Source organism: Limnoraphis robusta BA-68 BA1 (genome assembly GCF_034932365.1).
Classification (GTDB): Bacteria; Cyanobacteriota; Cyanobacteriia; order Cyanobacteriales; family Microcoleaceae; genus Capilliphycus; species Capilliphycus robustus.
Map to the genome: position 1 here is coordinate 1 of NZ_JAYGHR010000021.1, position 51,743 is coordinate 51,743.

Below are 51,743 nucleotides of genomic sequence, written 5' to 3' on the forward strand. Positions count from 1 at the left end.
AATTTGGCGATCGCTAAACCTTTGATGGGGGGCAAGTTTTAGGCTCTATTTAAACAGAAAATATCAAAACTGTTGAAATAATCCTCCTTTTCTTTACAGAGAAAGGCTTTTAAGATTTGGCGATCGCCAAATTTTAGAATGAAACAGCCCTGCCCTTTCTAAGGGGGGATCAAGGGGGGATAGAGAGGGGTTGGGGGAGAGGTCGAAGAGCCAGAGGTCAACAGAGGTCGTATTTTATAGAAAAATGGTATCATAAAAGTTTGGCGATCGCGTAACGTGCGGTCTGGCGTATCGCTAAACAGAACAGATACAAGATTGGATAATATTTATAGTTTTTAAGGTTTAAATCATTTGGAGTTTATGAACAATGGAACAAAAAAATCCTGAATTAGTCGAAAAGATTCGTCAACAGTTTGAGTCGGCACCCTATCCGAGAATTCCCTTAGAAACTTCTCCTAAAGAATCCTATGAAATTCTCTATATTCATAATTTAGTCACTTCCTATTATTTGAGAAATCAAAAAGTTATTAATACCGAAGGCAAAGTTATCTTAGATGCGGGTTGTGGGAGTGGTTATAAATCATTGGTTCTGGCAGAAGCCAACCCAGGCGCGAAAATAGTGGGGATTGATTTATCTGCAAAATCCGTTGATTTAGCTCAGAAAAGATTAGAACATTACGGCTTTACCAACTGCGAATTTCATGCAATTCCGATAGAAAATTTACCCGAACTGGGGTTAGAGTTTGATTATATTAACGCGGATGAAGTGCTGTATTTATTGCCGGATATTGTGGAAGGATTAAAGGCAATGAAAGCAGTATTAAAGCCAGAAGGAATTATTAGAACGAATCTTCATAGTTCCTTTCAGAGAGCGGTTTATTTTCGAGCGCAAGAACTGTTTAAGTTCATGGGTTTGATGGATGAAAGTCCGGGAGAGATGGAAATAGAAGTCGTTCGAGAAACGATGGAAGCTCTGCATGATCAAGTGTTGATTAAGATGCAAACTTGGAGCCAGAGAATGAAAGACAGTGAAGAATCAATGCTGGCAAATGTATTATTAATGGGGGATAAAGGCTCAACTATTCCTGAACTGTTTGCGGCGTTGAGAGAGGCTGAACTCGAATTTATCAGTATGGTAAATTGGCGGTATTGGGATGTCACAGGGTTGTTCAAAGAACCGGATAATTTACCCGCTTTTCTGGCGATGAGTTTCCCCGAACTTTCCACAGAAGACCAACTTCATTTGTTTGAACTACTGAACCCAGTTCACCGTTTATTAGACTTTTGGTGTGGTTATCCGGGCGCGGCTCATCCGGTCGAACCTGTATCAGAATGGAGCGATCGCGACTGGAACACTGTCACCGTTCATCTACACCCACAACTAAGACATTCTAAAGCAAAAGAAGATTTAATTCAATGTGTCCAAACTCGGCGACCTTTTGAGGTGAGTAAATACGTTCGACTCCCGACGATGGTTGCGCTTCACCAAGAAAGTGATGTGGTGGCTTGTTTGCTTCCCCTCTGGGATGAACCCCAACCCTTTCTCAGTTTAGTGGAACGATGGCAAAAAATCCGAACCGTTGACCCCATCACCCTGGAACTCGTGAGTCAGCAAACGGCTTTTGACCAAGTGAAAGAACTATTGAGCGACCTAGATCCCTTTCTGTATGTGCTTTTGGAGCGATCCGCCTAAAAAACAAAAAAAATTTCTGAGGGGTGATATGAAACGGAAAATGACTGGGTAAGTTAGGGATACGAAAACAAGATATCCATGATCCTAACCCCAAGGAGAAACTACTATGAAGACCGAATTTAAAGCAAAATTCTTACAACACGTTGCTAAGAGAAACAAAGAAGAGGGTTTCACCCTAATTGAATTGTTGGTTGTTATCATCATTATCGGGATTTTGTCTGCGATCGCGTTACCTTCTTTCTTGAATCAAGCTAATAAAGCAAAAGAGTCTGAAGCAAAACAATACCTGAGTGCAATTAACAAAGGTCAGCAAGCATATTACACCGAAAACAGTAAATTCACTACCGACATTTCAACTCTTGGTGTGGGTATCAAGACTGAAACAGAGAATTTCTCTTATGTATGCGCCGAGCCAGGGAAAGGGGGAATTAACTGTACAGCAACCTCTACGGGAGATGCTATTCGCTCCTATCTGGGAGCCGTCTATTTAATAGACATTAGTGACTCAGAAACAACATCAAGAAGTCTGCTCTGCCAAACAACCAAGCCAGGTGAAAAACCGGGTGCGATTGCAGTAGTTGACGCTTATCCCAAAGATGGTGATCCCACTTGTCCTGATGGTATGACAGATGTCTAGATTTATCGTGAAAACCTTCCTTTCGTGATTGGAGACAATTTTCTGGTAATGTAGGTGGGTGGCGGTCGCTACCCCCTTATTTTTTGTCAGTAGGTTGGGTTGAGGAACGAAACCCAACAATATTTTCGGTTGTTGTTGTGTTCTTAGGTTGCGCTAGCGCTTAACCCAACCTACTAATTCTAACAATGTTTTTGGTTGTTGTTGGGTTGTTGTTGGGTTGCGCTAGCGCTTAACCGAACCGACTAATTCCAACAATGTTTTTGGTTGTTGTTGGGTTGTTGTTGGGTTGCGCTATCGCTTAACCGAACCGACTAATTCTAAGAATGTTTTCGGTTGTTGTTAGGTTATTGGGTTGTTGTTGGGTTGCGCTAAGGCTTAACCGAACCTGCTAATTCTAACAGTGTTTTCGGTTGTTATTGGGTTGTTGTTGGGTTGCGCTAGGGCTTAACCGAACCGACTAATTCCAACAATGTTTTTGGTTGTTGTTGGGTTGTTTTTGGGTTGCGCTATCGCTTAACCGAACCTACTAATTCCAACAATGTTTTTGGTTGTTGTTGGAGTGTTGGGTTGCGCCAGAGCTTAACCCAACCTACGGTATGATCACGAATAATGCGAACATAATATGAGAATGTCTTCTTCTGACTCAGAAACAATCAATTGGCAACAACAAGCCGAGAAATGTCTACTCAATGGCGATTATCTGCAAGCAAGCCGTCTCTACGAAAGCGCAATAGAAACGGAACCGGATGTAAAATCCCATTACTGGAATTTTGGGCTGATGCTGCTGTTGCAGGGAGAGGAAGCCGAAGCACAAACAACTTGGCTATTTGCAATGGCAGAGGGGGAACCGGAGGAAGTTGAACAGTGGACAATAGAATTAATCCAGGTTTTGAAAAGGGAAGCTCAACGACGAGAATATTTAGAAGATTGGGCTGTGGCTTGGGCAATTCGGCAACATATCCGAGAAATTAATCCCACTGATATCAATAATATATTAAATTTAATTGCACTGAGTATTTTTCTCAAAACCTACACTGGAGAGGAATTCAGTTCCTTTGATGTATTTGAGTTGCTTCAGTCTGAGTCATCGGTTGAGGTTGATTCTCAACTGTTACTGCTGGTTTTACAAACCGTTCTAAATTATGCCCCTTTAGATCCTCAATCCTTAGAATTCACCAAAGCTTGTTTGCCTTATGTTTCCGGTCAAAGCGAGTTGATCGATGTATTAAACACAACTGCGACTATAATTTCGATGACTCATCATCAGGCAAAGTTGGCGGTTGAATATGCTGAATTTGCTTTCCAGTTGGAACCGGAAAATACAACGGTTTTGTTTCTGATAACAACTCTTTATCAAAGAGCAGGAAACCTTGACAAAGGGATAGAACTTGCAAAGTATTGTTATGCGGCTCTTGAAGATTTAGCGGATAAAGTTTATGCAAATCACTTAATTTTGCGGGGATTGATGTCTGCTGGAGGCGGATCTGTAGTCGAAGTAAGTTCTATTCTGGAACGTCATGAAACTTTAGTCAATTCTTTCATAGAGTTAGACCCAGGCGATCTCACTCAAGAAGTGACGATGCGCCTATTTTCAACTCTATTTTTTCCGCCCTATTTACGAGATGAGCCGCAGGTTAATAATAAATTACGGCAACAAGTCGCTCAAATTTGTCAAAAGAATGTAGAAACTTATGCTGAAGATAAAGTTTCCCAATACAAACAAAAACTTGCGTCCCGTCAACCGATCAGAAATACCGATAAACCGTTGCGGGTTGGTTATATTTCTTATTGTCTGCGAAATCATTCGGTGGGATGGTTGGCACGATGGCTATTTCACCATCATAACCGAGAAAAGTTTCAAGTTTATGCTTATTTAATTAATGCAAAAGGTCGAGAAGATGGTTTACAAGATTGGTATGTGAATCAAGTCGATAAAGCCCATGAATTTCCTGCGGGTTGTGGGGAAATTGCGGATCTAATCTCCGACGATGAAATTGATATACTTATCGATCTCGATAGTATTACTCTCGATGTAACTTGTGAGATTATGGCACTCAAAACCGCACCTGTTCAGGTGACTTGGTTGGGTTGGGATGCTTCAGAAGTGCCAAATATTGACTACTATATTGCCGATCCTTATGTATTGCCAGAAAATGCTCAGGACTATTACAGCGAGACAATTTGGCGGCTCCCCCAAACCTATATTGCTGTCGATGGTTTTGAAGTTGGGCTGCCAACGCTGCGACGGGATGAGCTAAATATTCCCGGTGATGCGGTGATTTATCTAAGTTCTCAGAGGGGTTTTAAATATCACCCACAAACCGCAAAAATGCAGATGGAGATTCTTAAACAAGTCCCGAATAGCTACTTTTTGATTAAGGGTATAATGAAGCAAGATATAGTCAAAGAGTTCTTTATTCAACTCGCAAAAGATGAGGGAATTAACCCAGATCGCTTAATCTTTTTATCGGGAGTACCCAGTTCGATAATTCATCGAGCCAATTTAGCGATCGCAGATGTGGTACTTGATACGTTCCCCTACAATGGCGCGACTACGACGTTAGAAACGTTGTGGATGGAAGTTCCAATGGTAACTCGTGTGGGTCAACAGTTTGCCAGTCGAAACAGTTATACAATGATGGTGAATGCGGGTATTAATGAGGGGATTGCTTGGACGGATGAGGAATATGTTGAGTGGGGAATTCGTCTAGGTACCGATGAAGTATTGAGACAGCAAGTGGCGTGGAAGTTGCGGAAATCTAAACAAACTGCTCCGTTGTGGAATGGGAAACAGTTCACCCGTGAGATGGAAAAAGCTTATCAACAAATGTGGCAAATTTATTTAGATTCTCGGGGTTGATGTTGTTGAATTTAGCCCCCCTCGCCCCCCAATTCTGGGGGGAATAAGATATTTGAAGTTTCCTATTTTTGTCAAATTCCTATTCTGCTATATTCCTGCTCCCCTCTCTCATGTTTGGGAGAGGGGCTAGGGGTGAGGGCAAGAGAGATTTAGGGGGGCGGGGGGAAATCTGCTTCTGCTATTTGGAGAATGCGGGTGAGAACAGTTTGCAGATCGCTGAGAACTTCTTCGTTGGTAAACCTCAACACTCGATAACCAAAAGATTGAAGATGCTGTGTTCGAGCTTCGTCATAGGCTGTCTGCTGAGTATGAATTTCTCCATCAACCTCAATGACTAATTTGCAGGATGGACAATAAAAGTCAACAATAAACTGTCCTACAGGATGCTGACGGCGAAACTTGAGTCCTGCCAGTTGACGACTACGCAAGGCGCTCCATAATTGCGCTTCAGCAGGAGTTAGATTTTGCCGCAAATAACGAGCAGCCTGCTCAGTTTGCGGATTAGTTCCACGAATTCTAGGAGAATCTTTTGACATTAGTGTTGCCCTCTAAATTCCCTGACCCTGCAATCCCAAATAATCAGGATACCTGAAAGATTCTGAAATTTCCCCCCAAAGTTGGGGGGATAAAGGGGGGCTAAATTGTGTTGTCATATCAGCTAACCGAACATTTATCATTGAATCAAAATCGTCTCCCTTCTTCGATCATCTCTCGAATTGATTGCTGATCGATAGATATTTCTTGTCGGAGTTGCTGCATTCCTGCAATGGTGTCTTGAATCGATTGTCGAGTGACAAGCTTTCCCCAAACGTTATAGCGGGGTTGGGATGAATTTTGAGATAATGACTGGTAAACTATTGTGACCTCTATATCTGTATCTCTGATCTCTGTTGGCATTTGCACTTGTAAGATTCCATCTGAGCCGATGTGAGTTTTTAACTGAATACTTTGCATGACAAGTCTCCGATAATATTTTTATCTTAAAGGATATCAAATAACAATGCACGACTTCTTCTCTAGGCTCACCAATGACATATCAGATTAATTACTCCCCTCTCCTTGCAGGAGAGGGGCTGGGGGAGAGGTCACGGGATTTAGGGAAATTACTTAATACTATAACTCCCGAATTTGACTCGATGCAAACACTTGCTCACAGGTTAATTCTAACTCGGGAAAAGTAGCAGAAATAATGCGATCGCTTCCGGTAAAAGACTGGACTTGATATTCACCCTCAACTAACTGATAAACAAAAATTTTCGGCTGTTTAGGATTTCCTAAAAGGGTGCGAGAACCAATCGCCAAATAATCAACAATCCAATATTCAGGAATTCCCAAGCGTTGATATTCATCTCGTTTATCGATATAATCATCTTCCCAATTAGTTGAAACTACTTCTACAGCAAGTTGAATGGGTTCTGTTAATGCGCCATAGGTTCGCACGTTGCTATTCCAAACTTCCGCTTTCACTACACCAACATCAGGATTTCTTCCCCGTTCTTCTCCTTCTTGAGTTATGGTTTTAATGATGATATCTTTATCAACAATATAGTCTAAATTTAGGCGATCGCTTTCCCGATAAAAGCAACGAACTAGAAACCGAGCCACATTTTTATGAGCGCGAGTGGGTTCCCCTTTTAGGAGTTCTCCGTTTACCAGTTCATACTGTCCGAAACCATCGGGATACTGTTCTAAAAATTCGAGAAAGGTTAGCTTGTTAGTCGTGGTTAATGTCATGGCTTTTCAATAAAAAAGCAGTTTTAATCGGAGATATTTTTTGATTGAAGTTGCAGAGAGTTAAAGATACTATCAGGATTTTCCATCGTAACTTACATGACTGATGCTATAATTATTTATGAACTGTAGGGGTGCAAGCCTTGCACCCTTCTGTCTTTATCTTAAACTGTCTAATTCAAAAGTTGGAAGATTCTCTGTATTAGTTTTTTGAATGGCTTCTTGATTCTCATGTTCTAGGATAATTCGACCCTGTAAATGAGGCATCAAAGCTGACCATTGAGCATTACTCAATTGTCCAATCAGTGAAATATTCGGTTCATCAGAGACTTCTAATTCTTCCTGCATCATCAGATTCATAATAACACTAGAAAGAGCTAAATCCGCTTCTTCCCCTGAAATATTGCTATTATCAATGAGTAAGGTAATCTGCTCACTTTTGGGATGAGTCAGAACAGCTTTAATAACCTCTCCTAATTCTACACTGAGCAATTCTTCCGATTGTGACCAATCTGGGAAAATGATAAAGTTGTGTTCTCCTAATTTCAAATGCTGCAATGTTGCATTGATCAAAGCTGAACTCACTTTATCAGCCATTTTCGACCAAGTGAATTTTTGAACTTGTTGCAGTCCCGTTTCGATGAGTTGACGGCGAACTTCTGGTTTCTGCACCTGACAAAGCGCATTCGCCATTGCATTCACATCCGTCTCATTCACATAAATTGCTGCTTCTCCAGCCACTTCAGGAATTGAGGAATTATAGCAAGTAATCACCGGACAACCACAAGCCATCGCTTCAGCAACAGGCATCCCAAAACCTTCATATAATGAAGGATAAACTAATGCAGTTGCACCCGAATATGCGATACTGAGTTCCTCATCGCTGAGTTGGAGAGGATGAACCACGCAACCGGATGTAAACTGTCGATATTCAGCACTCAGCCAGAGACTACTTCCGCCTGTACAGACAATTTCAAACCCTTGTTTGCTGTAAAGTTGAGCAAAAGCTTGGAAAAATAAACCTGCATTTTTATAATTACTTCCGGCACCGACTAAAATAAAGTAAGGTTTAGTAATGCCATACTTCATTTTAAATTGATTAATATTGGCTTGACTGTTGAGTGAAAAGACTGGAGAAACCCCACATTGAGCAACTGTTACTTGTTCGGGGGAAATTCCCGAAAAACACTTCACTAAATCAGAAGCCGTATTTTCTGAAATCGAAACATAGGCGGAGGCGTGACGAATTGCATGATGTTTTTCCCGCCACATGGGTTCATTGAAATCTGCACCCAACACTTCAGGAATCATGTCATAAGCCATGAAAACGGATGGCGTTGAAATGGGGGTTGTGTAATAAGTTGAGATGAATAAATCAGCTCCTTCTTCATCACAAACTTGTTGCAACATTTCTCGATCTGCTTCCGTTTGATTGTAGTCATAAGCAGGGAGAGTGCGATAAAAAATCCCGGGAATTTTTGGTACAGTTCCAACTCGATCAAGTACAACAATATTTTGAGAAAATCCATTTTTAGCCCATTCTTCTAACAAGGAACGCCAAACCCGTGCAATTCCAGTTTTATACATTTGGAAAAACACACCATCAATCACTATTTTTGAGTGATTCTGAGGCGGATGAGTTTCTTCTACTCTAGGTGTTTGAGGTGTTTGACTGGAATTGACACTTGATATTGCTTGTTGGAAGTCTTTCTCTATCAAAGAGAGGGGTTTATTTTGTGGGAGGGGTAAACTATACAGAATCTCAAATACATTAGATGGTAATTGTTTTTCTGTTAAAAGATGTACAGAACTTCCATTTGTATAAAAATTGAGGTGGAATTTTTCAGCGATAATGGATAGAGATTGAGGAGTATAAATCGAGATATGTTGACCCTCATGTAAAGCATAATACCACCATTCGTTAGGTTTAGGATTTTCTGGAGGGAGTAACTGAGTGCTGAATAAAATATTTTTAGAAAGTTTTAGAATTTGTTCAATCTCATTTAGGGGATTTACTAGATGTTCAAACACCTCAAAAGCAGTTGCTAACTCGTAGCTTTCCTGTAATTCAGCGACAAATCCTTGAGCAAATAAATTCTGGCAATATTTATCATAACCATAAAAATTTAACCCGAAATCTCTCATCATGCGAACCAGTAAGCCGTAACCGCAGCCATAATCTAAAAATTTATCTTTTAGATCAAAATAGCTTAAAATCAGCTTTTCTGTTAATCTAGAAAAACTGAGATTTCTGGAAATCAATCCAACATCACTATTGGCAATTGGAGTTAAGTAAGCTTCATCGAGCCAGTAAGGTTGTTCAGTTTGAATAAAGCCGCAATTTGAGCATTGAAAATAGTTTACTGTATGCTTATTTAAAACTAATGCAGTATCAAATAAGTAAGATTCAGAGTTGCATATTTTACAGATAGGGGTCTGATCAAAAACTGTATTGATTGCCATTTTAATTCTAATTAGAATTGAACTTTTAAAAATGTATTTTAAAATTTCTACACTGTTATTTTGATCTGTTACTCTACTGAGTTTAATTGAACTAATAACGCTTTATAATCTTCTCTCTCTGGACTCAACTGAACCAACTTTTCTAACGGTTCAATCGCGCCTTTCGGATCATTTAATTGTAGCCGAACATTCATCAAACCTTCTAAAGCCGTTAAGTTCTCAGGTTCTCTCTGCAATACACTTTCATAGCCTTTTTCTTGTGCTTTTAACTGCACTTCAGCAGAATCAACTTCTGTTGTTTCCGGTTGATTTTGTCGCTGCAAAGCATCCTTAAACATTGGAACCAGGGTAAATAAAGTTGAACCGCCAAACCCAATCACTCCAATGAATGCGATTAACTTTTGTTTGCGTTGAAGGCGGCGTTGACGGGACTCCATATATTCTCGTTCTGCACTGGTCATATCTGCCTCACTGGGGTTGCTACAACAGCCTACTCCCTTAAACTACCCAACTTTTGATCAAAAGCGATCGCGCTGTCCGACAAATCGCGCCTCGAACTCAACCCACCGCCTGAACTATTATAGATGATGTGCGATCGCCTTTTACTTATCCTACCGCGAAAATGGACGTTCAAAACTTTATTCAGCAGCTCCCCAACTTCTATGACAACTGGGAACGTGAGACGGTTCAGCCCAAATCAAACCCATTTCAACAGGTACTCGAACAAAAAAACCCAGAAATGTCGGTTAATCTCATGCAGTTACTTAACGTTGCGGTGGACTGTTTAGAAGCCTCGGAAATGTATTGCGAAATTGGAACTCAGGACGGTTTTTCACTGATTGCTGCATTGTTCGGTCATCCTGAAACAATGGCTTATGCTGTTAGTGAAATTTCCGATAATACTATTTTAGAACAACTCCTAGAAAATGTACAGTCTTTTAATTTAGAAGAACAGATTATTTTTTGTAATCAGGATTTTGAGTCTTTTTTATTGGAATTGCGAGAAGTTGAAACCGATACTCAAATCGGAGTTTACTATTATCAAGGTTTATCGGATTATCGCTCAGTTTTGATGAGTTTACTTTTGGTTCAGCCTTTTTTAACCCCTCAAGCCCTGATTTTAGTTGATTCTGCGGATATAGACACAGTACAACAAGCGATTTGGGATTTTATGGCGGCTTATCCCCAATGCCAAATTTTATTAGACGGTTGTGACTCAATTAACCTCAATCAAATTTTAGGATCAGAAATCCAACTTTTAAGCTGGAATGCTGAACAAACCTTTAACTATTCAGTTTCCACTTTTCAAGATCAACAATCTCAAATCGTTCTTCATGCCATTCAAAATATACAACAGTTTCAGCCCGAAGTCAATCTCAGCCAAATTTATGATCAAGCGGTTCAATCTCACGCCCAAAAACAATATGAAATCGCCGAAAAACAGTATAAACAATTCCTCCAATGGCAACCCAATCATGCAGAAGCTTGGCATCAACTCAGTATCCTCTATTATGAAAGAGAACAGTATTCAAAATCGGTCGAAGCCATTCTCAAATCTTTAGAAATAGATAAATCAATTGCAGTTAGACATTATCATCTGGGATTGGGTTTAGAAAAGCTAGAGAAATATTCAGAAGCCATTACCGCTTATCAAACCGCTATTGAACTTGATAATAGTTTAGTCTACGCCTATCAAAACTTAGGAAATCTAATTAAACAGCAAGGTTCACTGACTGATGCTGAAGCTATTTATCGAAACGCAATTGCAATCAACCCGAACCATTGGGGAAGCTATCTAAATTTAGGAAACATTCTGTTTGAACAAACTCGTTTTGAAGATGCGATCGCCATTTATCAAACCGCTTTAAACCTGAATCCCGATGCAATAGAAGTTCAACAAAACCTTAATATTGCTGAATCAGCAAAAGACAACCCCGCACCTATTTATTATAGCTTTGCTCAACAGTATTATCAACAGGGAAAATACAACGAAGCAATTCAATTCTTTCAAAACTATCTAAACCTTCAACCCGGAGAAGTTGAACTCTATGCAACCCTGAGTGATTGTTTTAATCAAATTCATCAACCTCTAGACGCAATAAAAGTTCTACAAACCGGAACACAAATTCATCCGACATCAGGACAATTGCACTTTTCTTTGATTTTACAGTTACTCCGCCAAGCAGAAACAGAAGCGGCAATTTATCAAGCGGAAACTGCTTTTAACCATCTTCCTGATGACTATACATTTAAACTGATGAAACATCTGATTGTTCCGATTATCTATCATAACTCTGAATCAATCAATTATTACAGAAAACGATTTGAACAAGAACTCCAAACTTTAATTAACACTACTCGTTTAGAGACTCCAGAAGAAAGAGAAAGTGCATTCTGGGGTTTAAGTCGATGGACGAATTTTTATTTAGCCTATCAAGCCCATAACGTCGTTGAATCTCAAAAAAATTATGGTAAATTAGTTCATCATATTATGGCGGCTAACTATCCCAACTGGGTAAAACCGTTAACGATGCAAAAGGTTGAACAAAAAATTAGAGTCGGATATATTTCTCATTATCTACATTCCTATAGTGGCACCCTTTGGTTAACGGGATGGTTGAGATTTTGTAATCACGATAATTTTGAGGTTTACTGTTATTATACCAGTAATACTCCCGATCCGATTACTCAAAAATTCCGGCAATATAGTGATGTTTTTCATCAAATACCCGGAAACTTACCAGCCGTTTGTCAACAAATTCTGAACGATAAACTGCATATTTTAGTCTATCCTGAAATTGGTATGGATGCACCGACAATGCAAATGGCGGCTTTACGTTTAGCCCCTATTCAATGTACCGCTTGGGGACACCCAGTAACAACGGGACTCCCAACCATTGATTACTTTTTATCGAGTCAGTTAATGGAACCGGAAAACGCACAGGAACATTATTCAGAAACTCTGGTTCGTTTACCGAATATTGGGGTTGCTTATCCCAAACCGAAAGATATTCCAAATTTAACAAAAAGCCGTTCAGATTTTAATATCCCAGAAGACTCTATTCTCTATTTTTGCTGTCAAGCGCCGTTTAAATATTTACCGCAATACGATTATATTTTACCAGAAATTTCCCAGGGAGTTCCTAATGCGAAGTTTCTCTTTTTAAGAGGAACAATTTTAATCCCTCGCCTCGAACGTGCTTTTGCTGCTGTCGGTTTAAATCACGATAATTATTGCATTCATCTTAGTATTCCTGAACGTTCAGATTATTTGATGTTAAATCTACTTTCAGACGTGTTTTTAGATACGTTTACTTGGTCGGGGGGAAATACCTCTTTAGAAGCGATCGCCTGTAATTTACCCATTGTAACTTGTCCGGGTGAATTTATGCGAGGTCGTCATGCAGATAGTTTCTTAAAAATGTTAGGTGTGACGGATACTATTGCTCAAAATGAAGCCGAATATATTGACATTGCGGTTAAATTAGGTTTAGATTCTGCTTGGCGAAAAGATATTTCTCAACGAATGAGTCAACGTCAAGATCACTTATTTGATAATGAAACTTGCGTTAAAGGACTAGAGGAGTTTTATCAACAAGTTTTTCGGGACTTTTAATTAAATTTAGGGTAAATTTAAAACTCATCATCTGCTTCTAACTGTTCGGCTAACTGATGTAATTCACTCAAAAATTGTCGAACTTCGTCTTGAAATTGATGCCAGACAGGAGGATACTGTTCAATAAGTTGTTCTAGTCGAACCGGATCTAACTCAAAACCATAAAGATTGCGAACAATATGCCGAAAGCCGAGATAATCTTGTAAGCGGCTAATTGTATCTTGACTTAGGACTTTAGGAAGTCCTTCTCGTTCAACTCCCATTCGATTTAAGAGTCGTTTATACCAATCATAACTAGAGGGAAGGATACCATTTAACTCAGATGCTATCAGTTGAAAAATACGTTCACAACCCGTATATAAATTGTGCAGTTTTAAAGCAACACTTTCATAAAAAATAGTAGCAAGTTCTGGAGTCCGCCTCATCTCTTGCTGAACTTGATTAATCCCACTTTCTAAACGTCCTAAGCGTTCTAACTCTACTTCAATATCAGTGGTCAGTTCCCGAACTTGACTTGCTGAAATCTGCCTCATAAATACATTCTCCTGTCTCCAAAACTCGTTGGCGAAAATGAGGTTCTAAATCTTCTATTGGTTTTAAGTCTACCCATCGATCTGTTAGACGATTGACTGCTGATAATGCGGTAAAAAAATCCTGCTTTCTAATCCCTTCGACTGCAATATCAATATCAGACTCAGCCGTAAATTTATCTTTAACTAATGACCCAAAGACAATCACCTTTGTAACGTTAAACTTCTCGACTAGAACATTAACAATCTCAACTAACTGTGAACGCGCTTGCAGTACCATTCGCTGATTTTGGGCTTTTTGCTGGGCTTGACGTTTTCTCCAATATTGAATGCGATCGCTCAAAACACTCGACCCCCATTTCCCTATAACATCTATTATATTACCGCAGTAAGCGACTGTCGCACTACAACTGCTTTGGGCTTCATTCCGAAAAGAAACCGGGTGTAACTTCCCGAATATTGTGGGGGGAAAATCTACACTTCCAGGGAAACAGACGAACTGTAATTATATAAATATACGAAATGTCAACGAGGTAGCCCAATGAAAAACCTAGTTCAATCCTTCTATAATTGGTATAGTCACACGCTGCGTAACACTAAATACCGTTGGGTATTGATTCTCGGCACCTTACTTTATTTGTTGAGTCCGATTGATATTGCTCCTGATTTCATTCCCATTATAGGATGGATTGATGATGGAATTGTTGCGACTTTGTTTGTGACAGAAATTTCTCAGTTGTTGCTAGAACGTCTCAAGAGTAGTCCGAATAAAGCATCTACTGAAGTTGCTGAAGCTCAGGTTGTTGATGCTGAAAAAACGGTTGTCGATGTCACCGCAAGTTAGGTAATCGTTCAGGGGATGGGTGCTTCCGCAGCAAGTTGACTGTTCGAGAGAATTTACATCCCCTTTTCAGTTTAAAGTTTTGTATTATTGTTGAATTTGTAACTGAATTTTGTATAAAAACCCGGTTTCTTTGAGAAACCGGGTTTTTGAGGTATATTTGTATCTTGAAGAACAGATTAAAGTTTAATTTATATTTTTGTTAAAATAGAATAAATAATTTTCACGATCTCTAGATTCTGGGTTTAAAATTTTAGCCACCTGTAGAGATATTATTTTTTTAAGATGAAACGGTCGAACTTTTCCCGACGAGATTTTTTAAAAGCCGCCGCATTCGCCTCTTTTCTTTCGACTGTTGGGGGTCATTCTCTGTTTGCTTTATCTGCTCCCAGTCGAAAATTAATTTCAGCCCAAGACTGGTTAAGTGATAACATTTTTTTACAAGGGATTAACGCTCCGGTTTTTCAAGAAGTCGATGTTGAAAACTTAAAAATAACCGGGGAAATTCCCGCAGATTTGAACGGAATGTATATGCGAAACGGCCCTAATCCATACTTAAAACCAGTTGCTTATCAATATCCCTTAGAAGGCGATGGAATGATTCATGCGGTTTATCTCAAAGATGGAAAAGCCAGTTATCGAAATCGCTGGATTATGACTAAAAGTTTACAGCAAGATATTGAGGGAAAAGAACGACAAAATATGCCCCTTGTTAACTTTGCCAATACCAATATTGTCCCCTATGGAGATCATTTATTAGCCTTGTATGAAGTCGGACTCCCTTATAAAATGTCTAGTGATTTAGAAACATTGGGAGAGTGGGATTTTGGTGGAGAACTTGAAGAGGCAATGACTGCACATCCCAAGGTTGATCCGAAAACAGGAGAGTTACATTTTTATCGTTATTCTCTGTTGGCGGCTCCTTATTTAGTGTATTATGTCGCTGATAAACAGGGAAAAATTATCCGTAAAACTCCCATTGAAATGGCATCTCCGGCACTCATACATGATACGGCGATTACTGAAAATTACATCATTTTCTTTCATTGTCCTCTGGTTTTTAATGTATTTCAAGCCCTCGGGGGGCAATTTCCGTTTGAATGGAAGCCTGAATATGGAACAAAAATCGGCTTAATTCATCGGAAAAATGTTGATCAAAAACCGATTTGGATTGAAACAGAACCCCTGTGGATGTGGCATTTTATGAATGCTTATGAACAACAGGGAGAAGTTGTTGTTGATTTTGCCTATCATAATCAGATAAAATTAGAACCCACTGCTGTAACTTCTGGAAAAGAGATCAAATCTCATCTACAACGATTAACAATTAATCCTCAAAATAAAACAGCCAAACATGAACCTTTAGATGATCGAGTGGTTGATTTTCCGACGTTTGATTTTCGGAAAACTGGACAACCCTATCGGTTTGGATATACGCCTCATATTGATATCGAATTAATCGCCCAAAAGAAAATTCCTAACTATTTTTCTGAACTCATTCAATATGATTTAGAACGGAAAGTTACTCATGTTCATCGCTTCAAACCCGGACGGTATTGTGGTGAAGCGAGTTTTATTCCCAAACAAGGACAAGAAGCTGAAGATCAGGGATATGTAGTCACATTTGTCTTTGATGAAACAACAGCAACCAGTAGTTTAGTAATTCTTGATCCGGCTAATTTTGCAGGTGAACCTCTGGCTGAAATTCATCTTCCGGTTCGGGTTCCCAGTGGTTTTCATGGGAATTGGATTTCAACAGCAATATAATGGCAACATATATTGTTACGCTTCCTGAATTGTTGCAAATTCATTGTTCTATGAGGTATAACTGGGGAGAATAAAAACCCGGTTTCTCTAATCAACAGGGTTTTGAAAATGTAATCTACAGCAGGTTTATTGGAAAATAGAACATTGCTGTAAAAATCGGGTTGGAATTTCGGGATAATTTCCCCAATGTAAGTGTAAATAAGACGCATGAAGATTAACCAATGACCATCCCTCGGTTATTGTTTCATTGCCTTTATTTTTACCATAACGCTTCATTTGATAAACAGGATTCTTGGACTCTATCGTGAGTTCTGAACGATGAAACTGATGTCCGAAAATAGTTGTATCTTTGGGTAATAAAGGACTTTCTTGCAAAGTTGTTGCTTGATAATATCCTAATTTAAGCTGTTTTCCCATGAAGGCTTTTGTCGGAAGACTACCAACCATTGGCCAGGATTTGTTCTCAAAATCAATAATGTCTTCGCATAAGTACATTAAACCTCCACATTCTGCATAGGTCGGTATTCCTATGGAGATCAGATTTTGAACAGCTTTTCTAACTGATAAATTTGCGGATAACTGTTCAGCAAAGAGTTCGGGAAAGCCACCCCCAAAATAAAATCCTTGAATATTGTCAGGAAGTTTAGTATCGTTTAAAGGACTCCAAAAAATTAATTCCGCTCCGAGTTTTTGTAAAATATCTAAGTTATCTTGATAGTAGAAACTGAAGGCTTGATCGCGCGCCACAGCAATTTTAACGGGATCATAAAAACTAGGTTTTGTAGCATTTGATTGAACATCTACTGTTGTCGTCGTTTTTAATAAGGGAAGGAGTTTTTCCCAGTCAAAACAGTTGGCGGCTAAATTTGCGAGTTTGTCAACTAAAATGTTGAGTTGAGGTAGTTCATCAGTAGGAACTAAGCCTAAATGCCGCTCTGGGAGGTGAATTTTATCTTGTCGTCGTACTACCCCAAAAATGGGAATTTGGAACGGTTCTAGAGCTTCTTTTAACAGTTCAAGATGGCGATCGCTGGCGACTTTATTTAGGATTAAACCTGCAAATTTTAATTGAGGATTGAGGGTAGTAAAACCATGAACAATTGCGGCGACTGAACCGGATAATCGACTACAATCTATGACGAATAAAATAGGTAAATTGAGGATTTGAGCAATATGAGCGGTAGAAGCTGTAGGGGTGTGACTATTGGGGGGTGAAACGCCGTCAAATAACCCCATAACCCCTTCGATCAGAGCATAATCAGCGTTTTGAGTATGAGTAGTAAAACACTGTTTAATATAAGCTTCTGATGTGAGAATGGGATCGAGATTATAACAGGGTTTTTGAGTGACAAATTGATGAAACATCGGATCAATATAATCAGGGCCAACTTTCAAAGATTGGATATTAAATTGTTTTTGTTGAAGATAGGCCAGAAGAGCGAGGGTAATGGTTGTTTTACCCGATCCACTTCGATCAGCAGCAATAATCACGCTCATTTGCAATTTCTCCTTGAAAATACTGAAAGTCCATGTATCTAAGTTTACCAGCTTAAGTTGGGTATAAATTTTACAACTAAAGTCCGGTAGAAATATGGAGAAAATAGCCTTGACTTTTGGCAGTAATTTTTGAGACAATCGTGTTAGAATGCAAAAATAAATTGATCAATTGCAAAACAGATGAATAGGATTGAAGATCACCCGATCTAAATAAAATTTAGAGGAGATCAACAACTGTTAAAGGTAATGACAAGAGCCGGAAATTGGGCGGGGTGTTAGGGCAGAGATTGAAGCGATCAAAAGCACAAATATTTGTGATATAAATCACAACAAGAGTGAGTCAAAGCTGTTTAACAAGCTATTCAACAATTGAGTTTTGCAACTATTTCTAATTTTGACCCCAGAAAAAACCACAGAAAGGTTCAATAAAGAGCCATGTTAAAGCAGAAGAGAAAAAATTTCCTCGAACCCCTAAACAAAAATGCTTTGTTTGATCGGTTGCCGCCCGAGGTTCAGGAATGGGCGCAGAGTTTACCCTGGAACGAACGACGTTATGTTTTGTCCTTGTGTTATATTTTGTGCGGTTCCTCCCCGGAGAAGCAAGCCGAGTTTTTAGATGAATATACGGCTGATGGTTTAGTCTCTAAACTCTTAGAAGATGTTGATACGCTGCAACGAATCAAGCGGTATTTAAGCTGGTTTAAACTCGACACGAATTTGAATGAATCTCTTTTGAGAAACTACATCAAACAGTTTTATGTCCACTCCGCTCAAGATGCTCGTTGTCAGCCCTATGAATATCTGGAATCTGCCTTGAGATTGGCTTTAAACCCCGAAGATAAAGATAAAGTGTTTTATTATGTTTTAGGGTTTGAGTTATTAAAATTGATGTTCAATATGAGTTGGCTTCAGCATGAACGCTTATCTCGACTGCAAAGAAACCCAGATGATTTCATCAGAAACTATATCAAACCCATTCAAAATACACACAAACTGAATGGAATCGTCGTTCCCAAAGATGAACGAATATTTTTCGCTCGCCGAGATTATTTCGTCAAGAAACCCGAAATTTCTTCCCGCAAACTCATCGAACTAATTCTTGTGACCTTTACCACGGATCAAGTGATTAACTGTGGCTTTTCAGTGACCCGTCATATTCGCTCTGTAGAATTTGACTATGACTATGTATTCAATCCTTCGGAGGAATCAGAAAGTATCTTTCCTTGGGAATGTGAATCTATGATAGGATAAAATAGATCAACCCCAAAAAAACAGAGGCTTGAATCCGTAGTATCTGAATCGAGTCCCTCTACCTAGCTCTAAGTTCAGATGGCGCTCTCACCTCTAGCCACCAAACGCCGAACTGAGGAATTAACGTGCTATTGTCAAAAGGCTTTGAAGTAGAAATGTATACTGGCAGTCCTCAAGGAGAAGTTGTCGGCCTTTCGGATCGGATTGTCGCTGAACTCGAGGGATTTGTGCGAGAACCCGATACTCGCAATGTCGAGTATACGACAGCACCTTTGTACAGCTATGATCGCCTGTTATGTGCATTGCTCAAGCCCAGGCGATCGCTACGAGAGACTCTCAAGCAATGGGGAAACTATACCCTCATTCCGGGAAGTACCCTGTCTTTGGGTGAGAGCGACACCTTCTATCGCTCCGATCCCAACAATCCTTATCATACTCACATCGAGGAAACCTACGGCACAACCGTTGTCACCTCCAGCATTCACATCAATATTGGCATCAGTGACCCGGAACTGTTGATGCAAGCGATTCGTCTAGTTCGGGTGGAAGCGCCGCTATATTTAGCCCTGAGTGCCTCCTCTCCCTTTCTCGACGGCCAACCGACAGGCAATCATTCCACACGCTGGTCTGTTTTTCCACAAACACCTCAACACGTTCCGTTATTTGAAAGTCACGCTCATTATATTAACTGGACGGAAGAACAACTGGCACTGGGAACCATGTACAATGTCCGTCATCTGTGGTCGTCTGTGCGACCCAATGGCGATCGGCGTCCCTACAATCTCAATCGCCTCGAACTGAGAATTTGTGATCTAGTTGTTAACCCGGTGGCCTTACTGGCTGTGACAGCCTTATTAGAAGCCAGACTGTGGCAGATGTTTGCCGATCGCCGCCTTGATCCGCTAGAACAAAGTGATTTTCCAGCCAGTAGCAGAGCTTCCGACTTGATGACCTTAACCGAAGAAAATGAAGCCGCCGCCGCTCGTCTGAGTTTAGACGCTCCCCTGCGACATTGGAAAGATGGCCAAGTGATTTTGGCTCGTGATTGGATCGAGCAACTCTATCAAGAAGTCAGGCCTGTTGCGAAACAGCAAGGCTTTAGCTGCTTTTTGTCTCCGGTGAAGAAAATTTTGCAAGAGGGAAATACCGCTCAACAATGGTTGAGACTGCATCAACAGGGGTTGAGTAGTCGCCAGATTGTGCAGAATGCGATCATTGAGATGGAACAGCAGGAACAAGAGTTTGAAGACAAATTGTGTCAACCTTCTCTGGTTGCATAAGCGTAATAAAAGTTTAGAATATCTTATCTTTCAACTTTTCGTGGAAATATAAAGAAAAACTATGAATTCGGGTCAAATTTCTGGCAAACTCGTAAGAGAATTCCTTATTCCTCTATTTCTGTGACTGTGCCTGGCTGAAAGTCAAACCTTGATGATGGATAATTCATGCCCCGTGTTGTTTTGATTCAACCTCAGATTCCCCCCAATACGGGTAATGTGGCTCGAACTTGTGCCGCTACCCGTACAGAACTGCATTTAGTTGGGCCGTTGGGGTTTGAAATTCGCGATCGCGATTTAAAGCGGGCTGGCTTAGACTACTGGCCCTATGTTCCGTTGAAATTTCACCCCGACCTGGATGCCTTTAAACGGTATCACCAATATTGGGGAGGACGCTGGATTGGATTTAGTAAACGGGGTCAGCAGAATTACATCGAATTTCAGTATCAAGCCAATGATTGGCTGCTGTTTGGCTGTGAAACCGCCGGACTGCCGCCCGAGGTGCTTGAGGCTTGTGATGTGACAACTTCTATTGCGATGGATGAACCAGGTGTGCGAAGCTTAAACCTATCTGTGAGTGTAGCGATAGGCTTATTTGAGGCTCGTAGACAATTAGGCTTTTTCAAGGCCTAGTCCCTGCAAGAGAGAGTTTATGTTTTCCAAAAGATGCAGTGATTTAAACGCAAAAATCAGAAAACATAGATAACTTTTTTTTATAAGTTCCCGGATGGAGATTGGCTTGATAAGTGATAGATTTTATTCATCGTTAATCGGCTCCTCAATTCAGGGGACGAGGCTTTAAGTCTTATTCTGGGGTCAGTTCGGCTGCCAAATGGGTTGAATAGACTTGAAATAGGACTCACCCGTCCCAGTCGGGTAGCCGAGAAAAGATAGTTGTACTTTTCGAGTAAGTTAGTGTAGATTCACATCTGGACTCTTAGTCAATCAAGCGTCCTATTGTGATCATGATTGGGCAATTCGGCAGTTATTATTTGGCAGCAATCGGCCTTGAAGCGATTGTACTAACGAACAAATAACTTGCCGAAATGAACAAAGCAGGGTAACCTGACGTAAGCATTGATGACTTTCAGTGAGATCTATCAAGTTCTAAAAGTGATAAATATCACTGATGTGAGTTCGTTGAATAAACCAAGGACAGTTAAACGCTTCTCCATAGGAGGTCGTTCTTTGAAAGGAACAGTTCCACATTCAGACCAACCTGCCACGGATGCCAAGGAAAAAGAGGCTAAAGTGGTACCTGCACAGCAGGCAACATTCTCAGGGAGTAGTAAGGCATACACCTCGGCTGCTTTTCTGGGTCTAGCCATCGCCTCCGGTATTCTCTGGCCTGAAGGGAGTCATGCCAATACAGTACCCACTGCTGCGGCGACACTCACTCCAGAAATGCAGCCCTCCTCCGATGGAGTCTCCAACTCTCAAACGGGGGAAAATCAGGCAACTGCACCCGTAAAGGATTCCGAATGGCAACCTTCTTTGCTGCGGAATTTATCCAGGCCGATCGAAAACTCGAATACAGAAGATTCCGCCTTCGAGCCTGGAGAGCAGTCTGTGAAAGCTCCCAAATCCGGTTTAGCCGAATTGTCAGAGTCAGGGTTTCAAGCTCCGGTTGTGGGTTCAGAATCACTCCCAGATTCGCCAACATCCGCACCCGACGATGGCAGCCAGCCTAATTCCTCTCCTGTGGGTTCTGGTGGAGCGCTCTCGAACTCTTTTGGGGATTCATCAGCCCCTAGAGCCGAGCAACCCAACTACACCTTACCCGAGACGACAGGTACAAATCAGCCCTACGCTACACCTGAAGTGCCTGGAGCGATTGTTATTGAATCGGAATTAACGGATCACTCCGTTTCGGTTGTCTATCGCGTTAATTCGGGGGAAACCCTCGCTCAGATTGCCCGTCGTTATAATGTCTCTGTCGAAGAGATTATCAGAACGAATAATCTCCAAAATCCCAATTTAATACAAGCCAATCAAAATCTCCGAATTCCCCAACGATCTTCTCATCGTTCCCTTTTTCAGAACCCCTCTTCAAATCAGCCTGATCAGTTTGGACGTTCTCAAAATTTAGAAACGGAATCCCCATCGGGAGAAGAATCGGTTTCAACTCCAACAAGCGATGGTTTGGGATTGAATCAGTCCCGACTCAATGGTGCGGTTAAGCCTTTTGAGCTTTCCTCAGAGCTGAAGTCCAAAACCTCTAAACCGATTGGCAATCAGTTGAGCCGAGTGCAGCCTTACACCCTCACGCCTAATAGTCAGCCCGAGAGTCAGTTTTCTTTGGATCAACTGGCGATGATGAAAACTTCCGGTTCGATTACCGAGCCGACGGCGATTCCGGGTCAAACTCTGCTTGCTCGTGGCCAACTCCAGGCTCAACTGGTTTCCTCAACTGTCGATCTCAAGGCGAAGTCCTCTGGTGTCAAGGGTGAATCTCCTTCGGTCCATACCAGTCGTTTACGGGCTGATGTTGATCGATTGCGCCAAGAATACAAGCTCCAGCAGGCGCAACTGTTGGCTGATGCTTCTCAACAGATGCCTGATGAACCGTCGTCTCCCGAAGATCTTACGCCTACTAACGCTCAACAACCGTTGTTATTGCGTCGGGTTAATCCAGAGTTCAATCCTGATGCTTATCTGCGTCAGAAAGAGATTGCAGGCGGAAACAGTCAACCTCCTGAACAGTCTATCCCTGTCGCTGAGTTAGCCACTCAAGACGGTGCTGCTTCGCTGCAACCCTCTGAACAACTGCAAGCCCAACGCCAAAAGGATGATCCGTCTGTGGTGGCTACGGCACCTTTAGGCTCAAGTGCTTATGATCCGTTGAAAAATCCGGCTCTCGGGCGGATTGTTTCTCCCGATTTACCGCCTCTTCCAGGCCCGGATACCTATCTTCCTGGGGGTACGATGCGGTTTAATGGCTATATCTGGCCGTCGAGAGGGATTTTAACGTCGGGCTATGGCTGGCGTTGGGGACGGATGCACCAAGGGATTGATATTGCGGCTCCCATTGGGACACCGATTTTTGCGGCGGCTCCCGGTGTCGTGACTTATGCTGGGTGGAACAGTGGCGGCTACGGAAACTTGGTGGAAATTGAGCATCCTGATGGCAGTTTGACGCTTTACGCTCATAATGATCGCGTTCTGGTGAGTGTTGGTCAGAAGGTCGCCCAGGGTCATCAAATCTCGGAAATGGGAAGCACGGGTAGAAGTACAGGCCCCCATTTACACTTTGAGATTCATCCCTCTGGACAAGGTGCTGTCAATCCGATGGCTCTTCTTCCCAACGAACCGGATAATCTGTCTCAACGATAGGACGGATTTTTCAAAGGATCAGCGAACAGGGAACAGGAAACAGGGAACAGCGCAAACTTGCGGCGGGCGCGGTTTCCGGCGAGAGCGCAAAGTCCGTTGCGCGGGTTCCCCGCGTTGAAGGAACTTTGCAAGAGAGCAAAGTTTGCAAGACAGGGAACAGTTTTTCTTCCTAAGACTGTTTGCTGTCTTCTGAACTCCTGAACTCCCACTGTTCACTGTTCAGATTCAAAAATTTTTCAGTCGAAGGGCTTGCAATTTTTAATCGGGTTTTGCTATAATTGAAAATTGTTGATGAAACTCTGGCTCCGTAGCTCAGTGGTTAGAGCAGGGGACTCATAAGCCCAAGGTCGCAGGTTCAAATCCAGCCGGAGCCATTTAATACTCGAAATAAAGCGCGTCTCTGTAAAAAATGAGCGTGCTTTTTTGATAGCTTGCGTAGTTGTAGTCATTTCGAGTATGATATCCTCGTAACAATTCGTAAACCCGAGGAAGTATCCAGAGGATTTACTTCCTAATCGGATTGAATGGGACATCATCGTAGAGAAAGTCAAGGAGAAATACGTTATGGCAGAAGAGTGCATTCGCGTTGGTTTATCTGCACCCGAATTTACCGCAACTGCTGTCATCGATCAAGAATTCAAAACGATCAAGCTGTCTGACTATCGCGGCAAATATGTTGTCCTTTTCTTCTATCCGTTGGACTTCACTTTTGTTTGCCCGACTGAGATTACAGCATTTAGCGATCGCACCGAAGAATTCACCCAACTCAATACCCAAATCCTGGGTGTTTCCGTTGACAGTGAATTCTCCCATTTAGCGTGGATTCAAACTGATCGCAAATCCGGTGGAGTCGGTGACTTAAAATATCCCCTGGTTTCTGACATCAAGAAAGATATCAGTGCAGCTTACAATGTCTTAGATCCAGAAGCGGGAATTGCCCTGCGGGGTCTGTTTATCATTGATAAAGAAGGCGTTATCCAACACGCAACCATCAACAACCTTGCTTTTGGTCGCAACGTGGATGAAACCTTACGCACCCTGCAAGCCATTCAGTACGTGCAAGCCAATCCCGATGAAGTTTGTCCGGCAGGTTGGAAGCCTGGTGAAAAGACGATGATTCCTGACCCTGTGAAGTCTAAGGACTTCTTTGCTGCGGTTTAATCTGAGTTATTCATTGAGAATGAGTCAGGGGGATGGGAAAATCATAGACAATTGTATATATATAAATATAACGGTTTGTTCTGTGAGCCGTCACCCCAACTCATTCTTGATTGTTAACTGGTGAAAATGATGCTGACTTCTACTGATTTTAGTGGCTTATTCAATCGTCGCTTTTTCAAGAACTTTTTACCGATTCCGGCGACCTATTATCTACAAATCGGTTTAAAGACACCGGATTTTCAACTGCCTGATGTCACTCATGGTCAGTCGGTTCGTCTGTCAAACTATCGGGGAAACTGTCCGGTTGTTTTGGCGTTTACTCGCATTTTTACCGAAAAACAATATTGTCCGCTTTGTTACCCCCATATTAAAGCTCTGAATACGAACTATGAACAGTTTGTACAACGGGGGGTTGAAGTGTTGATGATTACCAGCACCGACGAGCAACAAAGTCAAACTGTGGTTAAAGATTTGGGCTTAAAAATGCCCTTATTGTCCGACCCGAATTGCAATACTTTTCGACGGTATAAATTGGGTCAAGCATTAGGAGCGCCTTTGTCTGCTCAGTTTGTTTTAGATCGAGACGGAATACTCCGTTATCAACATTTATTTTCCTTTTTTGAGTCAAACGCAGGTATTGATAAACTATTAGGGGAACTCGACAAACTCACCACCTAGTCATCGTTAAAAATACTCGCTTGAAATTGACTACTTTTGAGGCGCTCAACAATTCCTTCTCGATCTTCGACCCAAAAACGAGAACCAAATCTCACTAAATATTGGTTGGAGACGACTGCTTCAACGGGGTATTTTTTCTGGTCTGGGTTTCCATTATAATCCTCTAAAATCGTTTTCAGATTATCTAATTTTGATGTTTGTTCGATTTCTTCGGGTGTTAGGTAGAGTCTAACTGAGGGTAGTTTTTCGGTAGGTTTAACGCTTTGCAAAAGGTGTTCAACGGATTCCGCTTCCTCAATAATAAGCTGAATTTTCTCCTCCTGCTTATCGACTTTACCCGTTACCAAGAAAGACTTGTTTTCTTCGAGAGAAGTTAGAATCTCTTGAAAAGTTCTGGGGAAAACAATCGCTTCCGCTTGTCCGCTCATATCCTCAACTTTTAGAAAAGCCATCGTTTCCCCTTTCTTGGTAACATGGCGCTTGACTTCTACAATCACCAAAAATACTTTAACTTTTTTTCCTTTGTGTTCCGCTAAATCTTGTAACGTAATTGCATCTTCAATCGGATTGGCTTTAATAATCGATTTCAGGGGATGTTCAGAAACATAGAACCCGAGTAATTCCTTCTCAAGTTGTAACTTTTCTTGAGTCGAAAAATCATTAGTTGGTTGAGGTTTAGGTGCGTCTTCGTTGGTATTCGTTGTGGTGTTTCCTCCTAATAAATCAAAAATACTCCCCTGACCAATTTCTTTATCTTTAGCTTTTCCTTGCGCCCAAGGAATTAATAAATTTAAGTGAACAATCGCCTGTTTTCTATTTTTGTTCAGACTATCTAAAGCACCGCATTTAATTAAAGATTCCAAAGCACGGCTATTCACAAATTGCAAGTTTATCCTGCTACAAAAATCAGCCAAATCCTTAAATTTACCCCCTGTTCTTCGAGCCACTAAAATATTTTCAATCGCGGATTCTCCGACATTTTTTATTGCAGATAAGCCAAAGATAATTTTACCCTCAAAAGGTGTGAAATCTACTTCCGAACGATTCACATCTGGGGGAATCACATCAATTTTTAAACTCCGTTGACAGGAGTCAATATATTTTTGTACTTTGTCGGTATTATCGCTATTTTCTGTTAGCAAGGCTGCCATATATTCAACGGGATAATTCGCTTTGAGATAAGCCGTTTGGTAGGTAACGAACCCATAAGCCATTGAATGGGATTTATTAAAACAGTTGGAAGCTATCGAACCATTTTTCAGCAGGAAGTTATGGTCTTTTTCAACGCCAATATCATAAACGGTTTGACTACCTAAAGACTTTCGACTAACAATTTTAACCATGTTTGTAACTCCTTAAAATCTCTTCTATTTTGAGCCTTTTTCGTTGTTTAAAAGCAAGTATAATTTCTTGCTTTTTTTGAATATCAAGTTGGTTATAGTTCAGAATTTTCACTTGACTTATACCGAATCTGCATTAACCTGTTTTAATTCTAACCCTTTTTCAAAAATCTCATCTATGGGTAGCATTTGATTATCCATTGTCATAAACTTATGATCTTTTGTCGCCAGAATAATTGAACCATCTTCAAGACAATACTCAAAGACTTCTTGTTTTCCTCGATTGTGCCATTGGGCGATAGGTTGAGTATAAACAAAACCATTTTTATCAACACTGTAAACCGTACATTCTATCTTTTTATCTACAATTTTACCGATGGGTAGAGGCCCGTATTCAACCGTTAAAATTTCGGTATCATAACTCAAACAATATTCCGCGAAAGCTAACATTTGATCAAATAAATGTTCAGCAATTTGTTTACTCACACCATTTTTAGTTGAACCATCAATAAAGGCTTCTCTTTGTTTCTGCATTTCTGAGAGTTTCTTTTTCCCCATCGCCCGACGTAATAAATCCGCTTCTCCTAGCGAATATCCCGCCAAATCTTGCGCCATTTTCATAATTTGTTCTTGATAAACCAGAATCCCATAAGTTTCTTGTAAAATTGATTGCAATAAGGGATGTTCATACTCAATGGGGACTCTTTTATGTTTTCGATCAATAAATTTAGGAATCAATCCCGCATCTAATGGCCCAGGTCTATAGAGGGCTAAAATCGAGGAAATATCCTCAATATTAGACGGTTTTAAATCCTTCACAATTTGCCGCATTCCCGAAGATTCTAACTGAAATACCCCTTCTAAATCACCTCGTTCTAATAGTTTATAGGTATTTTGAATATCTTGCGGTAGTTTTTTTGCTGTGCCTTTTGCGAGGATTTGACAAGCTCTGCGTTCATCGACGGGAAGTTGATCTGGATTAATTTTAAAATGATGATTTTGCTCAATCAGTTCAACAACTCGCTGAATAATCGTTAGGTTTTTCAATCCCAAAAAGTCCATTTTCAACAATCCCAAAGCCTCAATATCTTCCATAAAATATTGAGTAATCACCGCCCCATCATTGTTTCGTTGTAGAGGCACAATTTCATCTAAAGACTGTTTAGAAATCACCACACCTGCCGCATGAACCCCGAAAGTTTTGTTGGTTCCTTCGATGCGAATTGCCATATCTATCCACTGACGCACGGGTATTTTTCCGACGATTTCTCCCTTATCATCTTTAATCTCAACCTCTTCAGTTTCATAGGCGGCTTTAAATTCCGGGGATGGAGTATCATCAGAAATCATTACTTTTAATTTGGCGGGTTTTCCTCGAGATACCGGAATTAATTTCGCCATTTGATCGGATTTACTATAAGGAATTCCTAACACTCGGGCGACATCTTTTAAAACCGCTTTAGACGTCATGCGGTTAAAGGTGATAATTTGAGCGACTTTATCTTCGCCATATCGGTTCGTCACATACCGAATCATTTCATCCCGTCTAGCGATACAAAAATCGGTATCAATATCTGGCATTGATTTCCGTTCAGGATTCAAAAAACGCTCAAATAATAACCCATGATGAACCGGATCAATATTAGTAATTTTCAACGAATAAGCGACTAAAGAACCTGCGGCAGACCCTCGACCTGGCCCCACGGGAATATTATTTTCTCGGGCATATTTAATATAATCCCAAACCACCAAAAAATAGGTTGAAAATCCCATTTTTTGCATCATTTTCAGTTCATACTCTAAACGTTCTCGATATACAGGTGAAATTTCTGAACGAGTCTTGGCGTTTAAACGTTCTAATAATCCTATCCAGGTGACTTCTTCTAGATAAGTATCAGATGTATGATTAGGTGGAATGGGATAGTCAGGAATACGAGATTCTCCCAAAATTCCGGTATAGGGTTCAACTTTTCCGGCAACTTCTAGGGTATTTGCAATGGCTTCTTGAATTACATCATCGGGTAAATGATCGCGAAATAACTGCGCCATTTCTTCGGCTGATTTTAGATATTCCGTCCCCGAATAACGCATCCGTTTTTCTTCGGAAATCAGTTTTTGGGTGTTAATACAAAGTAGCGCATCGTGAGCTTCTACATCATAACAAGAAATAAAATGAGAGTCGTTGGTTGCAATAATTTTAATGTCTAATTTTCGGGCAATTTTCACTAATTCTACGTTAACAATTCGATCTTCAGGCGAACCGTGATCCTGTATTTCTATATAATAATCTTCACCAAATACATCTTTATACCATTTCGCGGTTTTTTGGGCGACATCCAAACGTCCCTGTAAAATGGCTTGGGGAAGTTCACCGCCTAAACAGGCACTTGTCACGATTAACCCTTCGTGATACTGTTCTAAAAGCTCTTTATTAATGCAGGGACGGGCGAAAATTCCCTTTCCTTGAAATCCTTTCAGATGAGAAATTGTTGTCAGTTTAACGAGGTTTTTATAGCCTTTTGTATTTTTCGCTAAAACAACCTGATGATATTTTTTGAGTCCCCGTTGTTGTTGAGTCACATCGCCATTAATCACATACATTTCATTGCCAATAATGGCTTTAATTCCCTTGTTGCGACATTGTTTAATTAACTCTATCGCACCGTACATAACGCCGTGATCGGTAACAGCAATTGCAGGCATTCCTAACTCAACGGCTCGCTCAATGAGTTGGGGTAATTGAGAGGCTCCATCTAACAGGCTATAATCACTATGAATGTGCAGACCAACAAAAGACATAATTGTTTTATAGAATTTATAGAGAGTTTTACAGTAGAATTTTTATGGAGTAAGGGCAGGTTTAGTCAGGTTTTCTGTGGGAAGTTAGAAATCGATGTGAACCCGCCCCTACCATCTATTTTTCCTTCTAAAAACCTGTTTATAATCGATATTCACGGTTAACAGTTTTCCACAAGCCCGCGCACATCATACTATAGATTTGTTCACTTCAGTATAATAGATTTATGATCGACTTTCGCAATACAAATACTGTCTGGGCTTCTATTCTTGTTGAAACGTTACATCAACTGGGATTAACGACTGCGATTATTAGCCCCGGTTCTCGTTCAACACCTCTAACGTTTGCCTTTGCTCAACATCCGAATATTGAATCTATCCCCGTTCTCGATGAACGTTCTGCCGCTTTTTTTGCGTTAGGAATTGCTAAAAAATTAGGCTTACCAACGGCTCTCGTTTGTACCTCTGGGACGGCAGGGGCGAACTATTATCCGGCTGTAATTGAAGCCCGAGAAAGTCGAGTTCCCTTGCTGATTTTAACAGCCGATCGCCCTCCAGAATTGCGAAATTGTCACGCCGGACAAACGATTGATCAAGTTAAATTATACGGTAATTATCCCACTTGGGAGAGCGAATTGGCAACCCCTTCTTTAGAACTTCAACTGTTATCTTACCTGCGGCAAACGCTAATCTATGCTTGGGAGCGATCGCAGCGTCCGATACCGGGGGCAGTTCATCTTAATTGTCCGTTTCGTGACCCTTTAATACCCGTCCCCCAAGCCGCAGCGTTAGAGTTAGAAGCAACTTTTCCCTCTGATTTCTTCTCGACGGTTTCTCCAGAACAACCCGTTAATTCTACTCTTAATTTAAACCCATACTTGGAAAAATGGCAATCCTGTAAACAAGGCTTAATTATTGCGGGAGTCGCTCAACCCCAGTCTCCTCAATTATATAGTCAAGCAGTTGCTAAACTTTCCCAATTTTTAAACTGGCCTGTATTAGCAGAAGGGTTATCTCCAGTTAGAAATCATGCTAAAATTAATCCGAATTTAATTTCAACCTATGACCTAATTTTACGCCATCAAAAACACGCTCAAAAACTCAGTTTTAATACTATTATTCAAGTCGGAGATTTACCAACCAGCAAACAACTAAGAACTTGGCTAGAAAAGCTTTCACCTCAAACCTATATTATCGATCCAACCTATCAAAACCTCAATTCATTACACAATTCAGCGATTCATTTGCGATATTCTATCGAACAAATTTCTGATAGTTTATCCAACCTTAAACCGAAAAATACTAACAAAAATTACCTGAAACTTTGGCAAGATGCGGAAGCCATTGTTAGAGGCGAAATAGAGCGAGAGATGACAAGTTTTGAAGTTTTAACAGAACCCAAAGTTTCTTGGCTTCTGCCGCAAATATTACCGCCTCAAACGCCTATATTTATCTCTAATAGTATGCCTGTGCGGGATGTAGAATTTTTCTGGATGCCCAACGCGCTAAAAATTCAACCCTTTTTTAATCGAGGTGCAAACGGAATTGAGGGTACATTATCTACCGCTTTAGGCATCGCTCATCATCAACAAAGTAGCGTATTACTAACAGGTGATTTAGCCTTACTTCACGATACAAACGGCTTTTTGTTGAGAAATAAATTCATCGGACATCTAACAATTTTGTTAATCAATAACAACGGGGGCGGAATTTTTGAACTGTTACCTATTGCAGAATATAATCCGCCCTTTGAAGACTTTTTCGCGACTCCTCAACACATTGACTTTGCTCAACTCTGTAAAACCTACAGCGTAGACTATCAAAAAATCCAAACTTGGCATCAACTCAAACAACTCCTAAACCCCCTACCCAAACAAGGAATTAGAGTGTTAGAAATTCCGACAAACCGCAAACTAGACGCACAATGGCGGCTAAACACACTCAATAAATTTGCAGTCAATTTAGAGTCTTAGGCGGCTACATTTTCAGCTAACAAAGGATCTAACTGTCCTTGGCTATTGAGTGTATAAATATCATCACATCCGCCAATATGCTGGTTATTAATAAAAATTTGAGGAACACTACGCCGCCCATTGGCCCGTTCAGCCATTTGATTTCTAGCAACATTGTCGCCATCTATTTTATACTCAGTATAATTAACCCCTTTCCACCACAATAATAATTTAGCTCGGATACAATAGGGGCAGGTTTGCCAAGTATAAATTTCAACATTCGCTTTCACTTGTTCGGGATGTCTTCCCAAGATAGGATTAAGGAAATCAAACATAATTTTAGGGTTTGTTGAGTGATTATTTTAGCGGATCTGACTGGATGATAAATTGGGTTGCACTCGTTTAATATCATTTTTGACTCGATGCAACAACTTAAACTCTCGCAGCATCAAAGCATAGTAGTGAACAGTAAACAAAATATTAATCCCGAAAAAAATAGTCGTGAGGAGAAACCGAAATATAGAACCAAAACTAAACTCGGAAGCCATTGTAAACACAGAAAAGATAATAGAACACAAACCGAACCCAGAAGCAAAGGAACTCAGAATCAGTAGACGAACTTTAGACATTGTTCAATAAAAAAACGATAGATTAGCTTGACTGGTGTAACACGGGGTCAATCATTGCTGAGAATTACACGACTCAAGCCTATTATTCCTGATTCTCCCCCGAAAGTACAAGCTTTTTTGGTGACTTTTCTGGGGATCAATCCTATAACTTATTTTTCAGTCAGAAAATTTACGAGGAGAGTTGGAAACAGTGGCTCTTTATCAGTGTCAAGTTGCTGATTTTCAGAAAACCTGAACAAATCCCTGACAAAGAGCCAGAGTTGAACGCTATCTCTAAGCCCCAGAATAGCCTAAAGGTTGTCAAGTTCCTTGCGTAACTGTTCCAACTCAGCATCAACTTCTGTTTTTTGGGCGGGAGTTTGGGGAGTAGAAGCTTGGCTGGGGGGGAGTTGAGCTTGAGTTTGAGCAGGGCCAAGCTGCATTTGCGCTTTTAAAGCCGCTAAATCATCATCCACATTTCCGGCTTCCAGTGCTTTGAACTGACTTTCTAAGTCTGCACCTGCTAATTCTCCTGCGGCATTAGAACGAGCTTCCATTTGCAGGACTTTTTCTTCCATGCGATCAAAAGCTGCCATTCCGCCCGAGGTATTAATACCGCCCAGCATTCCCTGTAACTGCTCATTTGCCTTAGCCGCTTGCGCTCGGGCTTTGAGCATATTTTTCTTGGTTTTCGCTTCAGAGATTTTACTCTCTAACTGAATCAAGTTGCGTTTGAGGGCTTCCACCTGAGTAGTTTGCCCGTCGAGCGTAGCCTTAATGGTGTTGGCTTGCTCCTCATAGCTTTTCTTACGCTGCAAAGCTTCTCGAGCGAGGTTTTCATCTCCCTTTTGCAGAGCCAGTTGAGCGCGAGACAGCCATTGATTGGCTTGAGACTGGCTTTGATTATATTGCTGCTGGCTGCGTTTTTGAGAAGCGATCGCCTGTGCCACCGCCTGACGGAGCTGCACCAGATCTTCCTGCATCTCAATAACAGTCTGCTCTAAGATCTTTTCTGGATCTTCAGCCTTGCTGACCATATCGTTTAGGTTCGATCTAACGACACGGCTAATCCGATCGAATAGTCCCATAACGCTGTTTTTCCTTCAACGGTTTATAAAGTTAATCGCAGCAGGCTGATCAAATTAACCTGCCTTCATAGAATAGCTTTGGGCAACTGCTAGTAGCTACTACCTACAGTTTAACTCCATTACCGGATCTCCCCCTGTTGCTCTGTACTGAAATTTTAATTCATAGCGCAGGGCGCACAGTTCGGGGGGAAACTAGGGTGAGCGGAAAAAACGGTTGCCTTTTGCCTGTTGCAAGATTGCCTGCCTCCTGCTAACTGTAAACTGTCTTCACTGGTCACTGGTCACTGTAAACTGTAAACTGTCTTCACTGGTCACTGTAAACTGTAAACTGTCTTCACTGGTCACTGGTCACTGGTCACTGTAAACTGTCTTCACTGTTCCCTATTGCCCGGTAACATTTTCGCTTTCATCGCCGCCAACTCCGCATCAACATCATTATCATCCGCTTCGAGAGCATCAAACTGTTTTTCTAAATCATTCCCAGAGAGTTCAGCCATCGCCTGAGAACGGGCTTCGAGTTGCATCACCTGATCTTCCATCTGTTCAAAGGCATTCAAAGCGCTTCCCGTGCTAGTATTGCCGAGAATCTCATTTAGCCTTTCAGAAGCTTGAGCCGAACGCGCCCGAGCCACAAATAGATCTTTTTTCGCCTTCGCCTCACTAATTTTACTCTCCAGCTTTCGCATATTTTGCCGCAACTGTTCAACCACTTGAGCTTGCTGTTCGAGTTGAGCAGACATTACCGCTTCCGTTTCCAGATAAGACTTCCGACGAGTTAAAGCTTCTCGGGCGAGTCGTTCTTCTCCTTTTTGCAAAGCGAGTTGTGCGCGTCTGTACCATTCTTCAGCAGTGGTTTTTGCCTGAGAAGATTGGCGCTCGGTGCGTTTTTGGGTGGCGATCGCTTGAGCAACCGCTTGTCTGAGTTGCACCAAGTCTTCCTGCATATCCATCACCGTTTGTTCCAGAATTTTCTCTGGATCTTCGGCTTGGCTGATCAAACTATTAATATTGGCGCGAATAACCCGCCAAAGGCGACCAAAAAGCCCCATAATGATTTTTCCCCAAGCTATTCTCCAGTTTTCGGTGTGTCATACTGCACAGAAACACCTTGAACGCGCAGTTCTTCAGCCAGACGTTGAGCAGCAGCCTGATTATCCAACGCACCCATCTGAACTTTTACCCCAGTTTTAAACTCTCGCACATAAGCATCCGGCACAACTTCTCGGACTTTTTCTAGCGCTCGTTCATCGGTGTAGGATGTCACCACATAATACAGTCCATCATTGGCTCTAACGGGAGCGGTGTTGGGTTTGGTTGCGGCTCCGGCTGGAGGTTGAGGAGTGGGTGTTTGTACAGGTGCGACAGTCGGTGCAGGTGCAGGTTTGGGAGTTGCCGGAACCGGATCAGGAAGGAGTTCATTGGTTAAGTTGCTCATTCCTGGCCCACTCGGTAGGGGACTGGGTGGCGTTAAATTTTGAGCATTTGGGGGAACCGGAGTTTGAGTTGTTGGAGCCGGAATCGGATTCGGATTGGGATTAATATTGCTAAGGGTGCTTAACTCTAGATCAACAAATTCACGAGCAGCTAAATTCGGCTTGGGTTCCAGAGGTCTCGGATCGGCCGAATCATCTGTTTGTTGGGGGTTTTGATTAAATTTCCACCAACGATTTAACCCTAAAGTTGCCATTCCTGACGGCGACATCACCACATAGCCCAAACCAATACAGGATAAGAGAAACAGCAACATTGATCCAATCCCCACAGGGGTCAATAAACTCCCCACCCAACTGCGTTTTCTACGTCTAGCCCGCCGTTGTTCTAGACTGCTGACCAATTGTTGAGACGATTCTAGATAACCCTGGGGTGCATAGGGATTAACGGGTGAGGGGGGAGAACTGTGACCATTTGTAGATGACCCTGACTCGGTTTCTGATAAACGAGGGGCTAAGGGTGCCGATGACGGGACAACAACAGATTCCCAACCCGATGGGATTTGGGATGTGGGAGATTTGGCGACAGGTGTAGCTGGGGCTGAACTCGGTTCAATATTACTTTCTCCCGCAGAGACAGATAACACCTCTGAGGGTTTTTGAGTGTAAGAACTCGATGGCTTTGCAGAGGTTGGGGTCGGGGTTGTCTTGCGTCGATAACGTCGATATCGCGAGAGTTCTTCTTCGAGTTGAACATCTAGACTCCCTAAAACCGCTTTAAGCGCTGGTTGCAGTTGAGCATCTGAAGATTTGTTCGAGTTGACCACAGAAGATTGATTCATGCGAAGCACTCCTAACAGTTTTGTAGTGGAAATTGACGCTCCCATCGCGCTCAAGCGAGGGATTCTCAGTTCTTTGAGTGAACTTACTAAATCTAAGTTTCCTTGTCAATAGCCTCGGTTCTTCTCTCCCTGAGCGTTGATTCCTGTCCGCCCGACAGTATTTTTAGTGCCAATATGAGAATGTTTTTTGCTGCGTTTTCATCTCTATCTAACACTGTTCCACAACTACAAACATGAGTTCTAACTGATAGCGATTTTTTGACTCTTTGACCACAATTAGAGCAGTCTTGAGAAGTATAGTTAGGGGCAACAGCTACTACTTGCTTTGCAAATAGTTGAGCAAAATATTCTAACCCTTCTCGAAACTGAGTCCAGCCAGCATCAGATATCGACTTTGCTAAACAATGGTTTTTAACCATGTTTTTTACACTTAAATCTTCGTAGGCTATAAAATCGTTAGATTGAACTACGCACCTTGCTAATTTAACAACAAAGTCTTTACGCTGCCTAGAAATTTTTAAATGTTTGCGTCCTAGTTTTACTCGGTTTTTGTGATATCGTTTTGACTGTGTTTGACCTCTTTTGTGCTTTATAGAAAGTCTTTTCTGTAGACGTTTTAAGCCTTTTTCACTTTTTTTGAGATATCTAGGGTTCTCTATTTGATTCCCTTCTGAATCTGTATAAAAGTGATTAAGACCCACGTCTAACCCAATTTGTCTCCCTGTAAACTCAACAGATTCTTTCCGCTCAACATCAATACAGAACTGAGCGTAATAACCATCGGCTCTACGAACTAAACGAATTCGCTTAATCTGTTCCTTTTGGTAATAGTTTAAATCTCTTGAACCTACAAGTTTAAGTTTACCTATTCCTGTTTGATCAGTAATAGTTAAAGTTTTTCTATCTTCGGAAAGCTTCCAACCACAAGTTTTATACTCAACTGAACGACTAAACTTTTTAAATTTTGGGTATCCTTTTTTGCCCGAAACTTTCCCTTTACAGTTGTTAAAAAATCTACTAATACTAAGCCAGGCCCTTTCAGCCATAGACTGTCGAGCCATTGAGTTTAACTTGCCTACAAAAGGATATTCAGGATGATCGGCTAAAACTTTGCAATACTTATTGAGAGAAAATCGATTAACTTTTTCTTCTTTAGGTGCATCCATCCAATAGCGTAAACACTTATTTCTGATGAACTGCCCCGTCCGTATCGCTTCATCTACTGCTACAAGCTGATGTTTGTGTGCTTTTAGTTTAAACTCGTAAACTAGCATTGTATCGACCTTTCACAACTGCTACGATCACGATAACATTTTAGCTGTACAAATGACAAGCAAGCCAGAGAAAATATACAACAGTAGTCGTAGGGCGGTATACAGTATCACTGTTCATTTGGTTTTTGTGACGAAGTATCGGCGCAAAATCCGCGCAGGAGCCATGATGCAGAGGTTAGGTGAAGTTTTCAGATCAGTCGCAGAAAAATGGGATTCTCAGCTTATTGAATTTAAGGTCGAATCAGACCATGTTCATTTACTGCTGAGTTATCCTCCACACAAATTATTAAGCAATTTAATAGCTAATCTAAAAGCTACAGCGTCTAAAACACTGTGGCGAGAGTTTGAAACTGAACTTGCTCAAACTTACAGGAAACGAGTTTTATGGACAGGATCTTATTTTGTTGCTAGTTGCGGTGGCGTTACGATTGAACAACTTAAAGTCTATGTCCAAAATCAAGATTGTCCGGATTCATCCCATCACTAAAAGTGAGGGTCTTCTCCGGACGGCAGATAAAATTAGCAGCTTTTCAGACTTGAGTTTCTTTAGATATATTTTGATGCAATCGTTAAATCAGGTTTTAGGTCGTTTACACATTCAGCTTCTGACTCCCGAACAGCAGCAGTTTCAATCAACGCTTGACCACTGGGCTATGGTTGTCGGTCAAAGGGCGATCGCTCACACTCGACCTGTTTCTATCAACCGAGGAGTCCTGATTGTCGCGACTTCTAGTGCTGCTTGGTCTCAGCAGCTCACCTTCAAGCGATCGCAGATTCTCCGACAGTTAAATCAAAGACTTTCTAATCCTTTGAATGATATCAAGTTTTCCACGGCTCTGTGGCATGGTCAAGGCAATTGTTCAGTTTCGGCTGAGGATGCTGCTGATCGACCCCAAAATCATCCTAGTTATATTACAGATATTCCCCCTTCCCCAACTAATGCTTCACCCACTCCTGTTTCTCCCCAAACGGCTTTTGCAAATTGGGCGGAAATGATCCAAAGGCGATCGCAATCTTTACCTGAATGTCCTCAGTGTCATTGTCCGACCCCACCCGGAGAACTGAAGCGTTGGTCTGTGTGTGCCATGTGTTTTAGCCAGCAACCCTTTCAACCCTAGTTTTTAGTTTATTAAAAAAAAAATATTGAGATTATATGGCGATCGCGATCGCAAATTCTCGGGTAGTCCTGCGGGAAATGACCAAAGCCTCAAGGACTCTGACTTTCTACTTGAGAGAGTTTCCGCTCTACAGATTTGCCTCTGTCCCCTTTCCCCGATTTGATCCGTTGTATATTTCCATTTTTTCTATCTAAAGCAGGATGTACAAACCTCTTTTTGTAGCTCTATTGACATTTTATCTTTACGGGTTTAGCTTGATCCCCAATTGGTTTCCCTTGCTACAGTCCAAAACCTTCCCCGTTTACAGTTCTCAACTTTCCCTGGCTTAATTGTATCTGTTTATAAACCAAATCTAAAATAAACATAAAATTCAATTGTGGCTTGGGGATCGCTCAAAGTTAGACAGAATAATGATTGATGGATAATTAATCGTGCTGGCTCGATCCATGACAATAAAGAGTATCAAATGGATTCATACAGGAGTACCTCATGGACGCCTCACACACTCTGACCTCATGCTGTCGTTGCTGCCAACATTACACACCCGAAGGCCGCAGAGGTGGACACTGTAGCCAGCTTCATGTTCCGGTTAAAGGTGGATGGAAAGCTTGTCACTTAGCAATGTTAGCGTTTTCTTCACCTTGGGAAGAAGCCCAAAAAATGGTCGTTTTACCCCAAAAAGTCGAGGTTTTACCGGATAAAGTCTCCGTTGCTGTCCTCGCCTCCTAAATGAAGTCCACGACGCATTACATCTTTTCTTTTGACTGAGCAACCCATTACTTTAAGATTAAGATCAGGGTTTTCTTCAGAAACATCGGTTCTTAACAAGTTTTACATTCAATCAAATTCAACATTAAAAACACAAATTTTCAAAGTTACCCGTCTAGGGGCGCGCCTCCGTAGAAATCTCTGTCACTCACAAACAACATTAGAAATCTCTGTCACTCACAAACAACATTAATAAACCCGCCCAAGCATTCACCGATGTAGGGGCGGGTTCACACAGATTTATTCATCCCACAAACAACATTAATAAACCCGCCCAATTCTCATTCTAGACTTTAAGGAAGCCAGGGATATTGACGAAAGTTAGGCTTTCGTTTTTCTAAGAAAGCTTGTTTCCCTTCTGATCCCTGTTCGGTCATATAGTAGAGTAATGTCGCATTTCCGGCGAGTTCCTGCAAACCAGCTTGACCATCACAATCAGCATTAAACGCAGCTTTTAAACACCGAATGGCGATCGGACTTTTATCTAAAATTTCATTCGCCCATTGAATGCCCTCAGCTTCCAGTTGTTCCACAGCTACCACACAATTAACTAACCCCATTTCTAAGGCTTGTTGAGCATTATATTGGCGGCATAAAAACCAAATTTCTCGGGCTTTTTTCTGGCCGACAATTCGCGCTAAATAACTCGCCCCGAACCCGCCATCAAAGCTCCCCACTTTCGGCCCCGTTTGACCAAAAATCGCATTATCAGCCGCAATAGTTAAATCACAAACTAAATGTAAAACATGACCGCCTCCAATGGCATAACCTGCCACTAAAGCAATCACAACCTTCGGCATTGACCGAATTAATCGTTGTAAATCTAACACATTTAAACGAGGAATTCCGCCATCATCAATATATCCTGCTTCTCCCCGCACGCTTTGATCTCCACCCGAACAAAAAGCATATTTTCCATCAGTATGTGGCCCTGCTCCGGTGAGCAAAATCACCCCAATTCGAGTATCTTCTCGAGCATTACTAAACGCATCACAAAGTTCATTCACCGTTTGAGGACGAAACGCATTGCGTTTATGGGGACGATTAATGGTAATTTTAGCTATCCCTTCTGCTTTGTGATAAAGGATATCTTCGTAAGTTTTCGCCGTTTGCCATTCAATAGACATTTTTAAAGGAGTTGAAATGGTAAAATTGTGTTAGAGGTGAGAAAGGGTAACAGTTTTTTGAGTCACCCGGTTAAAAGTGATCGCTAATAATTGATCACCGCCTATTATCTGATATAGCAATGAGCAGGTTAATGTTTACAACTTCTTTGTGTCTTTGTGTCTTGGTGGTAACATTCAAGGCTAGACCCTTGTAAACAAGCCAGCGCGACCTGCTATAACTGATCACTGATTATTAACTCTTTTGAACCGATAATCACCTCACCAATTTGATAAGCTGAAATCTGGCAAGACTCAAAATAGTTAATTGTTTCTTCAGCTTGGTGTGGTGACACAATCAACACATAACCAATTCCCATATTAAACGTTTCCCACATCGCTGTTTGATTAACATTTCCCGTTTGAGAAATCCACTCAAAAATCGGCAGATTCTGCCAACTGTTAGGAATGATCCGAATCGATTGATCTGGTCCTAAACACCGAGGTAAATTTTCCGGTAAACCTCCTCCCGTAATATGCGCCATTCCATGAACTTCTAACCCGGATTTTAGAGCGTTTAAAACAGGTTTAACGTAAATTTTTGTGGGCGTTAAACACAGTTCTCCCAAGGACAAACCCCCAAATTCAGCCGGACAGTCTTCCCAACTCAGTTGGCGATCGCTAACAATTTTTCGGACTAAACTAAAGCCATTGCTATGAACGCCACTACTGGCGAGTCCAATTGCTACATCCCCCAGTTTCACCTGTGAACCATTGAGGATCTGACTTTTTTCGACAATTCCCACACAAAACCCCGCCAGATCGTATTCTCCGACTGGATAAAATCCTGGCATTTCTGCGGTTTCGCCGCCAATTAAAGCACATCCTGCCTGTTGACAGCCCTCTGCTATTCCTTCAACGACTTGTACTAATTGTTCGGGGTTGAGTTTTCCGGTGGCGAGATAATCTAAAAAAAACAGGGGTTCGGCGCCGCAGGTCAGAACATCGTTGACACACATCGCCACTAAATCAATTCCGACGCTGTGATGACGGTTGAGTTGGGTGGCGAGTTTGAGTTTGGTTCCTACTCCATCGGTTCCTGAGACTAATACCGGGTGTTGGTAGCCTGTGGGAATTTCAAAACAACCCCCAAAACCCCCTAAGCCGCCGAGTACCTCCGGTCGATAGGTGCTTTGGACGGACTGACGAATTCGTTCTACGAAGTCTCGACCCGCCGCTACATCGACTCCTGCTTCTCGATAATCCATAACTCTATTTACCCGTTATCAGCATTCAGTTCTCAGTGTTTAGATTACCAAGTTTGGGGATCGAACCGCTTGAGTCAAGTCTTGATTTTTACATCTACCTCGGATTTGGGCTTCAATATTCATCTATCAGAAAATTTTATCACTCAAAAATTAGCTAAGTAAAAATTCCTAAAAAGCCCATAGGACAAGCGGTTTTGACCAAACTAAACCGTCTAGTCTAGACAAAAAAACGAAAGGTGACAACCGATACTGATTCCGAATTTTGCAAGTTCGTGTTAGTCTGTTGCAGTTGCTTTGGCAAAGGTGAACACGTTCCGAGTATGAGTTGACTTCTGTTGTGAACTCACCCAGAGTTAGCTCTGGAAAACTCGATTTTCAAGTAATGATTGTGAATAGGTTTATGAAGCAAAAAATTTTGAGTGGTTTCGCCGCAATGGTGTTGGTATCAAGCTTAAGTGTCTCCCTGTCGAGCCACGCCGAACCAACTCCATCATCCCCAGAGGCTCAAGAGAAGGAACTCACAGAAGTCAAAACTTCTTTTGAGGAAACCGCAGAGCAAGCAACTTTGGAAACGGTGAGTTATACCACTGCTGTAAAAGTCGGGGAATATCAGTCTGAGACCCGCAATGATGTTCGCTCAAATGCGATCGCCACCATCAAGGCTCACGAGTGGAACAGCCGACAAGCAGCGACCCTGTATGTGCGTAATATTCCTGTTCTGACTTTTGTTGAAAAAACGTCTTCAACTCCGCAAACCCCTAGCAGCAATCTCGTTAAAATCGCAACCGTATTAGAGTCTTCGCAACCCCTCAAAAAGCCGAGTTCTGATACGCAGTCACAACAGAAAACCGATCCAGTCGCCCGAGCAACGGAAGTCGCCGCAAAACTCAATCAACTGAACCGCTATCCGGTTGATGCAAACAGCATCGGTGTGCGCTGGAACGAAGAACAGCAAAACTACAGTATTGAAATAGAAGGTCAAACCCTAGTTGTAATCGATACAGAAACGATTCTGCCCGACACCACCCAAAATCTGGCTGAGGACGCCCTACAAGCAACCAATCGACTCCGGCGACAACTGGGTTATGCTGCGCCTTTGAGCAAAATTGAGGGCAAATCCCCATTGCATCTCGAAAGTGCGTTCAATCGTCAGGTGATTAAAGCGATTGTTGGCTGGGCTTCTTGGTATGGTCCCGGTTTTCACGGTCGATTAACGGCTAACGGAGAACAGTTTAATCAGTATGAATTAACCGCCGCTCATCCTTCACTACCCTTTGGAACAACAGTACGAGTCACGAATACTGAGAATGGCCGTTCTGTTGTGGTGAGGATTAATGATCGCGGGCCATTTACGGGCGGTCGAATTATTGATTTATCAGTAGCGGCGGCTCAAGCGATCGATATGATCAATAGTGGCGTTGCTCCGGTTCAGGTTGAAGTTCTCGCTCCAGTACAGTAGACAGGGAAGAGTCTAACGAGTGAAGAGGTTTCAGGGAACAGTAGATAGCTAATAACTGATCACTGATAAGACTGGTGACTGGTTACTGTAAACTGGTACGGGTAATTGATGAATTACCCCTACAACTGGTTAGTGTAAACTGTAAACTCTTGACAGTAAATCATGCGCCTGTTTACTACAGTGGCAGCCATGCGCTGTTACCTGAACATCCATCGTTCCAAAACCCCACAGGTTGCCATCGGATTTGTCCCTACGATGGGAAGTCTACATCCGGGTCACTTAAGTTTGATTGACCGGGCTAGAGTAGAAAATGCAGTTGTTGTCGTCAGTATTTTTGTCAACCCTCTTCAGTTTGGGCCGCAAGAGGATTTGAAACAGTATCCCCGTCCACTGGAGCAAGATTTATCGCTTTGTGAACAGGCGGGGGTGGATGTGGTGTTTACGCCCAGTGCAGAAGAAATCTTGGGGCTAGACCATCAACAGCAAACAACCGTTGTTCCGCCGTCTAATCTGATATCGGTGTTATGTGGCCCCAATAGGCCGGGTCACTTTCCGGGTGTGACAACGATTGTCGCTAAATTTTTGAATATTATTGAGCCGCATCGGGTTTATTTGGGTCGCAAAGACGCTCAACAATTGGCAATTATTCGACGCATGGTGACTGATTTGCATTGGCCGATTGAAATAGTCGCTTGTCCCATTATTCGAGAAGTTTCCGGGTTAGCATACAGTTCTCGCAATCAATATTTGACGCCACAGGAAAAACAACAAGCAACGGTACTGTATCGCGCTTTGGGTAAAGGGAAGCAAGTGTTTTTATCTGGTAATTCTGATGCCGAAGCGATACTGGCGGCGGTTCATGCTGAACTCGCGACAACGACCGAGATTAAATTGGAGTATTTGCAGCTCGTTGATCCTGATACAATGGCTCCGTTAACTTTTGTTCGTGAGGTGGGACTGTTGGCGATTGCAGCTCGTGTGAATACAACTCGGTTAATTGATAATGTGATTTTACGCAACCGCAAACCGATTTTGGCGATTGATGGGCCAGCCGGGGCGGGAAAATCAACGGTAACGCGCCAAGTTGCTCAACAGTTGAATTTGTTATTTCTCGATACTGGGGCGATGTATCGGGCGGTGACTTGGTTGGTGCTAGAGATGGGGATTGATATCACTGATCAACCTGCGGTGGCTGAGTTGGTTCATCAATGTCAGATTGAGTTGAAGCCTCGAGAAGACCAGCTTGAGATTTATATTAATAGTCGTAATGTCACCGCCGAAATTCGCTCTCAACAGGTAACAGCGAATGTCTCGGCGATTGCGGCTCAACCTGCGGTGCGTGAGTCGTTAGTTGAGCAACAAAAAGCTTATGGTCGAACTGGGGGTGTGGTCGCGGAAGGACGGGATATTGGGACTTATGTTTTTCCCGATGCTGAACTGAAGATTTTCCTCACCGCTTCAGTCAAGGAGCGATCGCAACGCCGACAACTGGAACTGCAACAGCAAGGTCAGGGAGAGATTAGTCTCGAACAGATCGAACAGGACATTGCTCAACGCGATTACAAAGATAGCACTCGCTCTATTGCTCCTCTACGAAAAGCGGCGGATGCGATTGAAATTCAAACCGATGGTTTGACGATTGAACAGGTAACAGAGCGTATTATTCGTCTGTATTACGAGAAAACAACACATTTAACATAAATTTTTGAGAGATTTACCTAAATTTGCCCTAATATCTTTAGAGATGTGATTTGCTTTGGAGGGCGCAACCCTCTAAAGATAGAATTTTTAGCATTGACATATTTACGAGAATATGCTATGAAAATTCACTTTTTTGGGCATCACGGTGTATCTGAGTCTTCAAGACAAGAACCATCCTTAAAGTTTAGTTTTTCGGTGTGAAGGAGAAATGACGTGTTACAAAACCAGAGTTTAATCCGCCAGCAAGAACAACAGCGGCGGATATCCCGTTTAGCTCTAGTTGCGGCAATGGGGAGCTTTATGATCGGAGCAATGTTGCCTTGGAATCTGCGTGCCAATCGGTCTGTTAAACTTCTTTCTTTACCTCAGTCCTCACCCAAGATTGTTGCACCCAGTCCCCAACCCGCTCAACCCCCAGAAAAGTTAAAGCCTCCGACCGTCGCCCCGACAACTCCCGAACAATCTTCTACTCCTTCTTCAACAACCCCAACTCAGGAACGTCAAGAGTCGAAGTTGCCCTCTATTGACCCTCGAACATTACCCAGCGTTGGACAAACTATCTCTCAAAGAGTGGCGGGTGTACAAACGGCAGTCACTCGTCTGAAAGAACAACGGTTTGAGAATAAGATACCCGATCGCTTCAAAGGGAAAACGGTCAAAGATCTCGAACTCAATAGTGATCAGAAAGTGATTGCGTTGACCTTTGATGATGGCCCCTGGCCGACAACAACAGAACAAATTTTAGATATTTTAAAAGAAAATAACGTTAAAGCGACGTTTTTTTGGGTTGGTCAAGCGTTAAATAATCACAAAGAAATTGGCAAAAAAGTTGCTGCCGATGGTCATGTGATTGCTAATCATACCTGGAATCATCGTTATCATAAACATAGTCAAGCAGAGGCAGCAAAGGAGATTGATCGCACTGCCGATTTGATTGAAGAATTAGTCGGTGTAAAAACCCCAATTTTTCGTCCGCCCGGTGGAGTAGAAGATAACGGTTTAGTCGATTATGTGTTGCGGCGAGACTACGTTAATATTATGTGGTCGTCTGATTCTAGAGACTGGAGAAGTTCAGCTTCTGCGATTAAAAGTAATGTTCTCAGTTCAGTAAAACCAGGTCGAATTATATTATTGCATGATGGCGGGGGAAATCGGGCTGAGACGGTGAAAGTTTTACCGGAGATTATTACTGAAATCAAACAACAGGGCTATCGGTTTGTTACGATACCGGAACTTTTGGAAATTGCGGATCAACACCTCGCTCAACAAGAACGTCAAGGTGAACAACTATCTTCTGTTCAATCTACCGATTCTAATGCGATCATGACCGAGTGAACATCAGGAACGGTCATCTGATCGTTCCATTTTTTCCATTTTTCTTTTGAGGCGATCGCAGTTTTCCCACAGGGGGTGAGTCTCTCCCTCGGTGTCATCTTTTCGGAGCCGGATATTTGATAATCGCATAATGCTAAATGCTCCCCAAGCAGAGAATTGGCATCAATAGCGTTAACAACTTCTGATAAATTTTCCCAAACCGGATGATTGTTTAAAGTTGCCATAAAAACCATCAAGATTGACCCTAATCAAACGATTTTTTAATTCTTCTTTTTAAAAATTACCGTAAATTTTGGGTTGAAAGCCCCGTCCTGACCGGACGGCTTTTGATTTCCAGGTAGATGTATAATAATCTCATTGAGTGCTAATAATTCAACAAAAAAAATGAAAGTCAGGTATAAGTTCAGATGCTACCCAACACCCTCTCAGAGATTGGCATTATCCAAGTTATTTGGGTGTGTGCGTGTAGCCTGGAACGATGCACTGGCTTTCTGTATTTCTGAGTACAAAGGAGGCAAAAAGAAGCCAAAAAATACCGAACTTCCGAAACAATTTCTCACTCAGGCTAAGAAATTAGAAGAACGGAAATGGTTGTCAGAAGTCTCAGCAATTCCACTCCAACAAAGTCTTAATGATCTATAGCCACGCACCAGATGAGGATAGCACCCCGATTTTACCTCATCCCCAACCCTCAGAAACGGGGTTTGTTTCTTAAATCTTTGCTGAGAAATAGAGATGCTGCTAGAAGCCTAATTAATGATGAAGAATAAACAAGGAATCATTATCATTGAAGTAGCGACAGCAAAACCCAACACAGCCACGATTCCCGATTGCTGCTAATGTTATCGTTTCATTCCACCCAGCCGACAAGATGTTAAATTCTCCTCTAACTGTTCAATTTCCTTCTGACTCGCTCTCATCCCCAGACCATTTTGCGATTACCCTCGCGCCTCTATCTGTAGAAGAGATCTACGCATTGGTTGATCAACCTGCTAACGGCGCTATTGTTTTAATGAGTGGTATGGTTCGCAATAACACCGCAGATCAACCTGTGGACGCCTTAGAATATCAGGCTTACCAACCGATGGCTATCCGGGTGTTTGAGCAAATTGCGAGGGAAATTCGCCAAAAATGGTCAGATGTGACTGGGGTGGCAATTCATCACCGCATTGGACGCTTGCAGGTAGGGGAAATTAGTGTTTTAGTCGCTGTGGGTTCTCCCCATCGTCGTGAAGCGTTTGAAGCCTGTCAGTATGCGATTGATACGCTCAAACATAACGCCCCTATCTGGAAAAAAGAACATTGGGCGGATGGATCGAGTAGTTGGGTGAGTATTGGGGCTTGTGAGCGAGAAAATTGTTGAAATACCGCAAACTCTCTAGCGGTTAACGGATGACCTAACCCCCCAACCCCCTTCCCTACAAGAGAAGGGAGAGCAGTTTAGACCTTTTAAAAATTTAATACTAATAATTCTTTTCCCCTCTCCTAGCCGGGGAGGGGGCGAGGGGGAGGGGTCTAACAAATTCACTGGGAAAATGAAACGATCCTGGGATCAAGATGGGGGTAAAAAGCCCTCTAGAAGTTTAGAGGAATATCGTTTTTCTTTGAGAACGGAGAGGGAGGGATTCGAACCCTCGGATAGGCCTTACGAACCTATCAACAGATTAGCAATCTGCCGCTTTCGACCACTCAGCCACCTCTCCTGGTGTGACATTTTTACATCATAGCAAATGATTTCAGCCTTGTCTAGATCCCAGACATAGATTTTTAGGTGATTCCCAAAGGTTCAGGAAAGCGGAGGAAAAATAGCCCAAATTGATCAAACAGACTTGAGCTAAGAATACATCTGACGTTCGAGATCTTCAATCGTTCGCTGTCGATCGCCATTTCCGCGTAATAACTTCCAGACATTTAATCCGAGATTGAGAGAGGGTTCATCGCTTTCTTCACTTAAACCCATCACCCCTTCAATTTCCATTAATATTGTCCGATAAGCATCTTTACCGGATAACTGGCTCATTTCCGGTTTTTGTGTTCCTAATGGACTTACGGCTTGCCAATTTTCACCCACTGCGGTGTTGATCATTGCTTTGTTAGCAATGGGAACAATTCCTAATTTGATTTTTTCTGCACTTGGAATTTCACTGATCCGAGCGATAGCGATTCGAGCGGCTGTTTCTATAAATGTTTTTGAGTTTTTCAGAATTGGCATTCCGCTTAACAGTCCCAAACCCCCTCTAGACACAGCGTTATAAGCTGTTTCTGCCAACATTCCCGGTTTAATTTCCGTGACATTTACTTGATAATTTTCGCTGGAACTGCTGTAAGTTTTAGACTCTTTGATCGATTGAGTAACGGCTGTAATCGCCTTAAAGGATTCGCTAAAATCATCAAATTCAAAATCATCATTCAGTTCAAATTTACCCTGACGTACAAGTTTATAGATAGCCGTACAAATCAGAGGTATATTTGCCTTTTCAATCCAGGCATCTAACGTCTCTAAAGTTCTCAAATCTACCACTTCTTGGTCATTTCTAACTTGCAGATAAACCGCTAAATATCTAGGTCTATCTGGCTGAGGAATGTCTTGATTGATATCAATTTCATTAACGATAATCCAATCAATCGTCATCACCCGGGCGACCGCACTCGCTCGTAAATAATATTTTTTGAGTTCGGGTTTTAAATTAGAATAGAGAATGATTGCATCAAGCTGTTCTAAAGTGTTCAAATTAGGAACGGCTTCTCCACTTCTCAAATATTGATAAATGGAAAGAATTCGTTTTTGATCTTCACTTACCAGTTGAGATGCTGTTAATGAGGATTGTAGACAATCTTCTAATGTAAGCAGGCGAGAATTTTGACTAGCAATCGTATAACGTTGACCGACTTCTGAATAAATTTGCGAGGAAAACACCAAATAATCCAGCAAGTTTAAGGCGGCAAAATCTTCTGTAGGTAACGCCGCATTAATGCGATTATAGGCTTCTAAACACCGCACCTTTGTCCGATCATAAATAGGTGCTTGAACAATTAAATGATTGATTTTGCGATCAATATTATAGAGAGGATTTAGTAACGTATGCAGCACCAAAAAAGCATCCTGACCCTGCAAGCCACATCCTTTTAAACGCAGGGTTGAACCTTCAGTCGGTGCCGTCGGAATTTTAACGTTGTAACTTTTCCCCGTTTTCAGAGTCACCGTTTGAGTGCCGCCGTAAGTTGCCGTTTGAGAGCGGACAAAAATGTGATACAGTTCGTCTAAACTCCAGTCATGTAATGGAGTTGATTCTCCACTCTCTTCTGAGTCTGAATAAACATTTTCTACCCAATTTTGGGTTTGTTTTTTCGCTGACTCTACCGAACCTGTTGCTGTTTCCATCACCTTTTTTCCGGCTTCCGATGCACTATGACTAATCGCTTCGCCCATTTCTGTGGCTTTTTGTTTAGCCGCTTCGGTCGCTTTTTCGGTGATGTTTTTACTGGCTAATGATGCTTTTTGACTGATTGACTTTCCTAAACCTGATGCTTTTTGGGTGACAGAATTCCAAAAAGATTTTTGTTGATCACTCATATTTAACGCTTTGACTCCCTTCGTGACTGCCTAGATAGATTGATCCAATGACTTACAATAATAATCTCAACAGTAAAGGGGCTGCTTGTTGTAACGTTCCCAGAAATCCACCACTATTGTTAGTCTTCTTAGGGTTTTGCTGATTTTCTAGGATTTGAACAAGCTGAGTTGAAACATCTTTTCCTTCTGCTGATCCGAGAGATTCATACAATTGTTGAGCCGCTCGGGCATCTTCGATCGCACCTACTAAGTCTCCTAAATCAGCTTTTGCCATACTGCGACCAAAAAAAGCAGCCGCTAAATTCGGTTTGAGACGAATTGCTTCTGTGTAGAAATCAATCGCATTAACGTAGTTACCTTCTTTAGCTTCTTGGACTCCCCAATAGTAATAATCTTCTGCATTTCCGGTATTCGTTGGCATTCCAATGACACCCACTAATTGAGCATCCTTGATGTTGCTCATCGTCAAAACGGCATTCATCAAATAAGCCCCTCGCAGATCGGTTCCGTTAAGATTCGCTCCGGCTAAATTGGCTCCAGTTAAATTAGCACCATGCAAACTTGCTCCAGTCAGATTCGCTCCTTGAAGATTAGCCCCTGTCAAATTTGCTCGACTGAGATTGGCGCCTGTGAGATTGGCGCCGACTAAATCAGCGCCGACTAAATCGGCTAAAACTAAACCTGCACCTGCAAGATTGCAATTCGGACATTGTTTACTGGTTAGAAGTTGGCGAGTATGTTCTATGTTCTCCGCTCGGATCGGTTGAACAAAGCTAATTGTACTCAACACCATCAAGGTAATAAGAATTCTGAAGTTCATAAGACAGATGAGTTGAAGGCTACTGTCGCCATCTTAAATTATTCAGTCGCCAATTGTGCTGGCATTTATCAGAACTTTGCAACAATAGCTTCACTCCAAGCTCGGTTCACCCTCAACGCTGATCAATTCTAGGCTAAAAACTTCTGCAAAGGCGGTTTTGATTTCGCTTCTGACTTGTTCTAGCTGAATAGTTGGCACAAATTCGATTAAACTGGCCACAGCGCGATCGCGAATTCCACAAGGGACAATCTGTTCAAATCCCTCTAAGTCGGGACAGACATTGATGGCGAAACCGTGCATCGTGATCCAACGACTGACTTTTATGCCAATAGCCGCGACTTTTTTCCCCTCTACCCAAACTCCGGTTAAGCCGGAAATGCGATCGCCTCTGACTCCGTAGACGGCTAAAACCCGAATAATCACTTCTTCTAGCTGTCGCAGATACCAGTGCAAGTCTTGTTGATGTCGTCGCAAGTTGAGGATGGGATAGCCGACTAACTGGCCTGGACAGTGATAGGTGACTTCTCCACCTCGTTCGACTCGGTGGAGTTCGACATTGCTGAGATTTGGGTTAAATTTTATGAACTTGGGATCAGCTCCCTGTCCGAGTGTGTAGACAGGGGGATGTTCCAATAGCAAAAGTACATCGTTGCACTCAGGATGCTGTTGATGCTGTTGTACGAGCGCTCGCTGCCACTGCCAAGCGACCTTGTAAGGGACTAATCCTAAGTTATAAATAAGACATCTCAGACGACCGGGATCAAGCAAAACAGACATTTAGAGAAGATGTATGTGTTAATATGATCAGTATAGATACTCAATACATAGAGGATAAAAAAGTTGGGATGGTACTAGAAATCCCCTCAAAAATCAAGTGAAAGTTAACATAACTTTACCCTAAAATCATCAAGAATTGTCAAGGGATGCAACAGATTTTGAAGGGGTAATCTATCTCAAATCCAAAGTGTTAAGGTGAGTTTATGCCCACATTATGAGCGGGAGGGAGCTTTATGAAGCTTGTGATCCAGGGTAAAAATCTTGAAATTACAGAAGCTATTCACGAGTATGTCCATCAAAAAATTTCTAAGGCCGTCAGCCACTATCAGCAACTTACGAACGAAGTGGATGTTCACTTATCAATTGCTCGTAACCCTCGGATAAATCCAAAGCAAACTGCCGAAGTCACAATTTATGCAAATGGAACGGTGATTCGCGCCCAAGAAAGTAGTGAAAATCTGTATGCGAGTGTTGACCTCGTTGCTGATAAAATCGCTCGCCAACTGGGTAAGTTTAAAGAAAAACGCCAAGGAAAACACCTCCATCCGCCTAAACTCGGGGAAGTGGTAGAAACTCAGCCTGTGGTTGAAGATCTAATTGGCGATCGCCAACCGGAACTTCCCGAAGAGGTAGTCCGAACCAAATATTTTGCAATGCCACCGATGAGCGTTCAAGATGCCCTGGAACAATTGCAACTGATCGATCACGATTTTTATGTGTTTTGCAACGCCGATAGCGGAGAACTAAACGTCATTTACAAACGTGTTCATCATGGAGGTTATGGGTTAATCCTACCCCGCAATAATAACGGTAATACCAACGGAAAATCATCTCAGAGCAGCCAGGTTTTACCACAAAAGTCGCCTGTCTAGCTATTAGTTTATCCTTTGATTGAGGGTTTGAGATTTGACAAGCCCTCAAGACTAAATATTCTTGTAGAGATGTTACTGTTAACATCTCTATTTTTTTTGACTTCTGTAAAACCCCAGTTTCTTGCTAGAAATTTCAAGATTTCAGCCTTGAATTACCATTGACATCCTCCCTCGCCGGAGACGAGGGATTCCCAAACATCGCTATTTGGGTTTCTGTTTCTTAGCACCTGGCTTAACAGATTTGCTCTGTTCAGCTCTTACGGTCGCTCCACAGACTGACACT

At 41.9% G+C, this 51,743-nt stretch carries 44 protein-coding genes and 2 tRNA genes; 23 read left to right on the forward strand and 23 right to left on the reverse strand.

Features of this window, described 5'->3' with window-relative positions:
* The first annotated feature begins 367 nt into the window (after nucleotides 1–367).
* The 3 genes from VB836_RS10155 to VB836_RS10165 all read left to right on the forward strand — a co-directional run bounded on the left by VB836_RS10155 (nucleotide 368) and on the right by VB836_RS10165 (nucleotide 5,190).
* A complete protein-coding gene (locus VB836_RS10155; protein WP_323219252.1) occupies nucleotides 368–1,693 on the forward strand; it encodes a class I SAM-dependent methyltransferase in 1,326 nt (441 codons plus the stop codon).
* 106 nt (nucleotides 1,694–1,799) lie between these two features.
* Complete coding sequence (locus tag VB836_RS10160) at nucleotides 1,800–2,330, forward strand: type IV pilin-like G/H family protein (protein ID WP_323219253.1); 531 nt, start codon at nucleotides 1,800–1,802, stop codon at nucleotides 2,328–2,330.
* A 628-nt stretch (nucleotides 2,331–2,958) separates the two neighbouring features.
* Nucleotides 2,959–5,190: an O-linked N-acetylglucosamine transferase, SPINDLY family protein gene (locus VB836_RS10165; RefSeq protein ID WP_323219254.1), complete on the forward strand. Its 2,232-nt coding sequence runs from the start codon at nucleotides 2,959–2,961 to the stop codon at nucleotides 5,188–5,190.
* 149 nt (nucleotides 5,191–5,339) lie between these two features.
* Here VB836_RS10165 and VB836_RS10170 read toward each other — a convergent pair whose 3' ends face one another.
* The 5 genes from VB836_RS10170 to VB836_RS10190 form a co-directional block, all read right to left on the reverse strand.
* A complete protein-coding gene (locus tag VB836_RS10170; RefSeq protein WP_323219255.1) occupies nucleotides 5,340–5,726 on the reverse strand; it encodes an endonuclease domain-containing protein in 387 nt (128 codons plus the stop codon).
* Between the two features lie 145 nt (nucleotides 5,727–5,871).
* Nucleotides 5,872–6,144 (reverse strand): hypothetical protein, encoded by a 273-nt coding sequence (locus VB836_RS10175; RefSeq protein WP_323219256.1) that lies wholly within the window; start codon nucleotides 6,142–6,144, stop codon nucleotides 5,872–5,874.
* A gap of 159 nt (nucleotides 6,145–6,303) precedes the next feature.
* Nucleotides 6,304–6,924, reverse strand: a complete 621-nt coding sequence (locus VB836_RS10180; protein ID WP_323219257.1) for a Uma2 family endonuclease — start codon at nucleotides 6,922–6,924, stop codon at nucleotides 6,304–6,306.
* Between the two features lie 156 nt (nucleotides 6,925–7,080).
* Nucleotides 7,081–9,384 (reverse strand): methyltransferase domain-containing protein, encoded by a 2,304-nt coding sequence (locus VB836_RS10185; protein ID WP_323219258.1) that lies wholly within the window; start codon nucleotides 9,382–9,384, stop codon nucleotides 7,081–7,083.
* A gap of 68 nt (nucleotides 9,385–9,452) precedes the next feature.
* The gene (locus tag VB836_RS10190) at nucleotides 9,453–9,845 is read right to left on the reverse strand and encodes a tetratricopeptide repeat protein (RefSeq protein WP_046282449.1); all 393 of its coding nucleotides are present in this window, start codon (nucleotides 9,843–9,845) and stop codon (nucleotides 9,453–9,455) included.
* 161 nt (nucleotides 9,846–10,006) lie between these two features.
* Between VB836_RS10190 and VB836_RS10195 the strand changes: the two genes are divergently transcribed.
* Nucleotides 10,007–13,000 (forward strand): O-linked N-acetylglucosamine transferase family protein, encoded by a 2,994-nt coding sequence (locus VB836_RS10195; protein ID WP_323219259.1) that lies wholly within the window; start codon nucleotides 10,007–10,009, stop codon nucleotides 12,998–13,000.
* Between the two features lie 17 nt (nucleotides 13,001–13,017).
* Here VB836_RS10195 and VB836_RS10200 read toward each other — a convergent pair whose 3' ends face one another.
* Nucleotides 13,018–13,533, reverse strand: a complete 516-nt coding sequence (locus VB836_RS10200) for a ribonuclease toxin HepT-like protein (RefSeq protein WP_323219260.1) — start codon at nucleotides 13,531–13,533, stop codon at nucleotides 13,018–13,020.
* Complete coding sequence (locus tag VB836_RS10205) at nucleotides 13,490–13,873, reverse strand: nucleotidyltransferase family protein (protein WP_082172528.1); 384 nt, start codon at nucleotides 13,871–13,873, stop codon at nucleotides 13,490–13,492. Before VB836_RS10205 ends, VB836_RS10200 begins: the two co-directional genes overlap by 44 nt.
* 198 nt (nucleotides 13,874–14,071) lie before the next feature.
* Between VB836_RS10205 and VB836_RS10210 the strand changes: the two genes are divergently transcribed.
* Nucleotides 14,072–14,374, forward strand: coding sequence for a YkvA family protein (locus VB836_RS10210; protein ID WP_323219261.1), 303 nt, complete (start codon nucleotides 14,072–14,074; stop codon nucleotides 14,372–14,374).
* Nucleotides 14,375–14,656: 282 nt separating this feature from the next.
* Nucleotides 14,657–16,138 carry a carotenoid oxygenase family protein gene (locus VB836_RS10215; RefSeq protein WP_323219263.1) on the forward strand — a complete coding sequence of 494 codons (1,482 nt, stop codon included), beginning with the start codon at nucleotides 14,657–14,659 and terminating at the stop codon, nucleotides 16,136–16,138.
* Between the two features lie 126 nt (nucleotides 16,139–16,264).
* Here VB836_RS10215 and VB836_RS10220 read toward each other — a convergent pair whose 3' ends face one another.
* On the reverse strand, nucleotides 16,265–17,635 hold the full coding sequence (locus VB836_RS10220; protein ID WP_323219264.1) for a cobyrinate a,c-diamide synthase: 1,371 nt from the start codon (nucleotides 17,633–17,635) through the stop codon (nucleotides 16,265–16,267).
* Between the two features lie 435 nt (nucleotides 17,636–18,070).
* On the opposite strand from VB836_RS10220, the gene VB836_RS10225 reads away from it, so the two are divergent.
* The 7 genes from VB836_RS10225 (at nucleotide 18,071) to VB836_RS10255 (ending at nucleotide 25,335) form a co-directional block, all read left to right on the forward strand.
* Nucleotides 18,071–18,886 (forward strand): cobyrinic acid a,c-diamide synthase, encoded by an 816-nt coding sequence (locus tag VB836_RS10225; RefSeq protein ID WP_323219266.1) that lies wholly within the window; start codon nucleotides 18,071–18,073, stop codon nucleotides 18,884–18,886.
* A 125-nt stretch (nucleotides 18,887–19,011) separates the two neighbouring features.
* Nucleotides 19,012–20,166: a glutamate--cysteine ligase gene (gshA, locus tag VB836_RS10230; RefSeq protein ID WP_323219267.1), complete on the forward strand. Its 1,155-nt coding sequence runs from the start codon at nucleotides 19,012–19,014 to the stop codon at nucleotides 20,164–20,166.
* 165 nt (nucleotides 20,167–20,331) lie between these two features.
* Nucleotides 20,332–20,796: a tRNA (cytidine(34)-2'-O)-methyltransferase gene (locus VB836_RS10235; RefSeq protein ID WP_323219268.1), complete on the forward strand. Its 465-nt coding sequence runs from the start codon at nucleotides 20,332–20,334 to the stop codon at nucleotides 20,794–20,796.
* Nucleotides 20,797–21,351: 555 nt separating this feature from the next.
* Complete coding sequence (locus VB836_RS10240; RefSeq protein WP_323219269.1) at nucleotides 21,352–23,496, forward strand: peptidoglycan DD-metalloendopeptidase family protein; 2,145 nt, start codon at nucleotides 21,352–21,354, stop codon at nucleotides 23,494–23,496.
* 301 nt (nucleotides 23,497–23,797) lie between these two features.
* Nucleotides 23,798–23,870: transfer RNA gene (locus tag VB836_RS10245), tRNA-Met, on the forward strand.
* Between the two features lie 190 nt (nucleotides 23,871–24,060).
* A complete protein-coding gene (locus VB836_RS10250) occupies nucleotides 24,061–24,657 on the forward strand; it encodes a peroxiredoxin (protein WP_046282439.1) in 597 nt (198 codons plus the stop codon).
* A gap of 129 nt (nucleotides 24,658–24,786) precedes the next feature.
* Entirely contained in the window at nucleotides 24,787–25,335 is a 549-nt protein-coding gene (locus tag VB836_RS10255; RefSeq protein WP_323219288.1) for a peroxiredoxin family protein, read from the forward strand.
* On the opposite strand, the gene VB836_RS10260 is transcribed toward VB836_RS10255, so the two are convergent.
* Together VB836_RS10260 and VB836_RS10265 are read right to left on the reverse strand one after the other, a co-directional pair.
* A complete protein-coding gene (locus tag VB836_RS10260) occupies nucleotides 25,332–26,678 on the reverse strand; it encodes a helix-hairpin-helix domain-containing protein (protein WP_323219270.1) in 1,347 nt (448 codons plus the stop codon). The two genes, VB836_RS10255 and VB836_RS10260, sit on opposite strands and share 4 nt — an antisense overlap.
* Nucleotides 26,679–26,795: 117 nt before the next feature.
* Complete coding sequence (locus VB836_RS10265; protein ID WP_323219271.1) at nucleotides 26,796–29,474, reverse strand: DNA polymerase III subunit alpha; 2,679 nt, start codon at nucleotides 29,472–29,474, stop codon at nucleotides 26,796–26,798.
* Nucleotides 29,475–29,698: 224 nt separating this feature from the next.
* Here VB836_RS10265 and menD point away from each other — a divergent pair, with 224 nt between their 5' ends.
* Nucleotides 29,699–31,444, forward strand: a complete 1,746-nt coding sequence (gene menD / locus VB836_RS10270; RefSeq protein ID WP_323219272.1) for a 2-succinyl-5-enolpyruvyl-6-hydroxy-3-cyclohexene-1-carboxylic-acid synthase — start codon at nucleotides 29,699–29,701, stop codon at nucleotides 31,442–31,444.
* On the opposite strand, the gene grxC is transcribed toward menD, so the two are convergent.
* The 6 genes from grxC to VB836_RS10300 form a co-directional block, all read right to left on the reverse strand.
* Nucleotides 31,441–31,758, reverse strand: coding sequence for a glutaredoxin 3 (gene grxC, locus VB836_RS10275; protein ID WP_323219273.1), 318 nt, complete (start codon nucleotides 31,756–31,758; stop codon nucleotides 31,441–31,443). The genes menD and grxC overlap by 4 nt on opposite strands.
* 27 nt (nucleotides 31,759–31,785) lie before the next feature.
* Complete coding sequence (locus VB836_RS10280; protein ID WP_046278493.1) at nucleotides 31,786–32,052, reverse strand: hypothetical protein; 267 nt, start codon at nucleotides 32,050–32,052, stop codon at nucleotides 31,786–31,788.
* A gap of 290 nt (nucleotides 32,053–32,342) precedes the next feature.
* Nucleotides 32,343–33,119 carry a PspA/IM30 family protein gene (locus VB836_RS10285; protein ID WP_323219274.1) on the reverse strand — a complete coding sequence of 259 codons (777 nt, stop codon included), beginning with the start codon at nucleotides 33,117–33,119 and terminating at the stop codon, nucleotides 32,343–32,345.
* 371 nt (nucleotides 33,120–33,490) lie between these two features.
* Nucleotides 33,491–34,168, reverse strand: coding sequence for a PspA/IM30 family protein (locus tag VB836_RS10290; protein WP_046278495.1), 678 nt, complete (start codon nucleotides 34,166–34,168; stop codon nucleotides 33,491–33,493).
* Nucleotides 34,169–34,185: 17 nt separating this feature from the next.
* Entirely contained in the window at nucleotides 34,186–35,391 is a 1,206-nt protein-coding gene (locus tag VB836_RS10295; protein ID WP_323219275.1) for a hypothetical protein, read from the reverse strand.
* A gap of 92 nt (nucleotides 35,392–35,483) precedes the next feature.
* Nucleotides 35,484–36,665 (reverse strand): RNA-guided endonuclease InsQ/TnpB family protein, encoded by a 1,182-nt coding sequence (locus VB836_RS10300; RefSeq protein ID WP_323219276.1) that lies wholly within the window; start codon nucleotides 36,663–36,665, stop codon nucleotides 35,484–35,486.
* A 52-nt stretch (nucleotides 36,666–36,717) separates the two neighbouring features.
* On the opposite strand from VB836_RS10300, the gene tnpA reads away from it, so the two are divergent.
* From tnpA to VB836_RS10315, 3 genes are all read left to right on the forward strand, one after another.
* Entirely contained in the window at nucleotides 36,718–37,152 is a 435-nt protein-coding gene (tnpA, locus tag VB836_RS10305; protein WP_323219277.1) for an IS200/IS605 family transposase, read from the forward strand.
* A 73-nt stretch (nucleotides 37,153–37,225) separates the two neighbouring features.
* A complete protein-coding gene (locus VB836_RS10310; protein WP_046278509.1) occupies nucleotides 37,226–37,783 on the forward strand; it encodes a DUF721 domain-containing protein in 558 nt (185 codons plus the stop codon).
* Between the two features lie 489 nt (nucleotides 37,784–38,272).
* Nucleotides 38,273–38,512, forward strand: a complete 240-nt coding sequence (locus VB836_RS10315; RefSeq protein WP_072075581.1) for a hypothetical protein — start codon at nucleotides 38,273–38,275, stop codon at nucleotides 38,510–38,512.
* Nucleotides 38,513–38,844: 332 nt separating this feature from the next.
* Here VB836_RS10315 and menB read toward each other — a convergent pair whose 3' ends face one another.
* Both menB and purM read right to left on the reverse strand, forming a co-directional pair.
* Nucleotides 38,845–39,678, reverse strand: a complete 834-nt coding sequence (menB, locus tag VB836_RS10320; protein WP_046278497.1) for a 1,4-dihydroxy-2-naphthoyl-CoA synthase — start codon at nucleotides 39,676–39,678, stop codon at nucleotides 38,845–38,847.
* A 212-nt stretch (nucleotides 39,679–39,890) separates the two neighbouring features.
* Nucleotides 39,891–40,922 carry a phosphoribosylformylglycinamidine cyclo-ligase gene (purM, locus tag VB836_RS10325; protein WP_323219278.1) on the reverse strand — a complete coding sequence of 344 codons (1,032 nt, stop codon included), beginning with the start codon at nucleotides 40,920–40,922 and terminating at the stop codon, nucleotides 39,891–39,893.
* A gap of 400 nt (nucleotides 40,923–41,322) precedes the next feature.
* On the opposite strand from purM, the gene VB836_RS10330 reads away from it, so the two are divergent.
* The 3 genes from VB836_RS10330 to VB836_RS10340 all read left to right on the forward strand — a co-directional run bounded on the left by VB836_RS10330 (nucleotide 41,323) and on the right by VB836_RS10340 (nucleotide 45,417).
* Nucleotides 41,323–42,381: a septal ring lytic transglycosylase RlpA family protein gene (locus VB836_RS10330; RefSeq protein WP_323219279.1), complete on the forward strand. Its 1,059-nt coding sequence runs from the start codon at nucleotides 41,323–41,325 to the stop codon at nucleotides 42,379–42,381.
* A gap of 162 nt (nucleotides 42,382–42,543) precedes the next feature.
* Nucleotides 42,544–44,082, forward strand: coding sequence for a bifunctional pantoate--beta-alanine ligase/(d)CMP kinase (locus VB836_RS10335; protein WP_323219280.1), 1,539 nt, complete (start codon nucleotides 42,544–42,546; stop codon nucleotides 44,080–44,082).
* Between the two features lie 300 nt (nucleotides 44,083–44,382).
* Complete coding sequence (locus tag VB836_RS10340) at nucleotides 44,383–45,417, forward strand: polysaccharide deacetylase family protein (protein ID WP_323219281.1); 1,035 nt, start codon at nucleotides 44,383–44,385, stop codon at nucleotides 45,415–45,417.
* On the opposite strand, the gene VB836_RS10345 is transcribed toward VB836_RS10340, so the two are convergent.
* Nucleotides 45,381–45,641: a hypothetical protein gene (locus VB836_RS10345; RefSeq protein WP_323219282.1), complete on the reverse strand. Its 261-nt coding sequence runs from the start codon at nucleotides 45,639–45,641 to the stop codon at nucleotides 45,381–45,383. The two genes, VB836_RS10340 and VB836_RS10345, sit on opposite strands and share 37 nt — an antisense overlap.
* Nucleotides 45,642–45,801: 160 nt before the next feature.
* Between VB836_RS10345 and VB836_RS10350 the strand changes: the two genes are divergently transcribed.
* Nucleotides 45,802–46,059: a helix-turn-helix domain-containing protein gene (locus VB836_RS10350; RefSeq protein WP_323219283.1), complete on the forward strand. Its 258-nt coding sequence runs from the start codon at nucleotides 45,802–45,804 to the stop codon at nucleotides 46,057–46,059.
* A gap of 229 nt (nucleotides 46,060–46,288) precedes the next feature.
* Nucleotides 46,289–46,780 carry a molybdenum cofactor biosynthesis protein MoaE gene (locus tag VB836_RS10355; RefSeq protein ID WP_323219284.1) on the forward strand — a complete coding sequence of 164 codons (492 nt, stop codon included), beginning with the start codon at nucleotides 46,289–46,291 and terminating at the stop codon, nucleotides 46,778–46,780.
* 248 nt (nucleotides 46,781–47,028) lie between these two features.
* Here VB836_RS10355 and VB836_RS10360 read toward each other — a convergent pair.
* The 4 genes from VB836_RS10360 to lipB form a co-directional block, all read right to left on the reverse strand.
* Nucleotides 47,029–47,120: transfer RNA gene (locus tag VB836_RS10360), tRNA-Ser, on the reverse strand.
* Between the two features lie 131 nt (nucleotides 47,121–47,251).
* Nucleotides 47,252–48,991 (reverse strand): hypothetical protein, encoded by a 1,740-nt coding sequence (locus VB836_RS10365; RefSeq protein ID WP_323219285.1) that lies wholly within the window; start codon nucleotides 48,989–48,991, stop codon nucleotides 47,252–47,254.
* A gap of 52 nt (nucleotides 48,992–49,043) precedes the next feature.
* A complete protein-coding gene (locus tag VB836_RS10370) occupies nucleotides 49,044–49,811 on the reverse strand; it encodes a pentapeptide repeat-containing protein (protein ID WP_323219286.1) in 768 nt (255 codons plus the stop codon).
* Between the two features lie 90 nt (nucleotides 49,812–49,901).
* Nucleotides 49,902–50,588, reverse strand: a complete 687-nt coding sequence (gene lipB / locus VB836_RS10375) for a lipoyl(octanoyl) transferase LipB (RefSeq protein ID WP_323219287.1) — start codon at nucleotides 50,586–50,588, stop codon at nucleotides 49,902–49,904.
* 233 nt (nucleotides 50,589–50,821) lie between these two features.
* Between lipB and hpf the strand changes: the two genes are divergently transcribed.
* On the forward strand, nucleotides 50,822–51,460 hold the full coding sequence (hpf, locus tag VB836_RS10380; protein WP_046280477.1) for a ribosome hibernation-promoting factor, HPF/YfiA family: 639 nt from the start codon (nucleotides 50,822–50,824) through the stop codon (nucleotides 51,458–51,460).
* The last annotated feature ends 283 nt before the right edge of the window (nucleotides 51,461–51,743 follow it).

Excerpts from the sequence above, each read along its gene's own strand:
- VB836_RS10155 (WP_323219252.1), top strand. The coding sequence starts at position 368 with ATGGAACAAAAAAATCCTGAATTAGTCGAAAAGATTCGTCAACAGTTT.
- VB836_RS10160 (WP_323219253.1), top strand. The coding sequence starts at position 1,800 with ATGAAGACCGAATTTAAAGCAAAATTCTTACAACACGTTGCTAAGAGA.
- VB836_RS10165 (WP_323219254.1), top strand. The coding sequence starts at position 2,959 with ATGTCTTCTTCTGACTCAGAAACAATCAATTGGCAACAACAAGCCGAG.
- VB836_RS10170 (WP_323219255.1), bottom strand. The coding sequence starts at position 5,726 with ATGTCAAAAGATTCTCCTAGAATTCGTGGAACTAATCCGCAAACTGAG.
- VB836_RS10175 (WP_323219256.1), bottom strand. The coding sequence starts at position 6,144 with ATGCAAAGTATTCAGTTAAAAACTCACATCGGCTCAGATGGAATCTTA.
- VB836_RS10180 (WP_323219257.1), bottom strand. The coding sequence starts at position 6,924 with ATGACATTAACCACGACTAACAAGCTAACCTTTCTCGAATTTTTAGAA.
- VB836_RS10185 (WP_323219258.1), bottom strand. The coding sequence starts at position 9,384 with ATGGCAATCAATACAGTTTTTGATCAGACCCCTATCTGTAAAATATGC.
- VB836_RS10190 (WP_046282449.1), bottom strand. The coding sequence starts at position 9,845 with ATGACCAGTGCAGAACGAGAATATATGGAGTCCCGTCAACGCCGCCTT.
- VB836_RS10195 (WP_323219259.1), top strand. The coding sequence starts at position 10,007 with ATGGACGTTCAAAACTTTATTCAGCAGCTCCCCAACTTCTATGACAAC.
- VB836_RS10200 (WP_323219260.1), bottom strand. The coding sequence starts at position 13,533 with ATGAGGCAGATTTCAGCAAGTCAAGTTCGGGAACTGACCACTGATATT.
- VB836_RS10210 (WP_323219261.1), top strand. The coding sequence starts at position 14,072 with ATGAAAAACCTAGTTCAATCCTTCTATAATTGGTATAGTCACACGCTG.
- VB836_RS10215 (WP_323219263.1), top strand. The coding sequence starts at position 14,657 with ATGAAACGGTCGAACTTTTCCCGACGAGATTTTTTAAAAGCCGCCGCA.
- VB836_RS10220 (WP_323219264.1), bottom strand. The coding sequence starts at position 17,635 with ATGAGCGTGATTATTGCTGCTGATCGAAGTGGATCGGGTAAAACAACC.
- VB836_RS10225 (WP_323219266.1), top strand. The coding sequence starts at position 18,071 with ATGTTAAAGCAGAAGAGAAAAAATTTCCTCGAACCCCTAAACAAAAAT.
- VB836_RS10235 (WP_323219268.1), top strand. The coding sequence starts at position 20,332 with ATGCCCCGTGTTGTTTTGATTCAACCTCAGATTCCCCCCAATACGGGT.
- VB836_RS10250 (WP_046282439.1), top strand. The coding sequence starts at position 24,061 with ATGGCAGAAGAGTGCATTCGCGTTGGTTTATCTGCACCCGAATTTACC.
- VB836_RS10255 (WP_323219288.1), top strand. The coding sequence starts at position 24,787 with ATGCTGACTTCTACTGATTTTAGTGGCTTATTCAATCGTCGCTTTTTC.
- VB836_RS10260 (WP_323219270.1), bottom strand. The coding sequence starts at position 26,678 with ATGGTTAAAATTGTTAGTCGAAAGTCTTTAGGTAGTCAAACCGTTTAT.
- VB836_RS10265 (WP_323219271.1), bottom strand. The coding sequence starts at position 29,474 with ATGTCTTTTGTTGGTCTGCACATTCATAGTGATTATAGCCTGTTAGAT.
- menD (WP_323219272.1), top strand. The coding sequence starts at position 29,699 with ATGATCGACTTTCGCAATACAAATACTGTCTGGGCTTCTATTCTTGTT.
- grxC (WP_323219273.1), bottom strand. The coding sequence starts at position 31,758 with ATGTTTGATTTCCTTAATCCTATCTTGGGAAGACATCCCGAACAAGTG.
- VB836_RS10280 (WP_046278493.1), bottom strand. The coding sequence starts at position 32,052 with ATGTCTAAAGTTCGTCTACTGATTCTGAGTTCCTTTGCTTCTGGGTTC.
- VB836_RS10285 (WP_323219274.1), bottom strand. The coding sequence starts at position 33,119 with ATGGGACTATTCGATCGGATTAGCCGTGTCGTTAGATCGAACCTAAAC.
- VB836_RS10290 (WP_046278495.1), bottom strand. The coding sequence starts at position 34,168 with ATGGGGCTTTTTGGTCGCCTTTGGCGGGTTATTCGCGCCAATATTAAT.
- VB836_RS10295 (WP_323219275.1), bottom strand. The coding sequence starts at position 35,391 with ATGAATCAATCTTCTGTGGTCAACTCGAACAAATCTTCAGATGCTCAA.
- VB836_RS10300 (WP_323219276.1), bottom strand. The coding sequence starts at position 36,665 with ATGCTAGTTTACGAGTTTAAACTAAAAGCACACAAACATCAGCTTGTA.
- tnpA (WP_323219277.1), top strand. The coding sequence starts at position 36,718 with ATGACAAGCAAGCCAGAGAAAATATACAACAGTAGTCGTAGGGCGGTA.
- VB836_RS10310 (WP_046278509.1), top strand. The coding sequence starts at position 37,226 with ATGCAATCGTTAAATCAGGTTTTAGGTCGTTTACACATTCAGCTTCTG.
- VB836_RS10315 (WP_072075581.1), top strand. The coding sequence starts at position 38,273 with ATGGACGCCTCACACACTCTGACCTCATGCTGTCGTTGCTGCCAACAT.
- menB (WP_046278497.1), bottom strand. The coding sequence starts at position 39,678 with ATGTCTATTGAATGGCAAACGGCGAAAACTTACGAAGATATCCTTTAT.
- purM (WP_323219278.1), bottom strand. The coding sequence starts at position 40,922 with ATGGATTATCGAGAAGCAGGAGTCGATGTAGCGGCGGGTCGAGACTTC.
- VB836_RS10330 (WP_323219279.1), top strand. The coding sequence starts at position 41,323 with ATGAAGCAAAAAATTTTGAGTGGTTTCGCCGCAATGGTGTTGGTATCA.
- VB836_RS10335 (WP_323219280.1), top strand. The coding sequence starts at position 42,544 with ATGCGCCTGTTTACTACAGTGGCAGCCATGCGCTGTTACCTGAACATC.
- VB836_RS10340 (WP_323219281.1), top strand. The coding sequence starts at position 44,383 with ATGATCGGAGCAATGTTGCCTTGGAATCTGCGTGCCAATCGGTCTGTT.
- VB836_RS10345 (WP_323219282.1), bottom strand. The coding sequence starts at position 45,641 with ATGGCAACTTTAAACAATCATCCGGTTTGGGAAAATTTATCAGAAGTT.
- VB836_RS10350 (WP_323219283.1), top strand. The coding sequence starts at position 45,802 with ATGAAAGTCAGGTATAAGTTCAGATGCTACCCAACACCCTCTCAGAGA.
- VB836_RS10355 (WP_323219284.1), top strand. The coding sequence starts at position 46,289 with ATGTTAAATTCTCCTCTAACTGTTCAATTTCCTTCTGACTCGCTCTCA.
- VB836_RS10365 (WP_323219285.1), bottom strand. The coding sequence starts at position 48,991 with ATGAGTGATCAACAAAAATCTTTTTGGAATTCTGTCACCCAAAAAGCA.
- VB836_RS10370 (WP_323219286.1), bottom strand. The coding sequence starts at position 49,811 with ATGAACTTCAGAATTCTTATTACCTTGATGGTGTTGAGTACAATTAGC.
- lipB (WP_323219287.1), bottom strand. The coding sequence starts at position 50,588 with ATGTCTGTTTTGCTTGATCCCGGTCGTCTGAGATGTCTTATTTATAAC.
- hpf (WP_046280477.1), top strand. The coding sequence starts at position 50,822 with ATGAAGCTTGTGATCCAGGGTAAAAATCTTGAAATTACAGAAGCTATT.